45 protein-coding genes and 1 other RNA gene (1 of these 46 running past the window's edge) are annotated in these 57671 nt (G+C 70.9%); 25 read left to right on the forward strand and 21 right to left on the reverse strand.

What is annotated here, in order from left to right; all coding sequences use genetic code 11:
- Positions 1-159: 159 nt before the first annotated feature.
- The 5 genes from AB0389_RS24490 to AB0389_RS24510 are packed head-to-tail and all read right to left on the reverse strand — an operon-like array spanning position 160 to position 5599.
- Positions 160-1470: a DUF58 domain-containing protein gene (locus tag AB0389_RS24490; RefSeq protein WP_366397620.1), complete on the reverse strand. Its 1311-nt coding sequence runs from the start codon at positions 1468-1470 to the stop codon at positions 160-162.
- Positions 1471-1481: 11 nt separating this feature from the next.
- Positions 1482-2492, reverse strand: a complete 1011-nt coding sequence (locus AB0389_RS24495) for a MoxR family ATPase (RefSeq protein WP_366397621.1) — start codon at positions 2490-2492, stop codon at positions 1482-1484.
- Positions 2489-3679 (reverse strand): DUF4350 domain-containing protein, encoded by a 1191-nt coding sequence (locus tag AB0389_RS24500; RefSeq protein ID WP_366397622.1) that lies wholly within the window; start codon positions 3677-3679, stop codon positions 2489-2491. Before AB0389_RS24500 ends, AB0389_RS24495 begins: the two co-directional genes overlap by 4 nt.
- Positions 3676-4353 carry a DUF4129 domain-containing protein gene (locus tag AB0389_RS24505; RefSeq protein WP_366397723.1) on the reverse strand — a complete coding sequence of 226 codons (678 nt, stop codon included), beginning with the start codon at positions 4351-4353 and terminating at the stop codon, positions 3676-3678. Before AB0389_RS24505 ends, AB0389_RS24500 begins: the two co-directional genes overlap by 4 nt.
- A 10-nt stretch (positions 4354-4363) precedes the next feature.
- Entirely contained in the window at positions 4364-5599 is a 1236-nt protein-coding gene (locus AB0389_RS24510) for a hypothetical protein (RefSeq protein ID WP_366397623.1), read from the reverse strand.
- Positions 5600-6077: 478 nt separating this feature from the next.
- Here AB0389_RS24510 and mtrA point away from each other — a divergent pair, with 478 nt between their 5' ends.
- The 6 genes from mtrA to AB0389_RS24540 all read left to right on the forward strand — a co-directional run bounded on the left by mtrA (position 6078) and on the right by AB0389_RS24540 (position 13471).
- Complete coding sequence (gene mtrA, locus AB0389_RS24515; protein ID WP_114659522.1) at positions 6078-6755, forward strand: two-component system response regulator MtrA; 678 nt, start codon at positions 6078-6080, stop codon at positions 6753-6755.
- A 1-nt stretch (position 6756) separates the two neighbouring features.
- Positions 6757-8838, forward strand: coding sequence for an MtrAB system histidine kinase MtrB (gene mtrB, locus AB0389_RS24520; RefSeq protein WP_366397624.1), 2082 nt, complete (start codon positions 6757-6759; stop codon positions 8836-8838).
- Between the two features lie 43 nt (positions 8839-8881).
- On the forward strand, positions 8882-10696 hold the full coding sequence (locus tag AB0389_RS24525) for an LpqB family beta-propeller domain-containing protein (RefSeq protein ID WP_366397625.1): 1815 nt from the start codon (positions 8882-8884) through the stop codon (positions 10694-10696).
- A gap of 128 nt (positions 10697-10824) precedes the next feature.
- A complete protein-coding gene (locus AB0389_RS24530; protein ID WP_366397626.1) occupies positions 10825-11550 on the forward strand; it encodes a ComF family protein in 726 nt (241 codons plus the stop codon).
- 235 nt (positions 11551-11785) lie between these two features.
- Positions 11786-12484, forward strand: a complete 699-nt coding sequence (raiA, locus tag AB0389_RS24535) for a ribosome-associated translation inhibitor RaiA (RefSeq protein WP_366397627.1) — start codon at positions 11786-11788, stop codon at positions 12482-12484.
- Between the two features lie 219 nt (positions 12485-12703).
- A complete protein-coding gene (locus tag AB0389_RS24540) occupies positions 12704-13471 on the forward strand; it encodes a response regulator transcription factor (RefSeq protein WP_366397628.1) in 768 nt (255 codons plus the stop codon).
- Between the two features lie 46 nt (positions 13472-13517).
- Here the strand turns inward: AB0389_RS24540 and AB0389_RS24545 are convergent, their stop codons facing one another.
- Complete coding sequence (locus tag AB0389_RS24545; protein ID WP_366397629.1) at positions 13518-14723, reverse strand: crosslink repair DNA glycosylase YcaQ family protein; 1206 nt, start codon at positions 14721-14723, stop codon at positions 13518-13520.
- A 44-nt stretch (positions 14724-14767) separates the two neighbouring features.
- On the reverse strand, positions 14768-15340 hold the full coding sequence (locus AB0389_RS24550; RefSeq protein WP_366397630.1) for a GNAT family N-acetyltransferase: 573 nt from the start codon (positions 15338-15340) through the stop codon (positions 14768-14770).
- Between the two features lie 241 nt (positions 15341-15581).
- Here AB0389_RS24550 and secA point away from each other — a divergent pair, with 241 nt between their 5' ends.
- Positions 15582-18407, forward strand: a complete 2826-nt coding sequence (secA, locus tag AB0389_RS24555; protein ID WP_366397631.1) for a preprotein translocase subunit SecA — start codon at positions 15582-15584, stop codon at positions 18405-18407.
- A gap of 73 nt (positions 18408-18480) precedes the next feature.
- Here the strand turns inward: secA and AB0389_RS24560 are convergent, their stop codons facing one another.
- Entirely contained in the window at positions 18481-19008 is a 528-nt protein-coding gene (locus AB0389_RS24560; protein ID WP_366397632.1) for an Rv3235 family protein, read from the reverse strand.
- 278 nt (positions 19009-19286) lie between these two features.
- Here AB0389_RS24560 and AB0389_RS24565 point away from each other — a divergent pair, with 278 nt between their 5' ends.
- The 3 genes from AB0389_RS24565 to AB0389_RS24575 all read left to right on the forward strand — a co-directional run bounded on the left by AB0389_RS24565 (position 19287) and on the right by AB0389_RS24575 (position 26081).
- Positions 19287-19793, forward strand: a complete 507-nt coding sequence (locus AB0389_RS24565; RefSeq protein ID WP_366397633.1) for a hypothetical protein — start codon at positions 19287-19289, stop codon at positions 19791-19793.
- Between the two features lie 70 nt (positions 19794-19863).
- Positions 19864-20538, forward strand: coding sequence for an HAD hydrolase-like protein (locus tag AB0389_RS24570; RefSeq protein ID WP_366397634.1), 675 nt, complete (start codon positions 19864-19866; stop codon positions 20536-20538).
- A 521-nt stretch (positions 20539-21059) separates the two neighbouring features.
- On the forward strand, positions 21060-26081 hold the full coding sequence (locus AB0389_RS24575) for an NAD-glutamate dehydrogenase (RefSeq protein ID WP_366397635.1): 5022 nt from the start codon (positions 21060-21062) through the stop codon (positions 26079-26081).
- A gap of 67 nt (positions 26082-26148) precedes the next feature.
- On the opposite strand, the gene AB0389_RS24580 is transcribed toward AB0389_RS24575, so the two are convergent.
- Entirely contained in the window at positions 26149-26949 is an 801-nt protein-coding gene (locus AB0389_RS24580; protein WP_366397636.1) for an ABC transporter ATP-binding protein, read from the reverse strand.
- Positions 26942-27865, reverse strand: coding sequence for an ABC transporter permease (locus tag AB0389_RS24585; protein WP_366397724.1), 924 nt, complete (start codon positions 27863-27865; stop codon positions 26942-26944). The genes AB0389_RS24580 and AB0389_RS24585 overlap by 8 nt, the downstream gene beginning before the upstream one ends.
- Positions 27866-28107: 242 nt before the next feature.
- Between AB0389_RS24585 and AB0389_RS24590 the strand changes: the two genes are divergently transcribed.
- Positions 28108-28731 (forward strand): TetR/AcrR family transcriptional regulator, encoded by a 624-nt coding sequence (locus AB0389_RS24590; protein ID WP_366397637.1) that lies wholly within the window; start codon positions 28108-28110, stop codon positions 28729-28731.
- A 76-nt stretch (positions 28732-28807) separates the two neighbouring features.
- Here the strand turns inward: AB0389_RS24590 and AB0389_RS24595 are convergent, their stop codons facing one another.
- The 4 genes from AB0389_RS24595 to AB0389_RS24610 all read right to left on the reverse strand — a co-directional run bounded on the left by AB0389_RS24595 (position 28808) and on the right by AB0389_RS24610 (position 36306).
- Positions 28808-29689, reverse strand: coding sequence for a carbohydrate ABC transporter permease (locus AB0389_RS24595; RefSeq protein WP_366397638.1), 882 nt, complete (start codon positions 29687-29689; stop codon positions 28808-28810).
- The gene (locus tag AB0389_RS24600) at positions 29686-31032 is read right to left on the reverse strand and encodes a sugar ABC transporter permease (protein ID WP_366397639.1); all 1347 of its coding nucleotides are present in this window, start codon (positions 31030-31032) and stop codon (positions 29686-29688) included. Before AB0389_RS24600 ends, AB0389_RS24595 begins: the two co-directional genes overlap by 4 nt.
- Positions 31033-31036: 4 nt before the next feature.
- Complete coding sequence (locus tag AB0389_RS24605) at positions 31037-32380, reverse strand: ABC transporter substrate-binding protein (protein ID WP_366397725.1); 1344 nt, start codon at positions 32378-32380, stop codon at positions 31037-31039.
- A gap of 311 nt (positions 32381-32691) precedes the next feature.
- Positions 32692-36306 carry an FtsK/SpoIIIE domain-containing protein gene (locus AB0389_RS24610; protein ID WP_366397640.1) on the reverse strand — a complete coding sequence of 1205 codons (3615 nt, stop codon included), beginning with the start codon at positions 36304-36306 and terminating at the stop codon, positions 32692-32694.
- Between the two features lie 466 nt (positions 36307-36772).
- Here AB0389_RS24610 and AB0389_RS24615 point away from each other — a divergent pair, with 466 nt between their 5' ends.
- The 4 genes from AB0389_RS24615 (at position 36773) to AB0389_RS24630 (ending at position 42416) form a co-directional block, all read left to right on the forward strand.
- Positions 36773-38536 carry a serine/threonine-protein kinase gene (locus AB0389_RS24615; protein WP_366397641.1) on the forward strand — a complete coding sequence of 588 codons (1764 nt, stop codon included), beginning with the start codon at positions 36773-36775 and terminating at the stop codon, positions 38534-38536.
- Positions 38537-38681: 145 nt separating this feature from the next.
- Entirely contained in the window at positions 38682-39923 is a 1242-nt protein-coding gene (locus AB0389_RS24620; RefSeq protein ID WP_366397642.1) for a serine/threonine-protein kinase, read from the forward strand.
- A gap of 231 nt (positions 39924-40154) precedes the next feature.
- Positions 40155-41261 (forward strand): peptide chain release factor 2, encoded by a 1107-nt coding sequence (prfB, locus tag AB0389_RS24625; protein WP_366397643.1) that lies wholly within the window; start codon positions 40155-40157, stop codon positions 41259-41261.
- A 282-nt stretch (positions 41262-41543) separates the two neighbouring features.
- Positions 41544-42416, forward strand: coding sequence for a hypothetical protein (locus tag AB0389_RS24630; RefSeq protein ID WP_366397644.1), 873 nt, complete (start codon positions 41544-41546; stop codon positions 42414-42416).
- 117 nt (positions 42417-42533) lie between these two features.
- Here the strand turns inward: AB0389_RS24630 and AB0389_RS24635 are convergent, their stop codons facing one another.
- The gene (locus AB0389_RS24635) at positions 42534-42728 is read right to left on the reverse strand and encodes a hypothetical protein (RefSeq protein ID WP_114659500.1); all 195 of its coding nucleotides are present in this window, start codon (positions 42726-42728) and stop codon (positions 42534-42536) included.
- A gap of 283 nt (positions 42729-43011) precedes the next feature.
- Between AB0389_RS24635 and ftsE the strand changes: the two genes are divergently transcribed.
- The 10 genes from ftsE (at position 43012) to AB0389_RS24685 (ending at position 52463) form a co-directional block, all read left to right on the forward strand.
- Positions 43012-43701 (forward strand): cell division ATP-binding protein FtsE, encoded by a 690-nt coding sequence (gene ftsE, locus AB0389_RS24640; RefSeq protein ID WP_366397645.1) that lies wholly within the window; start codon positions 43012-43014, stop codon positions 43699-43701.
- 57 nt (positions 43702-43758) lie between these two features.
- Positions 43759-44676: a permease-like cell division protein FtsX gene (gene ftsX / locus AB0389_RS24645; RefSeq protein WP_366397646.1), complete on the forward strand. Its 918-nt coding sequence runs from the start codon at positions 43759-43761 to the stop codon at positions 44674-44676.
- A 67-nt stretch (positions 44677-44743) separates the two neighbouring features.
- Positions 44744-45985: a S41 family peptidase gene (locus AB0389_RS24650; protein ID WP_366397647.1), complete on the forward strand. Its 1242-nt coding sequence runs from the start codon at positions 44744-44746 to the stop codon at positions 45983-45985.
- Between the two features lie 58 nt (positions 45986-46043).
- Positions 46044-46523: an SsrA-binding protein SmpB gene (gene smpB, locus AB0389_RS24655; RefSeq protein WP_366397648.1), complete on the forward strand. Its 480-nt coding sequence runs from the start codon at positions 46044-46046 to the stop codon at positions 46521-46523.
- Between the two features lie 106 nt (positions 46524-46629).
- Positions 46630-47016, forward strand: a transfer-messenger RNA (tmRNA) gene (ssrA, locus tag AB0389_RS24660).
- A 342-nt stretch (positions 47017-47358) separates the two neighbouring features.
- Complete coding sequence (locus AB0389_RS24665; RefSeq protein WP_366397649.1) at positions 47359-48033, forward strand: hypothetical protein; 675 nt, start codon at positions 47359-47361, stop codon at positions 48031-48033.
- On the forward strand, positions 48034-50211 hold the full coding sequence (locus AB0389_RS24670) for a glycosyltransferase (RefSeq protein ID WP_366397650.1): 2178 nt from the start codon (positions 48034-48036) through the stop codon (positions 50209-50211).
- Positions 50208-51491, forward strand: a complete 1284-nt coding sequence (locus AB0389_RS24675; protein ID WP_366397651.1) for an acyltransferase — start codon at positions 50208-50210, stop codon at positions 51489-51491. The genes AB0389_RS24670 and AB0389_RS24675 overlap by 4 nt, the downstream gene beginning before the upstream one ends.
- Positions 51492-51556: 65 nt before the next feature.
- Entirely contained in the window at positions 51557-52042 is a 486-nt protein-coding gene (locus AB0389_RS24680; protein ID WP_366397652.1) for a helix-turn-helix transcriptional regulator, read from the forward strand.
- Positions 52043-52052: 10 nt separating this feature from the next.
- Entirely contained in the window at positions 52053-52463 is a 411-nt protein-coding gene (locus AB0389_RS24685; RefSeq protein ID WP_366397653.1) for a VOC family protein, read from the forward strand.
- Between the two features lie 226 nt (positions 52464-52689).
- Here the strand turns inward: AB0389_RS24685 and AB0389_RS24690 are convergent, their stop codons facing one another.
- The 6 genes in view from AB0389_RS24690 to AB0389_RS24715 are tightly spaced (at most 41 nt apart) and all read right to left on the reverse strand, a layout consistent with a single transcriptional unit that may run on beyond the window.
- A complete protein-coding gene (locus AB0389_RS24690) occupies positions 52690-53439 on the reverse strand; it encodes a hypothetical protein (protein ID WP_366397654.1) in 750 nt (249 codons plus the stop codon).
- A 33-nt stretch (positions 53440-53472) separates the two neighbouring features.
- Positions 53473-54303, reverse strand: a complete 831-nt coding sequence (locus AB0389_RS24695; protein WP_366397655.1) for a nucleotidyltransferase domain-containing protein — start codon at positions 54301-54303, stop codon at positions 53473-53475.
- Positions 54304-54330: 27 nt separating this feature from the next.
- Complete coding sequence (locus AB0389_RS24700) at positions 54331-55680, reverse strand: alpha-L-fucosidase (RefSeq protein ID WP_366397656.1); 1350 nt, start codon at positions 55678-55680, stop codon at positions 54331-54333.
- 41 nt (positions 55681-55721) lie between these two features.
- A complete protein-coding gene (locus tag AB0389_RS24705; RefSeq protein WP_366397657.1) occupies positions 55722-56576 on the reverse strand; it encodes a carbohydrate ABC transporter permease in 855 nt (284 codons plus the stop codon).
- Positions 56569-57504 carry a sugar ABC transporter permease gene (locus AB0389_RS24710; RefSeq protein ID WP_366397658.1) on the reverse strand — a complete coding sequence of 312 codons (936 nt, stop codon included), beginning with the start codon at positions 57502-57504 and terminating at the stop codon, positions 56569-56571. Before AB0389_RS24710 ends, AB0389_RS24705 begins: the two co-directional genes overlap by 8 nt.
- A gap of 12 nt (positions 57505-57516) precedes the next feature.
- Positions 57517-57671: the end of a sugar ABC transporter substrate-binding protein gene (locus AB0389_RS24715; protein WP_366397659.1), read on the reverse strand. Its footprint extends 1069 nt past the window's final position; 155 of the gene's 1224 nt are visible here — the last part of the coding sequence; the start codon falls outside the window, past its right edge — the gene reads right to left on this strand; it ends in the stop codon at positions 57517-57519.

Genomic DNA, 57671 nt, shown 5'->3' on the forward strand with positions numbered 1-57671 from the left:
CTGCAGGGGGGACCCTGTGGGAGAGTAGGACGCCGCCGAACAATTATTGTGGGAATGCCCCGCACCAGGTATCTGGTGCGGGGCATTTTTGCGTTCAGAACCCTTTCCTTTGCCTTCCGCCTTTCCGGTCGGCAGTGGTTGATTCGCGGACCGAGGAGATCAGAGGCGCCCTGCGGCCTTGAGTGCCAGATACGCGTCGGCGAGCGCCGGCGCCAGGTTGTCCGGGGTGGCATCCACGACGGTCACACCGTGGCGCTGCAACTGCTCGGCCGTACGGAGCCGCTGAGACGTTGCCTGGCTGCCGGCGGCTGCCTCGTACACCGCGTCCACTGTGCCACGGGCCGCGCTCATCTCTTCGATATGGGGATCGGCCACCGAGGCCACGAGGACCGTATGGCGGCGGGTGAGCTGAGCGAGGACAGGGAGAAGACCCTCCTCGACCGGGGCCGCGTCGAGGCTGGTGAGCAGGACGAGGAGCGAGCGGCGGGGAGCGTGTTTCAGTGCCGCCGTGCTGAGGCCACGGGCGTCGGTTTCCACCAGCTCTGGTTCCAGCGCAGCCATCGCGTTGACCATGGCGGGTATGACGTCGCCCGCCGAGCGGCCCAGGACCTGGGCGCGGATGCGGCGGTCGTAGGCGAGGAGATCCACGCGGTCGCCCGCTCGTGCGGCCAGGGCGGTCAGCAGAAGTGCGGCGTCCATCGACGCGTCGAGTCGGGGTACATCGCCGACGCGGCCGGCCGAGGTGCGGCCGGTGTCGAGGACGATCAGGAGATGCCGGTCGCGTTCGGGGCGCCAGGTGCGTACCGCCACGGTCGACTGGCGTGCGGTGGCGCGCCAGTCGATGGACCGGGTGTCGTCACCGGGTACGTACTCGCGGAGACTGTCGAACTCGGTGCCTTCGCCACGGGTGAGCACGCTGGTGCGGCCGTCCAGTTCCCGGAGCCGGGCCAGCCTGGACGGCAGGTGTTTGCGGCTGGTGAAGGGCGGCAGCACGCGTACGGTCCACGGGACTTCGTGGCTGCCCTGGCGCGCGGCCAGCCCCATCGGCCCGAACGAGCGCACGGTGACGCGCTCGGAGCGCCGGTCGCCGCGACGGGTGGGGCGCAGGAACGTGGTCAAGCGGCGGCGCTCGCCCGCCGGGACGGTCAGCGTGTGGCGGGAGGACCCCTGCTCGTCACCCGCGGGCCAGCTGCTTGGCTCCCACGCGTCCCGAACTCGGGCGCGCAGACGGCGAGTTGAGCGGTTGGCGACAGTGAGTTGGACCTCCGCACCGTCACCGAGTCGAACAGAGGTGTCACCGCTTCGGGTGAATTGGAGCGTTTTTACTGGTGCGGCCAGGGCGTAGTCGCACAGAATGGCGAGTGAGAGAGGCGCGTTGACAGCGAGGATCCCCGCCCAGCTGGGTGCGAACAGGCCGACGGGGAGAGAGCCAAGAGCGGCGAGGAGCGCGGTTCGTCCGGTGAGGGCCATGGGTCAACACCTCATCGGGGGACGGGGACTTGGGCGAGGATCGCGGTAATGACGGAGTCGGCGGTGACGCCCTCCATCTCGGCCTCGGGGCGGAGATGGACGCGATGGCGGAGGGTCGGCAGAGCCAGCGCTTTTACATCGTCCGGGGTGACATAGTCCCGGCCGGTCAGCCAGGCCCATGCACGGGCGGTGGAGAGCAGGGCGGTGGCGCCTCGGGGTGAGACGCCGAGTGCGAGCGAGGGGGAATCACGAGTGGTACGGCAGATATCGACGACATAGCCCGCGATCTCGGGCGAGACGGAAGTCCGGGCGACGGCATCGCGTGCGGCTTCCAGGTCGGCGGGCCCCGCGACGGGCCGTATCCCCGCGGCCTGGAGATCGCGCGGGTTGAAGCCCGCAGCGTGCCGGGTCAGGACGCTGATCTCGTCGTCGCGGGACGGCAGCGGCACGGTCAGTTTGAGCAGGAAGCGGTCGAGCTGCGCTTCGGGAAGGGGGTAGGTGCCCTCGTACTCGACCGGGTTCTGGGTGGCCACCACCAGGAACGGATCGGGTAGCGGGCGTGGGGTTCCGTCGACCGTGACCTGGCGCTCCTCCATCGCTTCCAGGAGCGACGACTGTGTCTTGGGAGGGGTGCGGTTGATCTCGTCGGCCAGCAGCAGATTGGTGAACACCGGACCCTGCTGGAAGGAGAACTCGGCGGTGCGGGTGTCGTAGACGAGTGACCCGGTGATGTCGCTCGGCATCAGGTCGGGGGTGAACTGGACGCGTTTGGTGCCGAGTTCGAGGGAGGCCGCGAGTGCCCGGACGAGAAGGGTCTTCGCGACGCCGGGGACGCCTTCGAGGAGAACATGACCGCGGCAGAGAAGGGCGACGACCAGCCCGGTGACGGCGGGGTCCTGGCCGACCACCGCCTTCGCGATCTCGGCGCGGAGTGCCTCCAGGGAAGCACGGGCGCTGTCCGCGGTCGCAGTGTCCGCGGTGGTTTCCGCGGTCTCGGCGTTGGGTGCGGTCGGGGCACTCATGAGGTGCGTACCTCTCTTTCGAGGGCGTCGAGTTGGTCCGCCAGGCGGACGAGAGCGTTGTCGTCGGCCGGCGCCGGGCCGAAGAGCAGGGTGGCCGGGTCCAGCCCGGTGGCGGGAAGGCGGGCGGAGATCGGGGGGAGCAGGGCGTCGGGGGTGTGAGCCTCGGTGGGTGGTACGCCGAGGAGGGACGCGAGACGGTTCCGGGCGGCCGAGCGCAGCGCCGCGGCGGCGTGGGACCGGGCGTTCGCCTTGCGGTAGAGGCGGGCGCGGCCCTCGGTGGACTCCGATGCCCTGGTGGCGACGGGGAGGCGTTCGGTCACGAGCGGGCCGAGCCGGCGTGCTCGCCAGATGGCGGCGAGCACGGCCGCGAGGAGAAGTTGGAAGGCGCCCCAGAGCCAGCCGGACGGGACCAGATCGAGGAAGGCACTGTCGCTGTCGTCGCTTTCGGCGACGGCGGAGGCATCACTGAGCGAAGGGAGGTACCAGACGAGATGAGGCCGGGAGCCGAGGAGTTGCAGGGCCAGCGAGGCGTTTCCCTCGTGGTCGAGGCGCTTGTTGAACAGGATGTCGGGCGAACCCAGCAGGATGGTGTCGCCGGAGCCGGGCTCTTCCACCCTGAGCAGGGACGGCAGGCCGTCGACCGGGTAGCAGCCGTCGTTGTCGGGCGAGTCGGTGACGTACCGCTCGCCGCCGATGTCGGCCTTGCCCGCGCGGGTGGCGGCGGGGAAAGCGCATTGGGGGGAGTGTGTCCCGACGGGGACGGGGGCGGATGTACGGATGCCGGGGGCCAGTGTGCCCACGGAGGGCGTTCCGGCGCCGAGCAGGACCGTGCGGCCGGCGGAGGAGGCCGTCGCGGTGTGCAGTGTGCGCTGCTGGCGAGGTGTCAGCAGGTCCGGCACCGTGACCAGGAGTGTGGTGTCGGCGCCGACCGCGGAGGTGGCGGCGTCGAGGGTGGTCACCACGTCGATGGTGACTCCGCTGCTCTTGAGCAGTTCGGCGACGGCACGGCTGCCGTACTGGTCGGCGGAGCGGGGGTCGAGGCTGCCGTGCTGGTCGCCGGAGCGGAGCGTCGCCATGGTGACGGCGGCGGCCAGAAGGATCACGAGGGCGAGGAGCAGCCCGCGGCTTCGGGTCCAGAGCTGCCGGGACGTGAGGGAGAGCGAGGTGGAGGTGGTCGTGGAGGTCACTCGACAGGTCCTCCGGAGGCGGTGCTCAGCTGGGGCTTCGTGCGCTCGAGATCGGTATCGAGTTCGCTCAGCCAGAGGTATGTCCGCCGGTCCGCGGTGCGGCCCCCGTATGTGACGTCGTCGAACTCCCTGGCGGCGGTGCGCAGCCGGGCCGTGTGGTCGGGGAGGGCGCGTGCGGCCTCGTCGGCGGCCTCGTCGGCGGTGCGGCCGGGGCGGGGGTCGAGCAGGGCCCGTTCCTCCAGGGAGCGGACGATGGCGCGCATCCGTTCCTGGACGGCCTCGGTCCAGCGATCGGCCGCGGCGTGCCGTTCGGCGGTGGCGCGGTGTTCGGCGGCGCTGCGCGGACCCTCGTCGAAGAGGTGCTCCGGGCCGCCCGCTGTGCGGCGGGGTGTGCCCAGGCGCCACCAGAGGGCGGCGAGGAGGGCCACGACGATCAGGATGATGACGACGGCGCCGAGCAGGCCGCCGGGTGCGGCGCCGTCGACCGAGTTGAGGAGGTCACCGACCCAGTCCCAGAAGGCGTTCATCGCCTGGACCAGAAGGTTCGGGTCGTTCTCGTGGTACATCGGTTTGGACAGTTCGCGCTCCGCCGCCTCGCGGGCGGGGACGCGTGGAGTGTCCACCGGTATCTCGCCGCTGACGCGGATCAGCAGTTCGGTCGCTCCCCCCGGCATGGACACCGCATCAGCTCCCGGGGGCGTGCCGGCCCGGCTGCTCTGTGCTGTGGGCGGATACCCCGGCGGCGCGGGCCAGTTCGAGGTCGAGGGCTTCGCGCCGGATGCGCTGGTCCACGTAGAGGAGGACGGTGACACCGGCGGCGATCGGGTAGGTGATCGTGTTGGCGATCACCGCACCGATGCCGGTGATGATCAGGAAGGGCCAGCCGAAGCTCGGGGTGTCGCCCGAGAGCAGGCCGTCCAGACCGGAGCTGTCGGCCAGGAACGCGATGGCGCTGAACGGGAGGGCGATGACCAGCGAGATGAACATGATCAGCACGAAGGTCAGGGCCTGGATGCCGAAGATCCGCCACCAGGTGCCGTTGACGAGTTTCGCGGAGCGGCGCATGGAGGGCAGTACGCCCTGACGTTCCAGCATGAGGGCGGGGGAGGCGAGGCTGAAGCGGACCATCAGCCAGACGACAACGCCGAAGGCGGCCAGTGCGCCGAGCGCGGTCAGTGCGGCTCCCGCGTCGGATCCCACGAGCAGTCCGGGGAGGATGCCGACCGCTATGACGGCGACGCTGATGAGCGGCACCAGCAGGGTGAGGCCGAGCAGTTGGGCGAGCCGGGGCCGGGCCTCGTTCCAGGCGTCCGGGAGGGTGACGGGGCGTCCCACCACGGAGCGGCTGATCACCACGGTCAGGATCGCGGTGCTGAAGATCGTGCTGATCAGCATGATGAGCAGGGAAGGCACCTCGGCGACCAGGCTGGTCTGCAGAGATTCGGTGGTCTGCCGGAGTGCTTCCGCGGCGCTCGCGTTCGGATCCAGGGCGACGGGCTCGGGGATCAGGTAGCGCTGGACGAGTATGTCGCTGATCTGGGAGATGACAGCGACGACCAGGCTCACGCTGAGCACCGTGCGCCAGTGGGTGCGCAGGGTCGACACGGCGCCGTCGAGGATCTCGCCGACACCGAGGGGGCGGAGCGGGATCACGCCCGGCTTGGCGGCGGGTGGCCTGCCCCAGTTGCCGCCCCAGCCGCCGCCCTGGCCGGGGGCGCCCCAGCCGGGGGTGGGCGGGGGCGGGCCGCCGGGGCCGCCGGCGGGGGTGCCCGGCGGGGACCACTGGCCGGGCGGCGGCTGGGCCGCGGACCACTTAGAGGGGGCGGCGTCGTCGGCGGGCGCGGCCTGGCCCGGCACTGTGGCGTCCTGGCCGTCGGACGGGGCGGATCCGGGCGAGGCCCAGCCCGGAGTGTCGTTCACGGTCGTCCACCTCGTGGATTGGTTGCGGATTCTGCTCGGCCGGTCGGATCTGCGGCGGTGCCCGGCCAGGGCGGGGCACCAGCCATCGTGCCACGCGTCGGCTTCCGGTGGGCCGGTGGCCGCCGCTCCTTCTCTCTCTCCGCGGACCCGCCTTCGTCGTACGGGTGTCGGGGCGCGGTCGGCGGGGTTGGTGGTCGTGGTGGAGGGGTGGGTCCAGGCTCCGCCGCTGGGCCGGCCCGTCCGCGACGGCGTAGTCGCTCCACTACCGTGTGGGGCGACGGGAGGCGAGAGGGCGGTGGGTGGTGCTGTGGCGGTTGGCCATGGCTCGGGCCGGGCCGTACGGGTTTGACATCAATGCTTGACATCGACGGGCACGGACGGCGACGGTCGCCCTCGGACTTCGACGCAGACCGTCGCTGCTCTGTGAGGCAAGTCACGCGTGTCTACGCAACGGAAATGAAAATGGGATGATGTCGATATGAAGGGACGCGTCCTTGTCGTCGATGACGACACCGCACTGGCCGAGATGCTCGGCATTGTGCTGCGTGGTGAAGGTTTCGAGCCGTCGTTCGTAGCGGACGGTGACAAGGCACTGGCTGCCTTCCGGGAGGCCAAGCCGGATCTGGTGCTGCTGGACCTCATGCTGCCCGGCCGGGACGGTATCGAGGTGTGCCGGCTCATCAGGGCCGAGTCCGGGGTGCCCATCGTGATGCTCACGGCCAAGAGCGACACCGTGGATGTGGTGGTGGGGCTGGAGTCGGGGGCCGACGACTACATCGTCAAGCCGTTCAAGCCCAAGGAGCTGGTGGCCCGGATCAGGGCGCGGCTGCGCAGGTCGGAGGAGCCGGCGCCGGAGCAGCTGACCATCGGGGATCTCGTCATCGATGTGGCGGGGCACTCGGTGAAGCGCGAGGGACAGTCGATCGCGCTGACGCCGCTGGAGTTCGATCTGCTGGTGGCGCTGGCCCGTAAGCCGTGGCAGGTGTTCACGCGGGAGGTGCTCCTGGAGCAGGTGTGGGGGTACCGGCACGCGGCGGACACCCGGCTGGTCAATGTGCATGTCCAGCGGCTGCGTTCCAAGGTGGAGCAGGACCCCGAGCGGCCCGAGATCGTGGTGACCGTGCGCGGTGTCGGCTACAAGGCAGGACCGAGCTGAGATGACCGGCGGCAGCGCTGCTCCGAAGCCCGGTGAGCCGGGGGTCCGTGCGGGGCGGGCTGCCGGGCCCGGGAGTGTGTTCTCGCGGCTCGGCCCGCTGTTCAGGAGCGGCCGGCTGCTCCAGGACGGCTCGCCGGGCGCGCCGCTGCTGCGCCTGGTGGTGCGCGGGGTGCGGCGTCCGCTGCTGCCCGCCGTGCGGCTGTGGCGGCGCAATATCCAGCTGCGGATCATCACGACGACCCTGTTGATGTCCCTCGGTGTGGTGCTGCTGCTCGGGTTCGTCGTCATCGGGCAGGTCCGCAACGGGCTGCTCGAAGCCAAGGAGAAGGCCGCGCAGAGCCAGGCGGCCGGTGGTTTCACCGTGGCGAAGGAGAAGGCCGACGCGCCGGCGGCGCTCGGCGGCCGGGAGGGCGACGGGACGAGCGGCAGATCGGGACGTAACTCCGTCAACTGGCGCTCCGACCTGGTGGAACAGCTGGCCAGTGGTGGTCCCGGGGCCTTCAACGTGGTGGCGCTGAGCCCGGACTCGGTGGCGTCGACCAACCGCGCGCCCCGGGTCTCGGGCGGCGTCGACTTCGCCAGTGTGCCCGCCGATCTGCGCGCGGCCGTCGCACAGGGCAACGGGCCGTTCCAGACGTACGCGCAGATCAAGTACACCGGGGCGGCCGAGGGCCGGGCTCCGGAGCCGGGGCTGATCGTCGGCAAGCGGCTGAACGACATCGACGGCAACGCGTACGAGCTGTACTACCTCTTCCCGCTGTCGCAGGAGGAGCAGTCGCTCAATCTCGTCAAGGGCACGCTCGCCACGGCCGGGCTCTTCGTGGTCGTGCTGCTCGGGGCGATCGCCTGGCTTGTGGTGCGGCAGGTGGTGACGCCCGTGCGGATGGCCGCCGGGATCGCCGAGCGGCTCTCCACCGGGCGTCTCCAGGAGCGGATGAAGGTCACCGGCGAGGATGACATCGCCCGGCTCGGCGAGGCCTTCAACAAGATGGCGCAGAACCTCCAGCTCAAGATCCAGCAGTTGGAGGAGCTGTCCCGGATGCAGCGGCGGTTCGTCTCCGATGTCTCGCACGAGCTGCGGACGCCGCTGACGACCGTACGGATGGCCGCCGACGTCATCCATGAGGCGCGCGCCGACTTCGATCCGGTGACGGCGCGCTCGGCGGAACTGCTCGGGGACCAGCTGGACCGCTTCGAGTCGCTGCTGTCGGATCTGCTGGAGATCAGCCGTTTCGACGCGGGGGCGGCGGCGCTGGAGGCCGAGCCGATAGATCTGCGGCAGGTCGTGCGGAGGGTGATCGGCGGCGCGCTGCCGCTGGCCGAGGCCAAGGGCAGCCGGATCCGGGTGCTCGGGGACGAGCAGCCCGTCGTCGCGGAGGCCGATGCGCGCCGGGTCGAGCGGGTGCTGCGCAATCTGGTCGTCAACGCCGTGGAGCACGGCGAGGGCCGGGATGTCGTCGTACGGCTGGGTGCGGCGGGTGGTGCGGTCGCGGTCGCGGTGCGTGATTACGGCGTGGGGCTGAAGCCCGGCGAGGCGACGCGGGTGTTCAACCGGTTCTGGCGGGCCGACCCGGCCCGGGCGCGTACCACCGGGGGCACCGGCCTCGGTCTGTCGATCGCCGTCGAGGACGCGCGGCTGCACGGCGGCTGGCTCCAGGCGTGGGGCGAGCCGGGCGGAGGCTCGCAGTTCCGGCTGACGCTGCCGCGCACGGCGGACGAGTCGCTGCGCGGCTCCCCGATACCGCTGGAGCCGGAGGACTCGCGGCGCAACCGCGAGCGCGCGGGCGCCCAGGACGTCAAGGAGAGCGCGCACCGCCTGACGAGCGTGCCCGGCCAGCCGCGGGCGGACCGTCCCGCGCTGACCGGGGCGCCCGGTGTGCCGGTGCCGCCGCTCGGGGCCGCCGCGGTGGATCCGACGGCGCTGCCCGGCAGTGGCGCCCGGGTGGTGGCTCGGCCCGCGGGGGAGCGGCTTCCCGGCGGCGACGCCGCCGGTGACGGGGAGAGCGGGCGGAACGGGGAGAGCGGGGCCGCCGGCCTCGCGGAGCGTGGTGCGGAGCGGGAGGGCACGATTCGTGGGCGTTGACCGCCGTCGTAGGGGGCAGGGAGGCGCGGTACGGAGGTCCGCCGTGCTGCGGGTGCCCGCCGTGCTGGGGGTGTGCGGCGTGCTGCTGGCCGGGTGCGCGTCGATCCCGGACAGCGGCGATGTGGAGCCCGTCAAGGCGTCGCCGCCCGGTGAGTCCCAGGTGCGGGTGTACGCCGTACCGCCGCGGGAGAAGGCGGAGCCCGACGAGATCGTCAACGGTTTCCTTGAGGCCATGACCAGTGACGACCCCGACTTCGCGATGGCCAGGAAGTATCTGACGAAGGACGCGTCCGCGTTCTGGCAGCCGGGGGCGGGCGCGGTGGTGCTGCGTGCCGCGCCGGACCCGGCGGGGCCGAAGGAGACGTCCGCGCGGGCCAGTTCCGGGCTGACCTATCCGCTGTACGGCGACCAGATCGCCGACATGGATTCCTCGCACGCGTACAAGCCGATCGAGCCGACGTCGTACGGCGGCGACATCCACCTCGTGCAGCAGAACATCGGGGGCACCAAGGAGTGGCGCATCGACAGCCTGCCGCAGGGGCTGGTGCTCGGTGAGTCGGACTTCCAGCGCAACTACCGGTCCGTCAACAAGTACTACTTCGCGTCCGGTGAGAACTGGCTGGTCGCGGACCCCGTGTACATCCGTCAGCGGATAGACCCCACATCGCGGATGGACCCGGTCACCCAGGCGGTGCGGGTGCTGCTCGACGGCCCGACGAACTGGCTGAAGCCGGTCGTCGATTCGCCCTTCCCACCCGGTACGGCGCTTCAGAAGGGCGTCACGTCACTGGAGTTCGACGACCGGAACGCGCTGAAGGTGCCGCTGAACGAGAAGGCGGCCAAGGCGGGGCGCGCGCAGTGCCGGAAGATGGCGGCCCAACTGCTCTTCACCCTGCGGGATCTCACCGCCACACCGGTGGGCCAGGTCGAGCTCCTCGCGGACGGCTCCTCGCTCTGTGTGCTCAGAGGTGACCAGGCCGAGGAGTTCGCGCCCGACCGGCCGACGGGACGCCCCGTCACCCCGTACTTCGTGGACGAACACGGGCGGCTGTCGCTGCTTCAGACGGGCGGTGACGAGGCGACGGTGGACCGTACGCAGGTCATCGGGCCCTTCGGCACGGGCGCGGTGAAGCTCGGCTCGGTGGCGGTGGCCCGCGACGAGAAGCACGCGGCCGGAGTCACGGACGATTTCAAGTCGCTCCATGTGGCGTCGATCCTCTCGGACGGCGAACTGGGCGAGCCGCTGGTGACCAGCGGCGGCAAGGGCAAGGAGGGCGCGCTGTCGGCGCCCAGCTGGGACGGGCACGGCGATCTGTGGATCGCGGACCGCGACCCGGCGAAGCCGCGGCTGATGCGGTTCGCGGACGGCGCCGGCCCGGCCCTTCCGGTCACGGTCGAGGGCCTCGACGGCGCGCGTATCAAGTCGCTGCGGGTCTCCGCGGACGGGGTGCGGATCGCGCTGCTGCTGACGAAGGGCGGGCGGACCACCCTCCAGATCGGACGGGTGGAGCGGCACGGCCCCAAGGACGATCCGAAGGTGACCGTGACGGAACTCCAGTCGGTGGCGCCGCAGATGGAGACCGTGACGGCGGTGTCGTGGGCCGGTCCCAGCCGGCTGGTGGTCGTCGGCAAGGAGGCCGGCGGGGTGCAGCAGGTGCGCTACATCCAGACCGACGGGTCGACCTCGGCGGCCGGCGTGCTGCCCGGGCTCAACCAGGTGACGGCGATCGCTGCGGCGGACGACGACCGGCAGCCGCTGGTGGCGGACTCCGACGACGCAGGGATCGTCCGGCTGCCGACCGGGGCGAACTGGCAGACCATGGTCGAGACGGGGTCGTCGCCGGTGTACCCGGGCTGACCGGCGGCCTCCCGGCCCGACCGCGAGCGGCGATCGCGCCGTTCGCGGAGGGCGCCGTGCCCCGGACTGGTGCGTCCGGTTGTCCACAGGGGTGGCCCGGTGACCCCGAGATTGGCACAGTGTCTTCTATGCGGGCGTGGTGGCGTGAGATCACCGGGTTGGTGCTGCCGGTCGCCTGTGGCGGCTGCGGCAGCCCCAGGACACCTCTGTGCGAGGACTGCGGGCGGGCGCTGTACGGGACCTGGCCGTGCCGGGTGCGGCCGGTGCCCGAGCCGGCGGGGCTGCCGGCGGTGTACGCCGCCGCGCCGTACGAGGACGCGGTACGGGCCGTGCTGCTGGCCCACAAGGAGCGCGGCGCCCTCGGGCTCGCCGGGCCGCTGGGACGCGCGCTGGCCGGGGCGGTACGGGTCGCCGCGCCGCCCGGCACGGGGGTGGGGCCGCTGCTGCTCGTACCGGTGCCGTCCGCGCGCCGCGCGGTGGGTGCGCGGGGGCATGACGCGGCCCGCAGGATCGCGCTGGCCGCCGCCGGGGAGCTGCGGCGTACGGGGCGGTCCTGCCGGGTGCTGCCGGTGCTGCGGCAGCGGCGCGCGGTGGCCGACCAGGCGGGCCTCGGTGGCCGTCAGAGGCTGGCGAACCTGTCGGGGGCCCTGGAGGTGGCCGTCGGGGGCGCGCGGCTGCTGGAGGGCGGCCGGGTGGTGCTGGTGGACGACCTGATGACGACGGGTGCCTCGCTGGTCGAGGCGGCGCGGGCACTGCGTGCCGCTGCGGGGCCCGGGCAGCTTCCGGGGGGTGTGCCGGTGAGCGCGGCGGTGGTGGCCGCGCCGCCGCTTTCCTTCGAAATAAATCGGAACTGACCCGGACCGTGCATCGTTGCAGGTAGACAGGGCAGGAGAACAACTGGACAGAGGTACGTACCGGTAGCGGGTGCCGACACCCGGCCGGGAGGTCTATGTTCGGTTGTGAGGGGTGGCGCGAGCGGAGAGGAGGAGGCGCGGGTCGCCAAGTCCGAGACTCCGGTGGTGACCGGGGTCTGGTGCAAGTGGGAGCAACTCCGCGATGAGGCGGAGTGATCCGGGAACGGAGTTCTGCGTGGACATCGTCGTCAAGGGCCGCAAGACCGAGGTACCCGAGCGGTTCCGTAAGCACGTGGCCGAGAAGCTGAAGCTGGAGAAGATCCAGAAGCTCGACGGCAAGGTGATGAGCCTCGACGTCGAGGTGTCCAAGGAGCACAACCCGCGTCAGGCCGACCGGAGTGACCGGGTGGAGATCACTCTCCGGTCCCGCGGCCCGGTGATCCGGGCGGAGGCGTCGGCAGCCGATCCCTACGCGGCGCTCGACCTGGCCACCGGCAAGCTGGAGGCGCGGCTGCGCAAGGAGCACGACAAGCGCTACAACCGGCGTGGCAACGGCCGGTTGTCGGCGGCAGAGGTCCCCGACGTCGTTCCCGGCGTGGCCCGGCTGAACGCGAACGGCGCGACGGTGGCCGAGGAGACCGCCGCGGCCGCCACCACCATCACGACGACCATGGCCGGCTCGCTGGAGGTCCAGGGCGAAGGGCCCCTGGTGGTCCGCGAGAAGACCCATGCCGCCGCGCCGATGACCCTCGACCAGGCGCTCTACGAGATGGAACTGGTCGGGCACGACTTCTATCTGTTCGTCGACTCCGACACCAAGGAACCCAGCGTCGTCTACCGGCGCCATGCCTACGACTACGGCGTCATCCACCTCCGTACGGACCCGTTCGCGGGCTCCGAGGGGAGTGGCGCGGGCGGCGCCCTCGGCGGCTGATACCCGCCCGCGACCGGTCCGGAACAAAGACGGAGTTTCATGCTCCGGCGGTGCCCCTGAGCGCCCTGTGTGCCCTCAGGGGCACCGTCCTGCGAGTCCGTGCACCCCCGCCGCGCCGTCCGGGCATGAAATCATGGAGTCGCAAGCCAACAGGTGGTCTGCGAACTGCGGTTGGCCGGCTCTCAGGAATTCGGGCCCCGGCCTTCAGGGGAGGGAACCATGGCGGACAGTTTCGGACCGGTGCACCACGCGCGCGGCTCCGACGGCCCGGCCGGCGGTGCCGGGGCCGATGCGGGAGCCGGTACGGAGGACGGCGGCGCGCGCGACGAGCCGATCCGCGTCCTGGTCGTGGACGACCACGCGCTCTTCCGCCGGGGGCTGGAGATCGTCCTCGCGCACGAGGAGGGCATCGAGGTCGTCGGGGAGGCGGGGGACGGCGCGGAGGCCGTCGACAAGGCCGCCGACCTGCTGCCCGACATCGTGCTGATGGATGTACGGATGCCCAGGCGCGGCGGTATCGAGGCGTGCACCTCCATCAAGGAGGTGGCCCCCAGCGCCAAGATCATCATGCTGACGATCAGCGACGAGGAGGCCGACCTCTACGACGCGATCAAGGCGGGGGCCACCGGCTATCTCCTGAAGGAGATCTCCACCGACGAGGTGGCCACCGCGATCCGCGCCGTGGCCGACGGCCAGTCCCAGATCAGCCCGTCCATGGCGTCCAAGCTGCTCGTTGAGTTCAAGTCGATGATCCAGCGCACCGACGAGCGCCGGCTCGTCCCCGCGCCCCGGCTCACCGAGCGTGAGCTGGAGGTTCTCAAGCTGGTGGCCACGGGGATGAACAACCGTGATATCGCCAAGGAGTTGTTCATCTCCGAGAACACCGTGAAGAACCATGTGCGCAACATCCTGGAGAAGCTCCAGCTGCACTCCCGGATGGAGGCCGTGGTCTACGCGATGCGGGAGAAGATCCTGGAGATCCGCTAGTGCCGTGCCGGGCGTCGCGAGCCGGTGAACCTTTCCGGTCACAGCACTAGCCGGCGGCGAGCGCCCTGGCCAGCGGCTCGCGCAGCTCCGGGGCGTCGACGCGCTCGACCCGTACGTCCGAGCAGCCGACCCACTCCGCTGCCTCCCGCAGCGCGTCGGCCATCGGGAGCACGGCCCGCGGGGTCTCCAGCGACACCTGCTTGGCGACCAGGGTGGCGCCCTCGCGTGCCGGGTCGGCGCGGCCCAGCAGCCGGCCGCCGGACAGCAGCGGCATCGCGAAGTAGCCGTGGACGCGTTTGGCCTTGGGCACATACGCCTCCAGCCGGTGTGTGAGGCCGAAGATCCGCTCGGTACGGGCGCGCTCCCAGATGAGGGAGTCGAACGGCGACAGCAGCGTCGTACGGTGGCGTCCGCGCGGCGCGGTCGCCAGAGCCGCCGGATCGGCCCACGCGGGCCTGTCCCACCCGGCCACCGTGACCGGCACCAGACCGGAGTCCGCGATCACCGCGTCGACCTGCTCGGCCTTGAGGCGGTGGTAGTCGGCGATATCGGCGCGCGTGCCCACACCGAGCGACTGCCCGGCGAGCGCCACGAGACGGCGCAGGCACTCCGTGTCGTCCAGGTCGTCGTGGAGCAGATCACCGGGGATGGCACGCTCCGCGAGGTCGTACACCCGCTTCCAGCTCCGCCGCCCGGTGCACACGACCTCGCCGTACATCAGCGCGCGCTCGACGGCGACCTTCGCCTCGGACCAGTCCCACCACGGGCCGCCGTTCTTGGCGCCGCCCAGCTCCGTTGCGGTCAGCGGGCCCTCCGTGCGCAACTGCTTGATCACCGTTTCGTACGCTCCGTCCGCCAGCTCGTGGTACCAGTGCGGGCGGGCGCGGTAGGCGCGGCGGCGGAACGCGAAGTGCGGCCACTCCTCGATGGGCAGCACACACGCCGCGTGCGACCAGTACTCGAACGCGTGCGGGGGAGCCGGGGCCGCGCCGGCGGGGGCGGCCGGGGTCCAGTAGGCGTCCTCGACCGTCCTGCGGCCGACGGCGCCCAGCCGCGCGTACGGAATCAGCTCGTGCGACCGGGCCAGCACCGAGATCGTGTCCAGCTGGACGGCGCCGAGGTGGCGCAGCACACCCCGCACGCCGGCGCGCCGGTCCGGGGCGCCGAGGAAGCCCTGCGCGCGCAGCGCTATACGGCGGGCCTCGTCGGCGGACAGCTCGGTGGCGGGCGGCGGAACGGGCGCAGTCGTCATGCTCCGCACGATAGACGGCGGCACTGACAGTCCGTACCGCCCGGTTACTCTCCGGCCGGCAGATACGGGAGGGCCGAGGGCAGCCCCAGATCGGACGGCAGCAGCCCGCCGATCCAGCAGTCGCGCACCGTTCCCTTGTTGACCAGCCCGCCGCGCAGGGTGCCCTCCATCGTGAAGCCGGCCTTCTCGGCGACGGCGCGCGAGCCCGCGTTGCCGGCCTCGGCCCGCCATTCGACCCGTATCGCGCCCAGCGCCGTGAAGGCCCAGTGGGAGAGCGCCCGCACGGCCTCCGTCGTATAGCCGTGGCCGCGGTGCTCCCTGGCCGTCCAGTAGCCGACCTCCCAGGTTCCGGGGCCGGGGAAGTGGAGGGCGGCGGAGGCGATGAGGGGGCCGCCGGTGCGCAGCTGTACGCCGAAGGCGTACGCCGTGTTGTCGCGCCAGCCGTCGGGGGCGATCCGTTCGATGAAGTCCACCGCGTGCTGTCGCTCGTACGGGGACGGCACCGTCGTCCAGCGTTGGATGTCGGGATCCTGACAAGCGGCGGAGACGGTGTCGATGTCGTCCGGGGTGCAGGCCCGCAGCAGCAGGCGTTCGGTCGTGAGGGTGACGGGTTCCATGAACGGATTCTGCTGAGTCCGGTCCCGTACGACGAACGGTTTTCCCGTGACACCGGCACCTTCCGCGCCTTCCGCGCGTTCTCACTGGTGGGTGACAGCGGGCCCGCGTGACGGCGGCCCTCCCGGCGCGGGCGTGTCCTCGCTTACGATGGCCGTTGCGGTGGGGCCCGCCTGCCGTGCCCGCGCCCGTGTCCGTACACGACCCACGTGCCAGGCCCGACCGGCAAGGAGACCAGCCTCAGTGTCCGTCTTCCACAAGCTCATGCGTGCAGGCGAAGGTAAGGTCCTGCGCAAACTGCACCGCATCGCGGACCAGGTCAACTCTATCGAAGAGGACTTCGTCAACCTCTCCGACGCCGAGTTGAAGGCGCTCACCGCCGAGTACAAAGAGCGGTACGCCGACGGCGAGAGCCTGGACGACCTGCTTCCGGAAGCGTTCGCGACCGTCCGCGAGGCGGCCAAGCGCGTCCTCGGCCAGCGTCATTACGACGTACAGCTGATGGGTGGCGCCGCGCTGCACCTCGGCTATGTCGCCGAGATGAAGACCGGTGAGGGCAAGACCCTCGTCGGCACGCTGCCCGCGTACCTCAACGCGCTGTCCGGCAAGGGCGTCCACCTGATCACGGTGAACGACTACCTGGCCGAGCGCGACTCCGAGATGATGGGCCGCGTCCACAGCTTCCTGGGCCTCAAGGTCGGCTGCATCCTGGCGAACATGACGCCCGCGCAGCGGCGCGAGATGTACGCCTGCGACATCACGTACGGCACGAACAACGAGTTCGGCTTCGACTACCTGCGCGACAACATGGCGTGGTCCCAGGACGAGCTGGTCCAGCGCGGCCACAACTTCGCGGTCGTCGACGAGGTCGACTCGATCCTCGTCGACGAGGCCCGTACCCCGCTGATCATCTCCGGTCCCGCCGACCAGGCCACCAAGTGGTACGGCGACTTCGCCAAGCTGGTCACGCGACTGACCAAGGGCGAGGCGGGCAACCAGCTCAAGGGCATCGAGGAGACCGGCGACTACGAGGTCGACGAGAAGAAGCGCACGGTCGCCATCCACGAGCCCGGCGTCGCCAAGGTCGAGGACTGGCTGGGCATCGACAACCTGTACGAGTCGGTGAACACCCCGCTCGTCGGTTATCTGAACAACGCCATCAAGGCCAAGGAACTCTTCAAGAACGACAAGGACTACGTCGTCATCGACGGCGAGGTCATGATCGTCGACGAGCACACCGGCCGTATCCTCGCCGGCCGCCGCTACAACGAGGGCATGCACCAGGCGATCGAGGCGAAGGAAGGGGTGGACATCAAGGACGAGAACCAGACCCTCGCCACGATCACCCTCCAGAACTTCTTCCGCCTCTACGGCAAGCTCTCCGGCATGACCGGTACGGCCATGACCGAGGCCGCCGAGTTCCACCAGATCTACAAGCTGGGCGTCGTGCCGATCCCGACGAACCGGCCCATGCAGCGGGCGGACCAGTCCGACCTGATCTACCGCACCGAGGTCGCCAAGTTCGCGGCGGTCGTCGACGACATCGCGGAGAAGCACGAGAAGGGCCAGCCGATCCTGGTCGGCACCACCTCCGTCGAGAAGTCCGAGTACCTCTCGCAGCAGCTCAGCAAGCGCGGTGTGCAGCACGAGGTGCTCAACGCCAAGCAGCACGACCGGGAGGCGACGATCGTCGCCCAGGCCGGCCGCAAGGGCGCCGTCACCGTCGCCACGAACATGGCGGGCCGCGGTACGGACATCAAGCTCGGCGGCAACCCCGACGACCTGGCGGAGGCCGAGCTGCGCCAGCGCGGCCTGGACCCCATCGAGCACGTCGAGGAGTGGGCTGCGGCCCTGCCCGCCGCGCTGGAGAAGGCCGAGCAGGCCGTCAAGGCGGAGTTCGAGGAGGTCAAGGAGCTCGGCGGGCTCTACGTCCTGGGCACCGAGCGCCACGAGTCGCGCCGTATCGACAACCAGCTCCGCGGCCGTTCCGGCCGTCAGGGCGACCCGGGCGAGTCCCGGTTCTACCTCTCCCTCGGCGACGACCTGATGCGGCTGTTCAAGGCGCAGATGGTCGAGCGCGTCATGGCCATGGCCAATGTGCCGGACGACGTCCCGATCGAGAACAAGATGGTGACGCGCGCCATCGCCTCCGCCCAGTCGCAGGTCGAGCAGCAGAACTTCGAGACGCGCAAGAACGTCCTGAAGTACGACGAGGTGCTCAACCGGCAGCGTGAGGTCATCTACGGCGAGCGCCGCCGCGTCCTGGAGGGCGAGGACCTCCAGGAGCAGGTGCGCCACTTCATGGACGACACGATCGACGCCTACATCCAGGCCGAGACCGTCGAGGGCTTCGCCGAGGAGTGGGACCTCGACCGGCTGTGGGGCGCGTTCAAGCAGCTCTACCCGACGAAGGTCACCGTCGAGGAGCTGGAGGACGCGGCGGGCGACCGGGCCGGGATCACCTCCGAGTTCATCGCGGAGTCCATCAAGGAAGACATCTACGCCCAGTACGAGGAGCGCGAGAACCAGCTGGGCGCGGACATCATGCGCGAGCTGGAGCGGCGCGTGGTGCTCTCCGTCCTCGACCGCAAGTGGCGTGAGCACCTCTACGAGATGGACTATCTCCAGGAGGGCATCGGCCTGCGGGCGATGGCGCAGAAGGACCCGCTGGTCGAGTACCAGCGCGAGGGCTTCGACATGTTCAACGCCATGATGGACGGCATCAAGGAGGAGTCCGTCGGCTATCTGTTCAACCTGGAGGTCCAGGTCGAGCAGCAGGTCGAGGAGGTCCCGGTGCAGGACTCCGCCGAGCGCACCTCGCTCTCCAAGGAGGACGCGGTGCCGGCCGGCACCGCGCCCCGTCCGGAGATCCGCGCGAAGGGCCTCGACGCCCCGCAGCGGCCCGACCGGCTGCACTTCTCCGCTCCCACGGTGGACGGCGAGGGCGGCATCGTGGAGGGCGACTTCCAGAGCGCCGACGGGCCGACGCGGTCGACGTCGGACGGGATGACGCGGGCGGAGCGCAGGAAGGCCCAGAAGGGCACGGCCGGACGCCGCCGCAAGAAGTAGGCCGCGCGAGCGTTGTAGGCGGTACGGGCCGGGGTCACACGCCGTTGTGCGTGTGACCCCGGCCCGTACGCGTTCAGGGGCCGGTGGGGGGCCGTTCGCCGCCCAGTTCCACCGCCGCGCAGCGCCAGCGGAGATCGGCGCTCTGTTCCAGGCGGAAGGCCATGGCCCGCACCTGTTCGCCCGCGGCGATGCTGGCGGACGCCTCGACCACGCCGTGGCAGGGCTGGAAGCCGCGGCAGGTGCGGACGACCGGGCGGGTGCCGCGGGCCTTGAGCGGGGTGCCGGGCGCGAGGCGGACGAGCTGCTCGTACGCCTCGCCCACCGTCAGGCCGAGCATGTAGTGCACCGGGCGGTGGCCGCTGAGGACGGCGAGCAGGCGTTCCGCGAAGAGTTCGTGCGGCGGGAGGCGGCGGCCGCGCCTCCGTTGCGCCGGTACGGTGCCGGGGCGGCGCTGGTCGCGGCGGCCGGGCGGCCTGGTCGCGGGGCCGGCCGCGGCGACGTTCCGGGCCGCTGCGCGGTCGGCGGCGAGGCCGCTCCGGCCCGCCCGAGGTGGTGCCTGCGCCGGAGCGCCGGTGGTGCTGGGAGATTCGGTCCTGTTCACGCAGATCGCCCCCGTTCTGCCCGTCCGGTCCGATACCGGTCGGTAACTTTTGTTGGGGGATCTTTTACGTTCCCTTGGGGGCGGGCCGCAAGGCGCCGCCGGGCCGGGATGAACGGGCCGGAAAGTCACCTATCAGAGTGACCGGGCGGCGGTCCCCGCGCCGGTGGCGGGGTGCCGCGCCGTTCGCGGTGGACAGCCGGGGGCGTACCGGGCATCACCCCGAAGAGGGACTCCCGCACGTATCCTTGGGGGCTCTCCTCCTACGAAAGCGGCCAGCCATGCGCGTCTACGTCCCCCTGACCCTTCCCGGTCTCGCAGAGGCGCACAAGACCGGGGAGCTGGGGCCGGGTCCGGTGATCGCCTACGCGGTGACCCCCGGGCTGCGCGAGTGGTACGTCTCGGACGACATCGAGGAGCTGGAGTACGCCGCCCTCAACCGGGCCGCCGCCGCCTCGCTCCGGCTGCTGGCCGCCGACCCGGACGCCGGGCGCCGCCGCGTCGTCGTCGCGGCCGACGTACCCGACCGGGACGCGGTGTCCGACCCCGACCGGGGGCCGGGCTCGGCCGGGCTCGGTGAGGTGCGTATCGCCTCGGCGGTCGCGCTGGCGAAGGCGGCGGCGGTGCACGTCGACTCCGACGACGCGGAGGCCGATGTGTCGGCCGCGGCGGCGGCGCTGGGAGCGGCGGACCACGGGGACGACGACGCCCGGTTCACGGTGGACGGCGCGGAGGACCACGAACTGCTCTGGTACGGCGTCCAGGAGATCCCGAACCTCATCGGCTGAGCCGGTGGCCGGGTCGCGTCGGACCGCGCGTGCCGCGTCGTTGTCGGACCCTCCGGGTACGGTTCTTGGCATGGGGAAGCAGAGCGCACATCTGGTCTGGGACTGGAACGGCACGATCCTCGACGACATCCAGGCGGTCATCGGGGCGACCAACGCCGCCTTCGCGGAGACGGGGCTCGACCCGATCAGCCTGGAGCGCTACCGCGAGCTGTACTGCGTTCCGGTTCCCAAGTTCTACGAGCGGCTGATGGGCCGGCTGCCGAGCGACGCCGAGTGGGCCGTCATGGACGAGGTCTTCCACCGGCACTACCACGCGCGCCGCGTGGACTGCGGGCTGACGGCGGGCGCCGAGGAGCTGCTCGCGGGCTGGGTGGCCGAGGGCGGCAGCCAGTCGCTGCTGAGCCTGTACGGGCACGCGGAGCTGGTCCCGGTGGTGAAGGGGTACGGCATCGACCGCCACTTCGTCCGGATCGACGGGCGTACGGGTCCCTCGGGCGGCGGCAAGGCCGTGCACATGGAGCGCCATCTGGCCGCGCTGGCCGCCGCCGGTGAGATAGCGGCCGAGCGCACGGTGGTGATCGGCGACGCGGTCGACGACGCGATGGCGGCGGCCCATGTCGGCGCGCGGGCCGTGCTGTACACCGGGGGCTCGCACAGCCGGGCCGCGCTGGAGGCCGTCGGCGTTCCGGTCGTCGACAGCCTCGCGGAGGCGGTCGCCGTGGCGGGGGATCTGACGTCCCGCTGACGTCCCGCTGACGTCCCGCTGACGGCCGTACGCGCGCGCCGTACCTAGCCGTACGACCTGCCCGTACGACCTGCCCGTACGACCTGCCCGTGCGGCCTACCTGTCGCGCGCCGTACCTACCCGCACCCGTGCGGCCTCGCGTCTGGCCGGTATGGCCAACTCCTGGTCTTCCTTTTGTACATAAGCGGTCCATGACGTGCCCCCGGTGGAGAGCGATAGCCTTGTGCCCGTGATCAGCGCGATACGCCGTGGGGGCAGCGAAGCCCCCGCCCCGCGCCCGGAGCGCCATCGCGCCCGGGCGACCGCTGGTCATCCGGAGTGCCGCGCCCTCGTCGTCGTGAGCCGGCCGGGACGTGCGCGACACGCCCCGGGACCGGGCCGGCGGCCAGAATTCGCCAATAAGGCCCCGGACATCTCTCATGGCGGCATAACGTCGACTCAGACCGGAAACCCCGCGTCGTGGCGTTGTGTCGCTTCCTTCACCTACGTCACGCAACGGCGCGCGACAGGAGCCAGAGGACATGCACACCAAGCTGGACGAAGCCAAGGCCGAGCTGCTCGAACAGGCGGCCCTGGCCGCTGAGAGCGGACCGGCGGGGGGTACGTGGGGTCCCGGGCACAGCCCCGGCCCTGACGGCGCCCCGGCCGGGACCCACACCGCCGACCACGGCCCCGGCGGTCCGGGCGGTCCGGGCGGCAAGGACGCGCTTCTGGCGTACCTCCAGCGCTACTACCTGCACACCGCTCCCGAGGATCTCGCGGGCCGCGATCCGCTCGACATCGCCGGCGCCGCGCTCTCCCACTACCGCCTCGCCGCGAACCGGCCCCAGGGGACCGCGAGCGTACGCGTGCACACCCCGACGGTCGAGGAGAACGGCTGGACGTGCAGCCACTCCGTCGTCGAGGTCGTCACCGACGACATGCCCTTCCTCGTCGACTCCGTCACCAACGAGCTGTCCCGGCAGAACCGCGGCATCCACGCGGTCGTCCACCCGCAGGTCATCGTCCGCCGCGATGTCACCGGCAAGCTCATCGAGGTGCTCCCCGAGGGGACGGCCACCGGGGCGGAGCGCCCGCACGACGCGGTCACCGAGTCCTGGATCCATGTCGAGGTCGACCGCGAGACCGAGCGCGCCGACCTCAAGCAGATGACCGCCGACCTGCTGCGCGTCCTGTCCGACGTCCGCGAGACCGTCGAGGACTGGGAGAAGATGCGCGATGCCGCGCTGCGCATCGCCGAGGAGCTGCCCGGCGAGCCCACCGCCGACGATCTGCGGGACCAGGAGGTCGAGGAGGCGCGGGAGCTGCTGCGCTGGCTCGCCGCCGACCACTTCACCTTCCTGGGCTACCGCGAGTACCAACTCACCGACAGCGACGCCCTGTCCGCCGTGGCCGGCACCGGGCTCGGCGTGCTGCGCTCCGACCCGGTCCACCACGCGGAGGACGACGACCACCCGGTCAGCCCGTCCTTCAGCCGGCTGCCCGCCGACGCCCGCGCCAAGGCCCGCGAGCACAAGCTGCTCGTCCTCACCAAGGCCAACAGCCGCGCCACCGTGCACCGGCCCAGCTACCTCGACTACGTCGGGGTCAAGAAGTTCGACGCCAAGGGCAATGTCGTCGGGGAGCGGCGCTTCCTCGGGCTGTTCTCCTCGGCCGCGTACACCGAGTCCGTACGCCGTGTCCCGGTGATCCGGCGCAAGGTCGCCGAGGTGCTGGAGGGCGCGGGCTTCTCGCCCGACAGCCACGACGGCCGCGACCTGCTCCAGATCCTGGAGACGTACCCGCGCGACGAGCTGTTCCAGACCCCCGTCGACGAACTCCGCTCCATCGTCACCAGCGTGCTCTACCTCCAGGAGCGCCGCAGGCTGCGGCTCTACCTCCGGCAGGACGAGTACGGGCGCTACTACTCGGCCCTCGTCTACCTGCCGCGCGACCGCTACACCACCGGTGTGCGGCTGCGGCTCGTGGACATCCTGAAGGAGGAGCTGGGCGGCACCAGCGTCGACTTCACCGCGTGGAACACAGAATCGGTTCTCTCGCGGCTGCACTTCGTGGTCCGCGTCCCCCGGGGCACGGAGCTGGTCAAGCTCACCGACGCCGACACGGACCGGATCGAGGCCCGGCTCGTCGCCGCCGCCCGCTCCTGGTCCGACGCCTTCGGCGAGGCGCTGAACGCCGAGTGCGGCGAGGAGCGCGCGGCCGAGCTGCTGCGCCGGTACGGCGGCGGCTTCCCCGAGGGGTACAAGGCCGACCACACCCCCCGCGCGGCCGTGGCCGACCTGGCCCACCTGGAGGCGCTCGACAAGTCGACCGCCGACTTCTCGCTCTCCCTCTACGAGCCGGTCGGCGCGGGCCCCGGCGAGCGGCGCTTCAAGATCTACCGCTCGGGCGAGCAGGTCTCCCTCTCCGCCGTCCTCCCGGTGCTCCAGCGGCTCGGCGTCGAGGTCGTCGACGAGCGCCCCTACGAGCTGCGCTGCTCGGACCGTACGACCTCCTGGATCTACGACTTCGGCCTGCGGCTGCCGCAGGGCGGCGGGTCCGGGGGCGGCGACTATCTGACGGAGGACGACCGCGAGCGCTTCCAGAACGCGTTCGCCGCGGTCTGGACCGGCGCCGCGGAGAACGACGGCTTCAACTCGCTCGTCCTGCGGGCCGGTCTGGACTGGCGGCAGGCGATGGTGCTGCGCGCGTACGCCAAGTACCTGCGCCAGTCGGGCTCGACGTTCAGCCAGGACTACATGGAGGACACCCTCCGCGACAACGTCCACACCACCCGGCTGCTGATCTCCCTCTTCGAGGCCCGGATGTCGCCGGAGCGCCAGAGCGCCGGCATCGAGCTGACCGAAGCGATGCTGGAGGAGCTGGACGGGGCCCTGGACCAGGTCGCGAGCCTGGACGAGGACCGGATCCTGCGCTCCTTCCTCACCCTCATCAAGGCCACCCTGCGGACCAATTTCTTCCAGAGGAGGAGCGGGGGCGGGTTCCACGACTACGTGTCGATGAAGTTCGACCCGCAGGCCATCCCCGATCTGCCCGCGCCCCGCCCCGCGTACGAGATCTGGGTGTACTCCCCGCGCGTCGAGGGCGTCCACCTGCGCTTCGGCAAGGTCGCGCGCGGCGGGCTGCGCTGGTCGGACCGGCGCGAGGACTTCCGTACGGAGATCCTCGGCCTGGTCAAGGCGCAGATGGTCAAGAACACGGTGATCGTGCCGGTCGGCGCCAAGGGCGGCTTCGTCGCCAAGCAGCTGCCCGATCCGGCCGCCGACCGGGACGCCTGGATGGCCGAGGGCATCGCCTCGTACAAGATCTTCATCTCGGCGCTGCTCGACATCACGGACAACATGGTCGCGGGCGAGGTCGTGCCCCCGGCCGATGTGGTGCGGCACGACGGCGAGGACACCTATCTGGTCGTCGCCGCCGACAAGGGCACCGCGAGCTTCTCCGACATCGCCAACGGTGTCGCGCTCTCCTACGACTTCTGGCTCGGTGACGCCTTCGCCTCCGGCGGCAGCGCGGGCTACGACCACAAGGGCATGGGCATCACGGCGCGCGGCGCCTGGGAGTCCGTCAAGCGGCACTTCCGCGAGCTGGGCCACGACACCCAGTCCGAGGACTTCACCGTCGTCGGCGTCGGTGACATGTCCGGCGACGTGTTCGGCAACGGAATGCTGCTCTCCGAGCACATCCGGCTCGTCGCGGCCTTCGACCACCGGCACATCTTCCTCGACCCGCACCCCGACGCGGCCACCTCGTACGCCGAGCGCCGCCGGCTCTTCGAGCTGCCGCGCTCGTCGTGGGCCGACTACGACAAGGGGCTGCTCTCGCAGGGCGGCGGGATCCATCCCCGTACCGCGAAGTCGATCCCGGTCAACGCACATGTGCGCGAGGCCCTCGGGATCGAGCCCGGGGTCACGAAGCTGACGCCCGCCGAGCTGATGAAGGCGATCCTCCAGGCCCCGGTGGACCTGCTGTGGAACGGCGGCATCGGTACGTACGTCAAGGCGTCCACCGAGACGGACGCCGACGTCGGCGACAAGGCCAACGACGCGATCCGCGTCAACGGCGAGGATCTGGGCGTCAAGGTCGTCGGCGAGGGCGGCAACCTGGGGCTGACCCAGCTCGGGCGGATCGAGTTCGCCCGGCGCGGCGGCGCCGACGGCGCGGGCGGCAAGATCAACACGGACGCCATCGACAACAGCGCGGGCGTGGACACCTCCGACCACGAGGTGAACATCAAGATCCTGCTCAACGGGCTGGTCACGAACGGCGACATGACCGTCAAGCAGCGCAACACGCTGCTCGCCGAGATGACCGACGAGGTCGGCGCGCTCGTCCTGCGCAACAACTACGCGCAGAACACGGCGCTCGGCAACGCCTGCGCACAGGCGCCCTCGCTGCTCCACGCGCACCAGCGCTACATGCGCCGGCTGGTGCGGGACGGGCACCTCAACAGGCCGCTGGAGTTCCTGCCGTCCGACCGGCAGATCCGCGAACTGCTCGCCGCCGGGAAGGGGCTGTCCCAGCCGGAGCTGGCCGTGCTGCTGGCCTACACCAAGATCACGGCGGCCGACGAGCTGATCCACACGGGCCTGCCGGACGACCCGTATCTGCGCAAGCTGCTGCACGCGTACTTCCCGCGGCAGCTGCGCGAGCGGTTCGCCGAGCAGATCGACGGGCACGCGCTGCGCCGCGAGATCATCACGACGGTGCTGGTCAACGACACCGTCAACGCGGGCGGTTCGACCTTCCTGCACCGGCTGCGCGAGGAGACCGGCGCGTCGGTCGAGGAGATCGTACGGGCGCAGACCGCGGCCCGGGAGATCTTCGGGCTGAACGCGGTCTGGGACGCCGTCGAGGCGCTCGACAACCGCGTCCCGGCCGCTGTGCAGACCCGGATCCGGCTGCACAGCCGGCGGCTGGTCGAGCGCGGTACGCGCTGGCTGCTGGGCAACCGGCCGCAGCCGCTGGAGATCGCCGGGACCATCGAGTTCTTCGCCGCGGGTGTGGAGCGGGTCTGGGCGCAGCTGCCGACGATGCTGCGCGGCGCCGAGCTGGAGTGGTACCAGGGCATCCTGGCCGAGCTGACGGGCGCGGGTGTCCCGGAGGAGCTGGCGCTGCGGGTGGCCGGGTTCTCGTCGGCCTTCCCGGCGCTGGACGTCGTGGCGATCGCGGACCGTACGGACCAGGGCCCGCTCGCCGTCGCCGAGGTGTACTACGACCTCGGGGACCGGCTGCGGATCACCCGGCTGATGGACCGGATCATCGAGCTGCCGCGGGCCGACCGCTGGCAGTCCATGGCCCGCGCCTCCATCCGCGAGGACCTGTACGCGGCGCACGCGGCGCTGACAGCGGATGTGCTGGCGGTGGGGAACGGCGACTCGACGCCCGAGGAGCGGTTCACGGCGTGGGAGGAGAAGAACGCGGCGATCCTGGGCCGGTCGCGCGCCACGCTGGACGAGATCCAGGGGTCGGACACCTTCGACCTGGCGAATCTGTCGGTCGCGATGCGGACGATGCGGACGCTGCTGCGGACGCGGAGCTGACGCGTAGGCGCGTGAGATGAAGGGGCGCCCGGCTCGTGGTGAGCCGGGCGCCCCTTCCGTTCGGCTCTCAGGGCTTCTTCTCGGGGGCCTTCTCCTTGCCCTTGCTGGTGAACTCGTCGTACGCCGCGACGACGTCCTCCGTGGGACCGTCCATCCGCAGCGTCCCCGACTCCAGCCAGATCGCCCGGTCGCAGGTCTCCAGGATGGACTGGTTGCTGTGGCTGACGAGGAAGACCGTGCCGGCCTGCTCGCGCAGTTCGGTGATACGGCGCTGGCTGCGGCGCTGGAACTTCGCGTCGCCGGTGGAGAGCGCCTCGTCGATCAGCAGGACGTCATGGCTCTTGGCGGCGGCGATCGAGAACCGCAGCCGGGCGCCCATCCCGGAGGAGTACGTGCGCATCGGCAGCGAGATGAAGTCGCCCTTCTCGTTGATGCCGGAGAACTCCACGATGTCGTCGTAGCGGGTACGGACCTGCTCGCGCGACATGCCCATGGCCAGGCCGCCGAGGATGACGTTGCGCTCGCCGGTCAGATCGGCCATCAGCGCCGCGTTGACGCCGAGCAGCGACGGCTGGCCCCGGGTGAACACCCGTCCCTCGGTGGGCGGCAGCAGTCCGGCGATGGCCTTGAGCAGGGTGGACTTGCCGGAGCCGTTGGAGCCGATGAGGCCGACGGCCTCGCCCTTGTACGCGGCGAAGCTGACGCCCTTGACCGCGTGCACCTCGCGCACGCCGGGCGCGGACCGGCGCGAGACGATACGGCTGAGGGCGGAGGTGGCGCTGCCCCGGCCGCCCTTGGTGCCGTGGACTTTGTAGGTGATGTGGACGCCGTCGACGACGACGGTGGGGGTGGGTTCGAGGTCAGCCACGTCCGTACTCCTCCTCGGCGCGCCAGAAGAACAGGAATCCGCCGACGCCCGCGAGCAGCGCCCAGCCGAGCGCCACGGCCCAGATGTGCGGGGGCAGTTGGGCGGCGGTGAAGCTGTCGACGAGCGCGAAGCGCATCAGGTCGATGTAGACGGCGGCCGGATTGCACTCCAGGGCCACCGTGACGAAGCGGGGCAGGTGGTCGCCGCTCGTCACCTTGTCGACGCTCCACATCACCCCTGAGACATACATCCAGGTACGCAGCAGGAACGGCATCAGCTGCGAGATGTCCGGGGTCTTGGCGGCGAGCCGCGCCACGATCATCGAGATGCCGGTGTTGAACAGCGACTGGAGCAGCAGCGCGGGTACGGCGAGCAGCCAGCTGCCCGTCGGGTACTGGCCGAGGCAGACCAGGATGACGACCAGCGCGCCCATCGAGAACAGCAGTTGCTGGAGCTGCTGGAGGGCGAGCCCGATCGGCAGGGCGGCGCGCGGGAAGTGCAGCGCGCGGACGAGGCCGAGGTTGCCGGAGATCGCGCGGGTGCCCGCCATGATCGAGTTCGAGGTGAACGTCCAGATGAACACGCCCGTCACCAGGAACGGGATGAAGTCGGCGACCCCGCGCCTGGTGTTGAGCAGGACTCCGAAGATGAAGTAGTAGACCGCCGCGTTGAGCAGCGGGGTCATGATCTGCCAGATCTGGCCGAGTTTCGCCTGGCTGTACTGGGCGGTCAGGCGTGCGGTGGCGAACGCGGTGATGAAGTGCCGCCGCGACCAGAGCCGGCCGACGTACTCCGGCAGGGGCGGGCGGGCGCCGCTCACGGTCAGGCCGTGGCGGAGGGCCAGGGCGCTGAGGTCGGTCTCGGTGGTGCCGGTGGTGCCGGCGGTTCCGGGGGCCGGTGGGGAGGGCGGTGCGATCGTCTGGCTCACAGTGTCGCTTTCGACGGTGGCTGTTACGGAGACGGTGGCTGCTACGAGGCGTTGGCGGTGCGGAGGCGGTGCGGAGGCGGGTGGGGCGGCTTTCCTTGGTGATCCCTTGACGTGCTTTACCGCCCCTTGACGTCGGAACGGGTCCGTATCGTCGTAACGACAAGGTAGGCCGGAGAACGTCGCAACGCAACCGTGTCGTCGTGACGCCGATGCCGCTATGCTCGGCCGTGATGACTACGGAATCCCGCCCCCCGGCCGACCACCGCACCGCTCGCCGCGTCCCGGCGGGCGCCGCCGTGCTCCGGGAGGACGTGACCGACGCCATCCGCGCGGCCGTCTTCGACGAGCTGGCGGCGGTCGGGTTCGCCCGGATGTCCATCGAGGGCATCGCACGCCGGGCCGGGGTCGGCAAGACCGCCGTATACCGCCGCTGGAAGTCCAAGCTGGCGCTCGTCCTCGACCTGGTCTCGGCCTTCGCGACGCGGGGACTGCCGGCGCCCGCGACCGGTTCGCTGTACGGGGATGTGCGCGCCCTGCTCGAAGTGGCCTCGCACGCCCTGCGCCACCCGGTCGCCTCGCAGGTCATCCCCGATCTGCTGGTGGAGGCGGCCCGGCACCCCGAGATCTCCGACGCGATCAAGGCGGCCCTGCTGGACGAGCAGCAGGGCATCGCCGCCGTCATCGTCCGCGAGGCGGTGGAGCGCGGCGAACTCCCCGAGGGCACGGACCCCGACCGCGCGCTCGATCTGATCATCGGACCGCTCTACTGGCGGCTCGTGGTGGTACGGGGCGATCTGCCCAAGGGGTACCTCGACGACCTGGCGGCCTCGGCGGTCGGCGCGCTCAAGAACTGAGCGGGCGCACGCCGGCGCCCGCTCGTTCCGCTCGTCCTGCTCGTCCCGTACTCACCAGGTGCTGCCGCACCAGGTATTACTTCACCGCGCCCGCCATCACCCCGGACACGAACTGCCGCTGGAACGCGAAGAACACCGCCAGCGGGATGATCATCGACACGAACGCGCCGGGCGCGAGCACATCGATGTTGTTGCCGAACTGCCGTACCTGCTGCTGGAGCGCGACCGTGATCGGCGGGTTCTTGGAGTCCGCGAAGATCAGCGCGACCAGCATGTCGTTCCAGACCCAGAGGAACTGGAAGATGCCCAGCGAGGCGATCGCGGGACCGCCCAGCGGCATCACGACCCGGGTGAACAGCCGCAGCTCGCCCGCCCCGTCGAGCCGCGCGGCCTCCAGCAGCTCCCTCGGGATCTCCGCGAAGAAGTTCCGCAGCAGGAAGATCGCGAAGGGCAGCCCGAAGGAGACATGGAAGATGATCACGCCGAAGGTTGTCTCAAAAATGCCGATGGCACCGAAGAGTTTCGCCACCGGCACCAGCGCCACCTGTACGGGCACCACCAGCAGCGCCACGACCCCCAGGAACCACCAGTCGCGGCCCGGGAAGTCGAGCCAGGCGAAGGCGTACGCGGCGAGGGAGCCGATCACCACCACGAGGACCGTCGACGGGACGGTGATCATGATGGTGGAGAGCAGCGAGTGGGTGATCGTGCCGTTCTCCAGCAGCCGCGCGTAGTTGTCGGTGGTGAGCTGCGCGGGGGCCGTGAAGACCTTCCACCAGCCGCTCGCGTTGATGTCGGAGGGCGCGCGCAGCGACGAGATCAGCAGGCCGATGGCCGGCATCAGCCAGAACAGGCCGACCAGGACCAGGAAGACCCGCACCGCGCCGCCGCCCGCGCGTGCCGCGATCCGGCCGCCGAGGGACGGCTTCGCCTTGACCGTGATGGACTCGGTGGTCATCGGCCGGTCTCCTTCCGCATGCGCCGGATGTTGAACAGCATCACCGGCAGCACCAGCAGCAGCATCAGTACGGCGATGGCGCTGCCGACCCCGAGATCCGCGTCCGTGCCGAACGACGAGCGGTAGAGCTGGAGCGCCAGCACATTCGCGGCGGCCTCCGAGGAGTCCGGCGTGATGATCATGACCAGGTCGAAGATCTTCAGCACATTGATCATCAGGGTGACCGTGACGACCGCGAGGACCGGCGCCAGCAGCGGCACGGTGATCCGGCGGAAGACCTGCCACTCCGTCGCGCCGTCCACCCGCGCGGCCTCCATCAGCTCCCGGGGCACGCTCGCCAGCCCCGCCGCGATCAGCACCATCGCGAACCCGGCCCACATCCACAGATAGCTGCCGATGATCGCCGGGGTGATCAGGGAGGGACCGAGCCAGGTCACGCCGTTGTACGGCTCCTCGAAGTTGGCGCCGGGCAGCCGGAGCAGGGCTCCGTCGGCCGCCGCCGGGAGGCTGAACGTACCGTCGGCGCGTGCCGTGGTGGCGGCCACGACCTTGCCGTCCTTCACCGCCTCCACCTTGAGCCCCTTGAGCCCCAGCTCCCTGGGGTCGATGACATTGGGCTTCCCACCGCCGCCCGGGGTGAAGTCCAGCCAGGCCGTACCGGTGACCCGGCCCGCCTCCGGCGCCGCCTCCGCCGCCGGGCGCGCGTCCGACGGCATCTTGGCGGGGGCGACCCCGACCAGCGGCAGCAGGGCCCGCGTACCGGTGCGCGCCGGTTCCTTGCTGACGAACGCGCCGTCCTCGCCCGCCTCCAGCGGATGGACCGGCAGCGGGTGCGCCCTCGGATAGCCGGCCGCGTCGCTGAAGGTGTCGTGCACGCCGACCACCACCGCGTTGGCGACGCCGCGCGCCGGGTCCTGCTCGTACACCAGCCGGAAGATGATGCCCGCGGCGAGCATGGAGATGGCCATCGGCATGAAGACGACCAGCTTGAAGGCCGTGCCCCAGCTGACGCGTTCGGTGAGTACGGCGAAGATCAGGCCGAGCGCGGTCGCCACGGTCGGCGCCACCACCACCCAGATCGCGTTGTTCTTGACGGCGGTCAGGATCGTGTCGTCGGTGAACAGCTCCACATAGTTGCCGAACCCGGCGAAGCCGGTGCCCGCCTTGTCGAAGAACGACCGGTAGACCGAGAACCCGATGGGGTAGACCACGAGCGCGCCCAGCAGCACCAGCGCGGGCAGCAGAAAAGCGGCCGCGACGACTTTGCGTGTGCCTGTCACGCTCTTACGTGTACGGGGAACGGGGGGCGCCGGCACGGCGCCCCCCTCGACCGGGGACGTCACCCCGTCAGCTCTTGTACGCCTTGGCCGCGGCCGATTCCAGCTGCTGCTGGACACCCGCGATGTCCTTCGGGTTCTTCAGGAAGTCCTGGAGGGCCTTCCACTCGCCCTTGCCGGGCGTACCGCCGAACGACTGCGGCATCTGGTCCGACATGTCGAAGCGGAAGTCGTCGCCCGCCGCGATCAGCGCCTTGGCGATGTCGCGCTGGACGTCGTTCGGATACGCGGCGACGTCCAGGGACTTGTTCGGCGAGACGAAGCCGCCCGACCCGGCCCAGATCTTCGCGGCGTCCACCGAGGCCAGGAAGGTCAGCAGCGCCTGCGCGCCCTTGGTGTCCTTGAGTGCCACGGCCGCGTCGCCGCCCGTGACCACCGGCGAGTCCGCGCCGACCGCGGGGAACGGGAAGACCTTCGCGTCCGTACCGATCTTGGAGTCGGTCTCCGCGATGTTGACGCTGACGAAGTCGCCCTCGAAGACCATCGCGGCCTTCGGCTGGTCACCGCCGGTGAACGTCTGGGTGACGGACGCCGGGAACTCCGTCTGGAGCGCGCCGTCCGTGCCGCCGGCGATCAGGCTCGGCTTGCCGAAGAGCTGGCCGAGCGTGGTCAGCGCGTCCTTCACGGACGGATCGGTCCACTTGATCTCGTGCTTCGCCAGCTGGTCGTACTTCTCCGGGCCCGCCTGCGACAGATAGATGTTCTCGAACCAGTCGGTGAGGGTCCAGCCGTCGGCGCCGCCGACCGACACCGGGGTGACCCCGGAGGCGGAGATCGTCTCGGCCGTCGCCAGGAAGTCCGGCCAGGTCTTCGGCACGGAGGCGCCCGCGTTCTCGAAGGCGGCGTTGTTGTACCAGATCAGCGACTTGTTGGCGGCCTTGAAGTACACGGCGTACTGCTCGCCGTCCACGGCGCCGAGATCCTGCCAGCCCTGGTCGTAGTTCTCCGCCAGCTGGGCCTTGGCCTCGGCGCCGACCGGCTTGGCCCACTTCTTCTCGACGGCCTGCTGGACCGCGCCGACCTGGGGGAGCAGCGCCACATCGGGCGGACTGCCCCCGGCGATCTTCGTGCCCAGGAAGTTGACGATGGGGTCCTGCGCGGGGACAAAGGTGACCGTCGCGCCGGTGCGCTTCTCGAACTCGGTCAGCACCTTGGTGAAGTTCTTCTGCTCGGATCCGGTCCACACGGCCGCGACCTGGATCTTCTCGCCGTCCAGCTTGGGGAGTTGGACCGAGACGGCCGACGGATCCGCCGAACCGCCCCCCGATCCTGACCCCTTGCCGTCCCCGGAGCCGCCCGATCCGCCGCAGCCGGTCAGGGCCAGTGACAGGGCGCCGACGGCGACGAGCGCCACGGCGGCCCGGCGCCCGACAGGACCCGGCACGCCGTCCCGGCCGGTGCCCGGCACCTTTCCGGTACCAAGTAGCTTGCTCTCTTCGCGCGTTGTGCGCATCACTGCCCCGTTTCTTCCCGTGTGCGTACGGTCTACGCATACGGGCGCGGCGTCGCGGCCGTGACGTGGCGGCTCTGCTCGCGTCCCGTGCGCACAGTCCTACGCCGGGTGACCGGGGGCCGCAATACCGATCCCGGCCTCAACTCACCTATCGTGATGGCCTCGTGACGTGCCGGCAAGGACGTATGGGATCTTCGTGGGACAACGGATCCTCAGGGGTGGGCCGGGGTCAGTGGGGCGACCGGGACGGCGTCGACGGAACGGGCGGCCCGCTCCAGCGCGCTGGCGAGCAGCGCCAGATCCGTCGGACCGTTCCCCAGCTCGCGGACCGGGCGGCGGGCCGGCGGATCGCCCATCCGCTCCCACTCCAGCACCACGACGGTCGGCCGCTGTGTGGCCGTACGGGGAATGCGGCCGGTGACACGGCCGCCCTGGAACGGGGTGACCCGGCCGTCCGGATGGCCCAGCCGGCCGCGTCCCGGGGCCGGTTCGTCCGGGGCGGGCGCGGCGGGCGGCAGGTCCAGTACGACGCGGAGCCGCGCGCCGTGGGCCAGCTCCGTGTCGACCGTACGTTCGGGGCGGGCCGAGGCCGCCACCAGATGCACGCCGAGCCGCTCACCGTCCCTGGCCACCGCCTCCAGCGCCCGGACGACGGAACCGGCGGCGGGCCGGCCAGGACTGCCGAGCGCGGGCGCGACCAGCGCGTCGAAGTCGTCGACCAGGACGACCAGACGGGGCAGGGCGGCGGGCGGACGGCCCTCCCGGTCGCGGTCGCGGCTCTGTTGGGGAGAGTCGGGGCGGGCCGGGTCCGTGCTGTACGGGTCGGCGCGGAACGATTCCGTACGTACCTCCGTACGCGTCTGCTCCCCGCGCTTGCCTGCCCGCTGATCGGCCCGCTGCTCCGTGGCGCCCGGCGCGCGCGGGCCGATCACCCGCTCCCTGGTCTCCCGGTCCCTGGTCTCCTGGCCGCGCTGCCACTCGGCGAAGTCCAGCCGGCCGAGCAGCTCCGCCCTGCGCTTCAGCTCCGCGCCAAGCGCCTGCGCGAACTCCCGCATCCGCACCGGGTCGGAGGCCACCAAATGCTCGGTCGCGTGCGGGAGTTCCGTACAGACGGACAGCCCGCCGGCCGCGTCGTCGCGCTCGCCGCCCGAGCCGTCGACCAGCAGCAGCCCCAGCCGGTCGGGGCGGGCGGCGGCGGCCAGGGACGCCGCGATCGACCGCAGCAGCTCCGTACGGCCGCTGCCCGCGGGGCCCTCGATCAGCAGATGGGGCCCCTCCTCCAGCAGATCGACGCTCACCGGGCCGCGCGGCCCGGCGCCGAGCACCACCGTGCAGTCGTCCGTACGGTCCGCGGCGGACGCCCAACGGGCCATCAGGGACGCCGGGGTGGCGCGGGCGAGACCCAGCTCGTCGAGGAGCCGGGACACGCGCGGCAGCGCCGTCGCCGGCCGGTCCCGGCCGCTGCCGGCCGCCGCCCGCAGGGGCGCCAGCGCCCGGCCGAACCGCTCGGCCCAGGCGGTCGAGACCGCGTCCACCACCGCGACCGAGCCGTGCCCGGCGGGCTGTCCCACCGCCGTACGCAGCAGCCGCAGCGCGGTGGCCACATCGCCGCTGAGCAGGGCGACGGCCCCGCACTCACGGAAGGGCAGCGAGGCCGCGCACGCCGTCTCGTACACCGCCGCGACCGGCGAGTCCGGGGCGGCGGACGGGGTCTCGGCCAGACAGATCAGATGGACCCCGGCGGCGGCGCCGCCCTGGGCCAGCTGCGCCGTCGCCTCGCGCAGCGCGGCGGATCCGGGGTCGCCGTCGACGATCACCAGGGTGTGCGGTCCTTCGTGCCGGGCACCGGCCTCCGTGACCGTCCACGGATCGGCCGAGGCCCAGCCGGCGCCCAGCGGTCCTTCGTCGAGCCGGCGGGTCAGCTCGGCGATCCTGGCCGCCGCCTGGTCGCGGTCGTACGCGAGCAGCAGCCGGCAGTCCTGGCCGTGCGCCGGGCGGACGTGCGGGAGCCAGCCGAGCCAGCCCCAGTCCCGTTTGCGCCGCTCCAGGCTCTGCGCGCGGTCCGCGCTGATCAGGACGATCTCCAGATCGACGGGGGAGTGCAGCACGGCGAGCTGGGCCACGGCCCACCGGGCGAGCCCCGTCAGCCGCTCCCGGGGACCCGCGAGGCCGAGCGAGCCCGCCTCGCGCAGCCCGACCGTCACCGGGACGAGCGGCAGCGCGCCCGTACCGTCGGCGGTCGGCCGGTCCGCCGTGCCCAGCCGGACGCCGAACGCGTCCGCGTGGCGGGCGCCCCGCTCCCACAGCCGGGGGCCGGGGCCGAGCGCGGTCAGCAGGACGGCGGCCGGGTCGGGCCAGATCTCGGCGCGCGGGGCATGGCCGGGGGCCCCGGCGGGGTCCGGCGGTCCCGGAACGGCCTCGGGCGGCTCCTCGCCGCGGCCCCCGGCGAGCCGGCGCGCCCAGGCGCCTATGCCGCCGCGCCGCCGGGCCGCCGCGTCCGGAGCCTCGGCGGCGGGCGCGTCGCCAGGGCCGGTCGCGTCGGCGGTGGCAGCGGCGTCGGTGCCGCGGGGGGTACGGGGCGGCTCGGTGCCGCGCGGGGGCGTGTCCTGCCGCCGGGAGGCCGGGGACGGTGCGGGTGCCGGTCCGTCGAAGCCCGGAGCGATACCGGTGCTGATGCCGGGGTTGGTGGCCGTGCCGGTGCCGTCCGCCGGGCTGTGCGTACGGGCGTGCGACGGGGCGGCCCCGTTCTCCCGCCGGTCCCGCGTCACGGCCCTGCCGTGCGTTCCGTGGTCCGTACGGAGCGGTTCGTACGCGCCCGCGCCCGGCCCTTCCGGCGCGGGGCCGTGGCCGCGGCCACCGGCGTAGTGCGTGTCCTCGGCGCGCGGGTCCGGCACGCGCGGGGTGCCCGGCGGGCTGCCGTACTGCGAGCCGCCGTACTCCGGTTCGCCGTACTGCGGCCCGGGGATCCGGCTCGACGCCCCCGTCCGGTACGGCGCCCGGCCCGTGCCGCCCGGGGAGGTCCCGTACGGCAGGGCGGCCGAGGGGCCCGCGGGGCCGTTTCCGTTTCCGTGCACGTGTCCGGGGTAGGCGTGGGCATCCGTGGCTCGGGCCCCGGTATCCGTATCCGTATCTGCACCCGTGTCCGTATCCGCACCCGCGTCGCCCGTGCGGCCGGCCGGGTCGACGAGCCGCAGATGGCCCTCGCCGTCCGGCGCCGTCGGCCGCGCGGGCGGTCGCTCGGCCGCCCGCGCGCCGGTCGTCAGGCGCAGCGCGGACTCGCCGATCCGCAGCAGCGCGCCGGAGGGCAGCGGGACCGGCCGTTCGCCGACCCGGACGCCCTCCAGCGTCGTCCCGTTCGTCGAGGACAGGTCCGCGACCGTGACAGAACCGTCCTCGGCGACCGTCACGGCGCAGTGCAGCCGGGACACGTCCGGGTCGTCCAGCGGGACATCGGCGTCGCCGGAGCGGCCGATCCTGATCCGGCCGCCGTGCAGCAGATGCACCCCGCCCGCGTCGGGACCCGCGACCACATGGAGCCGGGCCGGGACGTCGTCCTCGGGCGTGTCGTCCTCGCCGGGGACCTGGAGGGAGAGCACCGCGCCGTCGATCAGCGGGGGCTCGCCCAGGGTGCGGCGCTGCGCGTCGAGCCGCTCGCGGCCGGAGTAGAGGACGACGGCGCCGGAGGCGTCGGGGCCCGCGGCGGCGGTGGCCAGGCCGGAGGCGACGGCCGCGAGCGCCGTCCCTGGCGGGGCGGTGACGAGCACGTCGCACGGCCGCCCGGCGGCGTGGCCGCCGCGTGGCGCGAGGACGGTCAGCCGGATCTGCATCGCCGTCAGCGGTCCCTTCTGCGCGGAGTACGCAGGGGAATGTCCAGGTCCCGCCCATCCCCCACCGCGCACGGACGCGTCGTCCGGTACAGGTCGGCACGGGCGGTGTCATTCCCCATTCCACACGCCGCGTGCTGGGGGCATCCTCGCACCTGCCACTGACAACACGCCCGGCGACCGGTGACAAGTGATCTTGAATGGTCGGCGGTTGGCGCAAAACCGCCTGCTTGGATACCGCTTCGATACGGCTTGGGATCGTCTGTGACGTCCTCGACGGCGCTTCCCGGCAACCATCCGTACGATGACGGCGTCTCTCCCCTCCAGAGTCCTTCGAAATCCTTCGAACGGGCCGGACCTGTGATCCACTCGGCATCCCACTCGGGGACCCGTCCGGCCGGTCTACAGTGGGTCGGACCCCGGCGGGGCCGGGACGAGTGACGACCACGAACAGCAGGGAGCGCATGGAGTGCGGCCCGTAGGCAGCAAATATCTGCTCGATGAGCCCATCGGACGCGGCGCCACCGGCACCGTGTGGCGCGCTCGTCAGCGGGAGACCGCAGGGGCCGAGGCGGCCGTGGCGGGCCAGCCCGGCGAGACCGTCGCGATCAAGGTCCTCAAGGAGGAGCTGGCGCACGATCCGGACGTGGTGATGCGCTTCCTGCGCGAGCGCTCCGTACTGCTCAGGCTCACCCACCCCAATATCGTCCGCACCCGCGACCTGGTGGTCGAGGGCGATCTCCTCGCGCTCGTCATGGACCTGGTCGAGGGCCCCGATCTGCACCGCTATCTGCGGGAGAACGGCCCGTTCAGCCCGGTCGCGGCGGCCCTGGTGACCGCCCAGATCGCCGACGCGCTCAGCGCGAGCCACCACGACGGTGTCGTCCACCGGGACCTCAAGCCCGCCAACGTCCTGCTGAAGAGCGACGGCGACCAGCTGCACCCGATGCTCACCGACTTCGGCATCGCGCGCCTCGCCGACTCACCGGGCCTGACCCGCGCGCACGAGTTCGTCGGCACCCCGGCCTATGTCGCGCCGGAGTCCGCCGAGGGCCGCCCGCAGACCTCCGCCGTCGACATCTACGGCGCGGGCATCCTGCTGTACGAACTGGTCACCGGGCAGCCGCCGTTCGCCGGCGCGACCGCGCTCGAAGTGCTCCAGCGCCACCTCAGCGAGGAGCCGCGCCGCCCCGGCAACGTGCCGGAACCGCTGTGGACGGTCATCAAGCGCTGCCTGCGCAAGGAGCCCGGCCAGCGGCCCAGCGCCCGGAGCCTCGCGCACGCCCTGCGGGTCGTCGCGGACGGGATCGGCGCGCACGCCACCCCCGACCGGATCAGCGCCGCGCTCGGTGTCGGCGCGCTCCTCGCCCCTGACCCGGCGCCCGCGCCGGTCCCCGGAGCCGAGGGCGCCGGTGCCGCCGCCGACCCGACCCAGGTCCTGCCGAGCAACGCGGGTTCCTACGACCCCAACGCGGCGACCAGCTTCCTGCCGACCACCGGGCCCAACGCGGCGACCAGCGTGCTGCCGACGGGCGCGGTGCCCGGCGGCGCCGAACCGACCGCGATGATGCCGCCCGTACCGCAGTCCGAGCCCGACGGCCCGCACCCCTGGCAGGGCCAGTTGCAGGCCGCGCGCGACCGCAACGAGCAGACGCAGGTGCAGTACCTCGACCCGAGCGAGGACCCGCTGCTGCGCCGCCGCCCGCAGCGGCAGCCCCAGCAGCCGCCGCAGGCCCCGTACCCGCAGCAGGGACAGCAGCACGGCCAGCAGTACGGGCAGCAGCAGGGCCAGCAGCAGGGCCAGCAGCAGGGCCAGCAGCAGTACGGTCCGCCGCCCGGGCAGCAGCAGCCCCAGCGACCGCAGCGCCGGCCGCAGCGGCCCCCGCAACAGCAGCAGCCACCGCAGCAACAGCAGCAGCGGTACGCGCCACAGCCCCCGCCGCCTCCGCAGCAGCAGGAGCCCCCGCGTCCGGCCCCCCGCCCGCAGCGCGAACCCCGCCCCCCGCGCGAGCCGCGTCAGCGCAGCGCCAACCCGATGAAGATCCCCGGGCTCGGCTGCCTCAAGGGCTGCCTGTTCATGGTGATCCTGCTCTTCGTCGGCGGCTGGCTCCTGTGGACGCTGACCCCGCTGCCCGAGTGGGTCGGCAGCACCCAGAACTTCTTCTCCGCCATCGGCGACGCGATCTCGAAGGTGTCGGAGTGGACGTCGCGCGTCAGCGATTTCAGCGGCTGATTCGGCAGCCGCGGCACTCCGGGAACAGAAGCCCCGGAGTGCCGCATATCGCCCGCCGCAGTGAGGGCTCGGCGTGAACAGGGGCACGGAGCACCCCGATTCCCGCGTACTTTGAGGGGCAACGCCAGCCGCTGAGGGAGCAGTCTTGGCACGGAATATCGGCAGCCGGTACACCGCCCATCAGATCCTGGGGCGGGGCAGCGCGGGCACGGTGTGGCTCGGCGAGGGCCCCGAGGGGGCCGTCGCCATCAAACTCCTGCGCGAGGACCTCGCGTCCGACCAGGAGCTGGTCGGACGCTTCGTCCAGGAGCGCACCGCCCTGCTCGGGCTCGACCACCCCCGGGTGGTAGCCGTCCATGACCTCGTGGTGGACGGCAACGACCTGGCGCTCGTCATGGAGCTGGTCAGGGGCACCGACCTGCGCACCCGGCTGGACCGCGAGCGCCGGCTCGCCCCCGAGGCGGCGGTCGCCATAGTGGCCGACGTCGCCGACGGACTCGCCGCAGCGCACGCCGCCGGAGTCGTCCACCGGGACGTCAAGCCGGAGAACATCCTGCTCGACATGGAGGGCCCGCTCGGTCCTGGCGGCGCACACCCCGCGCTGCTCACCGACTTCGGCGTCGCCAAGCTGATCGACACCCCCCGGCGCACCAAGGCGTCCAAGATCATCGGTACGCCGGACTATCTGGCCCCCGAGATCGTCGAGGGCCTCCCGCCGCGCGCAGCCGTCGACATCTACGCGCTGGCCACCGTCCTGTACGAGCTGCTCGCCGGCTTCACGCCGTTCGGCGGCGGCCACCCCGGCGCCGTCCTGCGCCGGCATGTCACCGAGACCGTCGTCCCGCTGCCCGGCATCCCCGACGAGCTGTGGCAGCTCCTCGTCCAGTGCCTGGCGAAGGCCCCCGCCTCCCGGCTGCGCGCCTCGGAGCTGGCGGACCGGCTGCGCGAGCAGCTGCCGACGCTGGCCGGCATACCCCCGCTGGACGTGGACGAACCGGAGGGCGAGCCCACCCAGCAGTCCTACGACGAGCAGGAGCCGGGATCCGCCGCCGGGACGGAGCCGCGCCGCCGGGGCGCGGTCCCGCTCGTGCCCGGCGCCGCCCCCGACTCCAACCGCGACACCCACACGAGCATGCGCGTCCCGGCCCCCGACGAACTGGCGGGCGGCGCCCGCGGCACCGCCCGCGCCCCCCGCTCGGCGGGGCAGCGCCGGCCGGGCTCGGCCCGCCACAAGGCGGAGACGGTCCGCAAGCGCCGGATCACGCTGGGCGCGGCGGCGGTCCTGCTGCTCGCGGCCGTCGGGGTGGGCGGCTGGCTGGCCACGAGCGGCAACGGCACGGACGGGGCGCCGGGCGACTCGAAGCAGACGATGTCCCCGGTCCCGTAGCGACGTACGGACGTGACCCGTACGTGGCGGTGGCCCGTACAGCCGTGACCGGTACGACCATGACCCCGTACGACCATGACCCCGTACGACCATGACCCCGTACGACCATGACCCCGTACGACCGTGGCCCGTATGCCGTGCCCGTACGAGCGGGGCGAGCCCCGATGGGGCCCGGTCGCGGGAATCACCGGCGGGGGTGGGGTTCGCGCGGCCAGCCGTTAGGCTGGGTGCGTGGCAGTCGTCGATGTATCCGAAGAGCTGAAGTCCCTCTCCTCGACCATGGGGTCGATCGAGGCCGTCCTGGACCTCGACAAACTGAGGGCAGACATCGCCGTACTGGAGGAGCAGGCAGCGGTGCCGTCCCTCTGGGACGACCCTGAGGCGGCGCAGAAGATCACCAGCAAGCTCTCCCACCTCCAGGCCGAGGTCCGCAAGACGGAGGCGCTCCGCGGCCGTATCGACGACCTCGAAGTCCTCTTCGAACTGGCCGAGGCCGAGGACGACGCCGACACCCGCGCCGAGGCCGAGGCCGAGCTGACGTCCGTGCGCAAGGCGCTCGACGAGATGGAGGTCCGTACCCTCCTGTCCGGCGAGTACGACGAGCGCGAGGCGCTGGTCAACATCCGCGCCGAGGCGGGCGGGGTCGACGCCGCCGACTTCGCCGAGCAGCTCCAGCGCATGTATCTGCGCTGGGCCGAGCGGAACGGTTACGGCACCGAGGTGTACGAGACGTCCTACGCGGAAGAGGCCGGCATCAAGTCGACCACCTTCGCCGTCAAGGCGCCGTACGCGTACGGCACGCTCTCCGTGGAGCAGGGCACCCACCGCCTGGTCCGTATCTCGCCCTTCGACAACCAGGGCCGCCGCCAGACCTCCTTCGCGGGCGTCGAGGTGCTCCCGGTCGTCGAGTCCAGCGACCACGTCGAGATCGACGAGACCGAGCTGCGCGTGGACGTCTACCGCGCCTCGGGCCCCGGCGGCCAGGGCGTCAACACGACCGACTCCGCGGTGCGCATCACGCACATCCCGACCGGCATCGTGGTCTCCTGCCAGAACGAGCGCTCCCAGATCCAGAACAAGGCGAGCGCCATGAACGTCCTCCAGGCGAAGCTGCTCGAACGCCGCCGCCAGGAGGAGCAGGCCGTGATGGACGCGCTCAAGGGCGACGGCGGCAACTCGTGGGGCAACCAGATGCGTTCATACGTTCTTCACCCTTACCAGATGGTTAAGGACCTGCGTACGGACTTCGAAGTGGGTAATCCCCAGGCGGTACTTGACGGCGAGATCGACGGCTTTCTGGAAGCCGGAATTCGCTGGCGCAAGCAGCAGGAACGCTAAATTCGCGCTTTGTCGACAAACATAGCGAGGGAACTGCCGCTCAGGGAGCGGCAGTTCCCTTTTTATGTCACAGTTGCAACCCCGCAGGTCGGACAAGTAAGCCGTTATCGGTCATCGCGCCCGCAACGACCTTGACGCGTATCTGGAAAACCGGAACTCTGACGTTTGGCATGCGAATTACCGGGTCGTGTGTGACCGGGGGCGGAGTGGTACGGACCCCCCAGCGGCCACGGGCCCGGACGCTGCACCACTGACGAATGACCTACTGGGGGTAGCAACCAGATGACAAAGAAGACGCGGATGCGCGTGGCGCGTGTGGCGGCCGGCGCGGTGATCGCCGCGGGTGCTTCGCTGACCATCGCGGGCATCGCTCAGGCCGCCGGCACGGGCGTGTCTGTCAGCGCCGACTCGTCGGTGATCGGTGGCCTGACGGACGAGGACGACGGCGGCACGACCGCCGGCGGTGACCCGGGTGGCGTCGACGGTGGCGCCGACGCCGGAGCGACAGAGGGCACGACGGCGGGTACCGATGCCGGTACCTCGGCGGGTACGGACGCCGGTACGTCGGCGGGTACGGACGCGGGTACCTCCGCCGGTACCGACGCTGGTACCTCGGCCGGTACGGACGCCGGTACGTCGGCGGGTACCGATGCCGGTACCTCGGCCGGTACGGACGCTGGTACCTCGGCCGGTACCGATGCCGGTACGTCGGCGGGTACGGATGCCGGTACCTCCGCCGGTACCGATGCCGGTACCTCGGCCGGTACGGACGCCGGTACGTCGGCGGGTACCGATGCCGGTACCTCCGCCGGGACCGATGCCGGTACCTCGGCGGGCACGGACGCCGGTACGTCGGCCGGTACCGACGCCGGTACGACCGAGGGCAGCGCCAGCAACGGCTCCACCAGCAACGGCACCACCAGCGGCTCGTCCTCGACGACCGGCGGTTCGGCTGCCACGACCGGTGGCAACGGCGCCGGTACCGACAGCGTCGGCTCGCAGCCGGTGCAGCAGGGTGAGGTGAAGGAGGAGCTGGCGGAGACCGGCGCCGCCGAGACCTCGTTCCTGCTCATCGGTGCCGCGACGATGATCGCGGGTGGCATCGGCTTCCGGATGCTGCCGCGTCTGGTCGCGGGTGGCCGCACGGCCGTCTGAGCCGTAGGCCGTACGTCACACCACGTGCCCGCACGGGTACGCAAGCAGAAGTAAGGGCCCGGACCGCTGGATCAGCGGTCCGGGCCCTTACGTTTCTCGTCGTGGGTGTGTCGCGGCTCACGCGGGCTGGTGCGTCGCGACCAGCGCCACCGCCGCCACCAGCAGCACGAGCAGGGTCAGCAGCGCCACCGGGCTCAGGCCGCCCAGGGGGCCCTGCTGCTGGAGACGCTCCCTGTGGGCGCGGCACACGCGGCACCTGCCCTCCGCCACCGGTCCCGCGCAGTTGGCGCACACCAATCGGTCGTAGGTCATGCGCATTCCTCCTCACCGCGCGGCGGAGCCGCTTACGTGTCACTCCGCTCAACGCTCGGGGGAACACGACCGTTCCCCTCCTCCACTGTGCCAGTTCTTGGCCGTTTCGGCGCGATCGGCCGGAATCCGATGGCCGGGTACCACTGGCGGCCCGTCCGTATCCGTGATAAATCGCCCATGCGCGGGCCCGCGCGCCTCTCCAACCCCGGACGCGGACTGCGCGCGCCGGTCGGGTTCGCGTAAGGTCTCGCTCACCTACTCCCGGCCGACCGTGGTGCATCCCGTGATTCGATTCGACAGCGTCACCAAGACCTACCCGAAGCAGAACCGCCCCGCCCTGCGTGATGTCTCCCTCGAAATCGAGAAGGGGGAGTTCGTCTTCCTGGTCGGCTCGTCCGGTTCCGGCAAGTCGACCTTCCTGAGACTGCTCCTCCGCGAAGAGCGCACCACGCACGGCATGGTGCACGTTCTCGGCAAGGACCTCGCGCGGCTGTCCAACTGGAAAGTGCCGCAGATGCGCCGCCAGCTCGGCACGGTCTTCCAGGACTTCCGCCTGCTGCCCAACAAGACCGTCGCGCAGAACGTCGCGTTCGCGCAGGAGGTCATCGGCAAGCCGCGCGGTGAGACCCGCAAGGCCGTCCCCCAGGTCCTCGACCTGGTCGGTCTCGGCGGCAAGGAAGACCGTATGCCCGGCGAGCTGTCCGGCGGTGAGCAGCAGCGCGTCGCGATCGCGCGGGCGTTCGTCAACCGCCCGATGCTGCTGATCGCGGACGAGCCGACCGGCAACCTCGACCCGCAGACCTCCGTGGGCATCATGAAGCTGCTGGACCGTATCAACCGCACCGGTACCACGGTCGTGATGGCGACCCACGACCAGAACATCGTCGACCAGATGCGCAAGCGCGTGATCGAGCTGGAAAAGGGCCGTCTGGTACGTGACCAGGCACGCGGCGTCTACGGCTACCAGCACTGACCACCAGCGGCACCCAGCAGCATCTGCGCACCGAGTATCGAAAGCTGAAAGGACGCCATGCGCGCCCAGTTCGTCCTGTCGGAGATCGGCGTCGGTCTTCGCCGGAACCTCACGATGACTTTCGCGGTCGTCGTCTCCGTAGCCCTCTCGCTCGCTCTGTTCGGCGGCGCGCTGCTCATGAGCGAGCAGGTCAGCGTGATGAAGGACTACTGGTACGACAAGGTCAACGTCTCCATCTTCCTCTGCAACAAGAACGACGCGGCCACCGCGCCCAAGTGCGTCAAGGGCGCCGTGACCGGTCAGCAGCGGGATCAGATCAAGGCCGACCTGACCAAGATGGACATCGTGCAGAGCGTCCATTACGAGACCTCCGACGAGGCGTTCAAGCACTACAAGGAGCGGTACGGCGACAGCCCCATCGCCGCCACCATCACCCCGGACCAGATGCCGGAGTCGTTCCGCGTCAAGCTCAAGGACCCGGAGAAGTACCAGGTCGTGGCGACGGCCTTCGCCGGCCGGGACGGTGTGCAGTCCGTCCAGGACCAGCGGGACATTCTCCAGAACCTCTTCGATCTGATGAGCGGAATGAGAATCGCCGCGCTCGGCGTGATGGCGCTGATGCTGGTCATCGCGTTGATGCTGATCGTCAACACCGTGCGTGTATCGGCGTTCAGCAGACGGCGCGAGACCGGGATCATGCGGCTCGTCGGCGCGTCCAGCTTCTATATCCAGATGCCGTTCATCATGGAGGCCGCGTTCGCCGGGCTGATCGGTGGTGTCGTCGCGTGCACGATGCTGCTCTTCGGGCGTTACTTCCTGATCGACCACGGACTTGCCCTGGCCGACAAGATGGCGCTCGTCAACTTCATCGGCTGGGACGCGGTGCTCGCCAAGTTGCCGCTGGTGCTCGCGATCGGCCTTCTGATGCCCGCCGTCGCCGCTTTTATAGCTCTGCGTAAGTACCTTCGCGTGTGATCTGTATCCCTGGCGTGGACTCGACAAGCACCGTTCCGGCGGCGTCCGTTGTCCTAGACTCGGCGCCATGCCGGGACCGGATCCGTACCGAAAGCCCCGGGGTGTGGGCCGCGGGGCGGCCCTGACCCTGGTGTTCGCGAGCGTGCTCGCCACGGCCGCGGCCACCAACTCGCTGCCGCACAGCGAGGACGAGAAGCCGCGGCCCGCCGTGCGTCCTGCGGCGGCGACGGCGGACCGCGACGAGGTCGCCCGCGCCGCCGCGCAGGCCATGGCCGACGGCAAGTCGGCCACGGAGGCGGCCGAGGAGGTCGTCAGCCGCAGCGGGGACCGCTGGGGCGCGGTCTACGACAAGCGGGAGTACGAGGAGTTCCAGCAGGCCCTCGACGGCGAGTACACCGGCGTGGGGCTCTGGGCCCGGCGCGCGGCGGGCGGCCGGATAGAGGTCACCCGCGTCCACCCGGGCGGCCCCGCGGCACGGGCCGGTATCGGCCCCGGCGACCTGATCAGGACCATTGACGGTACGGCCGTGGCGAAGCGGCCCGTGACGGAGGTCATGGCGCTGCTGCGGGGCGACAAGGCGCGCAGGGCGAGCAAGGCCGGCGCGTCGGCCGGAACGGGCGGCGCGGACCGTACGGACGCCGCTTCCGGCGCGTCCTCGGCCGTCGGCACCCGCGTCGTCCTCGGCCTGGAGCGTGACGATCACCGCTGGACGGAGAGCCTGCGCCGCGCCCGGCTCTCCACCGAGTCCGTCACCGTCGACGCGATAGAGGGCGGCGCGCGGCGGATCAAGGTCAGCTCGTTCACCAAGGGCTCGGGCGAGCGCGTACGCGGCGCAGTCCTGGCCGCCCCGCACGGCGCCGGCGTCCTGCTGGACCTGAGGGGCAACGCGGGCGGGCTGGTCACCGAGGCCGTCACCGCCGCCTCCGCCTTCCTCGACGGCGGTCTCGTCGCGACGTACGACGTACGGGGCGAGCAGCGGGCCCTCTACGCCGAGCAGGGCGGCGAGACGGACCGGCCGCTGGTGGTGCTGGTCGACGGCGGCACGATGAGCGCCGCCGAGCTGCTCACCGGCGCGCTCCAGGACCGCGGCCGGGCCGTCACGGTGGGCTCGCGGACCTTCGGCAAGGGATCGGTCCAGATGCCGAGCACCCTCCCGGACGGCTCCGTCGCCGAGCTGACCGTCGGCCACTACCGCACCCCGGCGGGACACAGCGTGGACGACCGGGGCGTCACCCCGGATCTGCTGGCGAACAAGAACGCCGAGGACCGGGCCAGGACCGTACTGAGCGGACTGGGGAGCACGGAGTAGGACCGGGCGGGCCGCGCGGGGTAAAAGAGTTGCGCCGGGGTGCGAAAATGGCGGGACTATGGCTAAGGAAACTGGGCGCAAACTGATCGCGCAGAACAAGAAGGCGCGGCACGACTACCTCGTTCTCGACACTTATGAGTGCGGTCTCGTGCTGACGGGTACGGAAGTGAAGTCACTGCGCCAGGGGCGGGCCTCCCTGGTGGACGGCTTCGTACAGATCGACGGCCACGAGGCGTGGCTGCACAACGTCCATGTGCCCGAGTACAGCCAGGGAACGTGGACCAACCACACCGCCCGGCGTAAGCGGAAGCTGCTGATGCACCGCGCCGAGATCGACAAGCTGGAGTCGAAGGCGCAGGAGTCGGGCCACACGATCGTGCCGCTGGCCCTGTACTTCAAGGACGGCCGCGCCAAGATCGAGATCGCGCTGGCGAAGGGCAAGAAGGAGTACGACAAGCGCCAGACGCTCCGCGAGAAGCAGGACCGGCGCGAGACGGACCGCGCGATCTCGGCGGTCAAGCGCCGGCAGCGCGCCTGACGCGGGTTAATGGCTGGCACGGTGGTGCGTCGGTCACGTAGGATGGGTCCCGTACCGCACATCGGGTACACGCTCATGTGAATGAGCACTTTTGAAAAAAACACATGGGGATGATCGGTTTCGACAGCGGATGTCGAAGCAGGGGAAGCGAGTCGAGGAAGCGGCAATGATCTCGTAAACCATATGTCGCAAACAATAATCGCCACTTCCAAGCGCGATTCCTCCGCCTTCGCCCTCGCTGCCTAATTAGCAGCTAGCGAAGACTCTGCGGAGTGTCAGCCCGGGGCTGTTCCCGACCCGGTTCCTGGCATCACTTAGGGAACTAAACCTCTGAGCCCGGTCACGGGACACAGAGGGAAATCAAACAGTGACTGAGCCCGTCGGAGACTTGTCCGTGTGATCTCCGGGGCCGAGAAAATCGTAGCGGACTGCACTCGGAGAAGCCCTGGTTCCGCACCGTTGGACGCGGGTTCGATTCCCGCCATCTCCACAATTCCCATGTTTTTGATCAAAAAGGACGAAGGCCTCGCTGCTCCGGCAGCGGGGCCTTCGTCGTGTCTCCAGCGCTTCCGCTTCCATATCAGTGTCATCACATCGATGCACGGCAACACGGGAAACGGAACTTGATCGCCTGCGGCGTGGGCTACATTCGTTGCGCGGGTGCGGTGTGGTAGGGGGGCGTCCGGTTCGGGTGGGGACTCGACCGGCGGTGGACCAACCAGCTGCAATATGCCCAAATCGTTCAGTCGTGGGGGATGTGCCTACAGCAGTGGATAATTGGCGAAAAGATGCCTCACATGGGCATATATATGAGCCGAATGACGTCACCGTCGAGTTGGACGGGCTCGGGCGTCAGCTCTCCGAACTCCCCCCGGGCACCAGACCCGCGGAGGAGACGGCGGCTCTGCCGGCCATAGCGGTCGACGGCCCCGAGGCGGCCGACGGGCCGGTGTTCGTCGATGAGAGCGGGCGGCGGAGCAAGAAGCTCCGGAGAGCCGGCTGGGTCGTCGCCATCGCGTGCGCCTGCTACGCCATGACCGTGGTCGCCGCGCTCGTCGGAGGCGACTCCAACGCCCCCTGGCTTCCAATACCCGGCGCGGACAAGAAGAACGCCGACACCGTCAAGGTGCGCCCCGAAGCCTCCAAGAGCGCCACCGCCCCCGCCGACCCGGTCGTGCCCTCGGCCGAGGTGACGGCCACGGACCCGGGAGCGGTGGTCGTGCCCCAGCCGTCGGGCACCGCCGTGGTGGGCGTCGCGGGTCAGCCCGTACCGCAGTCGTCGAACCCCGCGACGCGGCCCACGTCCTCCGCCGACACGGAGACGCAGCCCAGCACGGACCCGGCGCCCGACCCCGATGTGAGCGTGCCCACCGACCCCGGCGGCGGTGTGCCCACGACATCCGCGCCGGTCGTCGAGCCGGACGCCTCGCCCGTGGAGCCGACCACCTCGGAAGAGCCCCCGCCCGGGTCCGACAGTGACAAGGCCCTGGCCGTGAAAGGTGCGCGCTAGATGGCTTCCCCCGGAAAGCGGGCCCGTGCGCGCAAGCGCCCGCGCGGCGGCCGGCGCAGACTGCCCATGCGCTATCTGCTGCCCTCGCTCATCCTTGTCGCGCTGCTCGCCATGCTCATGCTGCGCGGCTACGTACACAGCGAGATCCTCGCCGACCACCGGGTCCGTGACCCCGCGTCCAACGAGAAGGTGCCCGGACACATCCGCGGCGGCGGTCCCGTCATCGACGCGCGCGGCACCGGCGAAGCCAAGTCGATCGACATCCCCGACCGGCAGCTCGTCCTGACCTTCGACGACGGGCCCGACCCCGAGTGGACCCCCAAGGTCCTCGACAAGCTCAAGCAGCACAACGCCCACGCCGTCTTCTTCGTCACCGGCACCATGGCCTCCCGCTACCCCGAGCTGGTGAAGCGGATGGTCGACGAGGGCCACGAGATCGGCCTGCACACCTTCAACCACCCCGATCTCTCCTTCCAGACCAAGTCCCGGATCGACTGGGAGCTGTCGCAGAACCAGCTCGCCCTCGCGGGCGCCGCCGGTATCCGCTCCTCGCTCTTCCGGCCGCCGTACTCCTCCTTCGCGTCCGCGATGGACGACAAGTCCTGGCCCGTCGCCGAGTACATCGGCAGCCTCGGCTATGTCACCGTCCTCGACTCCACCGACAGTGAGGACTGGAAGCGCCCCGGCGTCGACGCCATCCTCAAGCGCGCCACCCCCAAGGGCGTCAAGGGTTCGATCGTGCTGATGCACGACTCCGGCGGCGACCGCTCGCAGACCGTCGAGGCCCTCGACCGCTTCCTGCCCGACATGAAGAAGCGCGGCTTCCGCTTCAGCAACCTCACCGAGGCCCTCGGCGCCCCCAGCGCCCACACCCAGGTCACCGGCGTCGACCTCTGGAAGGGCAAGGCCTGGGTCGCCGCCGTCGCCCTCTCCGGCAATGTCACCGCGATCCTGGTCGTCGGGCTCTCCATCATCGGCTCCCTGGTCATCGCCCGGTTCGGCCTGATGCTGCTGCTCTCCTTCGCCCACGCGCGCAAGGTCCGCCGCCGCGACTTCAGCTGGGGCGCGCCCGTCACCGAGCCCGTCACCGTGCTGGTGCCCGCGTACAACGAACGCGAGTGCATCGCCAATACGGTCAACTCCCTGACGGCGAGCGAGCATCCGATCGAGATCATCGTCATCGACGACGGCTCCACCGACGGCACCGCGGACATCGTCGAGGCGCTCTGGCTGGACAACGTCCATGTCGTACGCCAGCCCAACTCCGGCAAACCCGCCGCCCTCAACAACGGCATCGCGCACGCCAGTCACGAGATCGTCGTGATGATGGACGGCGACACCGTCTTCGAACCGTCCACCGTGGGCGAGCTCGTCCAGCCCTTCGGCGATCCGCGCGTCGGCGCGGTCGCCGGCAACGCCAAGGTCGGCAACCGCGACACCCTCATCGGGGCCTGGCAGCACATCGAGTACGTGATGGGCTTCAACCTCGACCGCCGTATGTACGACATGCTCGGCTGCATGCCCACCATCCCCGGCGCGGTGGGCGCCTTCCGGCGGAGCGCGCTGGAGCGCGTCGGCGGGATGAGCGAGGACACCCTCGCCGAGGACACCGACATCACCATGGCCATGCACCGGGACGGCTGGCGCGTCGTCTACGCCGAGCGCGCCCGCGCCTGGACCGAGGCGCCCGAGTCCGTACAGCAGCTGTGGTCCCAGCGCTACCGCTGGAGCTACGGCACGATGCAGGCCATCTGGAAGCACCGCCGCGCCTTCCTGGAACGCGGTCCCTCCGGGCGCTTCGGCCGGGTCGGGCTGCCGCTGGTCTCGCTGTTCATGGTGCTGGCGCCCCTGCTGGCGCCGCTGATCGACGTGTTCCTGCTGTACGGGCTGGTCTTCGGCCCGACGGAGAAGACGATCGGGGCGTGGCTCGGGGTGCTGGCGGTGCAGGTGGTGTGCGCCGCGTACGCCTTCCGGCTGGACAAGGAACGGATGACCCATCTGATATCCCTGCCGCTCCAGCAGATCCTCTACCGGCAGCTGATGTACGTGGTGCTGCTCCAGTCGTGGATCACGGCGCTCACGGGCGGCCGGCTGCGGTGGCAGAAGCTGCGCCGTACGGGCGTGGTGGAGGCGGCGCCGGGCAGCGGTGTGGAGAAGGACCGGAGGCCGGTGGCATGAGCGGTATTGACTCCTCTTCTTCGGTCTCTTCGGTCTCTTCGGTTTCTTCTGTTCCTTCTCTGTCCGATGGTGCGGTGGACCCGTCCGCCGCGCCGGAAGCGGCGCAGAAGCCCTCCTCCTCCTCCTCCGGCGGCGGCCGGGACCGGTATCTGGACCTGCTGCGCGCTGTCGCGCTGGTCCGTGTCGTCGTCTTCCACATCTTCGGCTGGGCCTGGCTGACGATCCTCTTCCCGTCCATGGGCGTCATGTTCGCGCTGGCCGGGTCGCTGATGGCCCGGTCGCTGGCGCGGCGTACCCCCTGGAGCGTCGTACGGGGCCGGCTCCGCCGGCTGCTGCCGCCCATGTGGGCGTTCGCGGTGCTCGCGGTGCCGCTGATGTTCGTGATGGGCTGGAAGCCGGTGCGGGAGGAGGGGGTCTGGTGGTTCCTCAAGCTGGCCAACTACCTGCTGCCGCTGGGCACCCCGCCGTATCCGGAGGAGAGCGGCGACGGCAGCAGCGCGTGGCTGGACACGACCTGGGCGATGGATGTCGCCGGGCCGCTCTGGTACATCCGCGCGTATCTGTGGTTCGTCCTGCTGTCACCGCTGCTGCTGCGGGCGTTCCGCCGGCTGCCGTGGGTGACGCTGCTCTTCCCGATCGTGCTGACGGCGGTCGTCGGCAGCGAGCTGGTGACCATCCCCGGCGAGGCCGGGCAGGTCGTCATCGACTTCGCGATCTACGGCGCGTGCTGGATCCTCGGCTTCGCCCACAACGACGGCATGTTCCAGAAGGTCCCGCGCTACCTCACCGTCTCGCTGTCCTTCTTCCTGATGGCCTTCGCCCTGTGGTGGGCGTCCGGCCATCTCACCGACGAGGGCTGGAACTTCGACGAGATCCCGCTGGCCCAGGCGACCTGGTCGCTGGGCTTCTGCGCGATCCTGCTCCAGTACTCGCCGTCCTGGAAGGAGCTGCCGGGGAAGCTCGCGCAGTTCGACTCGGTGGTCACGCTCGCCAACAACCGGGCGGTGACGATCTATCTCTGGCACAACCTGATGATCATGGCGACGTACCCGCTCATCGACCAGCTCTGGAACATCCCCGGCATCGACGCGTACTCCTCGGAGCTGAACGCCTCGTACAACGTCCTGCCGCTGGTGCTGGTCTGGCCGCTGATCGGGCTGATGATCCTGGCGATGGGCTGGGTGGAGGACGTGGCGGCGAAACGGAGACCCAGGTGGTGGCCGAACGGCGCGGCGAAGCCGGCGAAGGCGGGGGGCAGGCGCGCGGCGGGGCGCCGCTGAGTCTCCTTTTGTCCTGTTCATGCAGGTAACGGGCGATGTCGGTGGGCGGTGGTAGCGTCGTTTCCATGACCCCGGAAGAGCTTGCCGATCTCGCGCACCTGCGCCGGGCGCGGGATCTGATCGACCGCGAGTACGCGCGACCGCTCGACGTGCCCGCGATGGCGCGGCACGCGCTGATGTCGCCGGCGCACTTCTCGCGGCGGTTCCGGGCGGCGTACGGGGAGACGCCGTACAGCTACCTCATGACCCGCCGGATCGAGCGGGCGATGGCGCTGCTGCGCGGGGGGACGAGCGTGACCGACGCGTGCATGGCGGTCGGCTGTACGTCGCTCGGCTCGTTCAGCTCGCGCTTCAGCGAGCTGGTGGGGGAGACGCCGAGCGCGTACCGCCGCCGGGAGCACTCGGCGGTGGTGGCGATGCCGCCGTGTGTGGCGAAGACGCAGACGCGCCCGACGCGGAGTCCGGGGAGCGCGGGGAGCACGTCGAATCCGTCGAATCGGTCGAATCCGTCGAGCAGGATCCGAGAAGCGGGCGATGCGGTCGCCGCCTAACGTGGACGGCATGAACATCGCACTCAAATACGCGCACATCACCGTGAACGACCCGGACGAGTCGCTCGGCTTCTACCGCGACGCACTCGGCCTCGAAGTCCGCAACGACGTCGCGTCCGGCGGATTCCGCTGGGTCACTCTCGGCAGCCCCACCCAGCCGGGCCTGGAAATCGTGCTCTCGCAGCCGCACGGCGGCCGTTCCCAGGCCGACGGCGACAGGCTCCAGGAGCTGGTGACCAAGGGCGCCCTGCAGAACGTCGGCTTCAGCACCGACGACCTCGACGGGCTCTTCGAGCGGGTACGGGCATCCGGCGCCGAGGTGCTCCAGGAGCCCACCGACCAGCCCTGGGGCCCGCGCGACTGCGCGTTCCGCGACCCGTCGGGCAACATGGTGCGGATCCAGCAGGTGGCCAAGGGGTAGCGCTCCGTCGTCTGCCGGTGGGTGCCGACGGCTGGAGCGGTGGCCCGAGCATCATGTATGATCATGGTGTAACTTCGGTTCACGGAAACGAAGTCGCGCGTCTGTGGTCCAAGGAAAGACGCCCACCTGCCGGTGGGAAATGTAGGTGCAAGGCCTGCCGGGCGCTCCATGTGAAAGGGGCCCTCCTCATCAGAGGAGGGCCCCTTTCCGTTGTCCGGGGTGCGGCTCAGTCCGGCCGACGGGGCGGCCACGGGTAGCCGAGTTGCCTGGCGTACGCGGCCGAGCCGCCGCACACCTCCGCCGCCGCGCGGGGATCACCGGCCGTCAGCTGCTCGGCCAGCCTGGCCACCTGGTCCGACGGGTCGTCGTCGGGGGATACGGGCAGCTCCATCCGGAACTGGAGCCAGGGGCGGTCGTCGGCCATGGCCGAGCGGTCCGGGTGGAGGAAGCGGAGGCTGACGCGCTCCCAGAATCCTTCCCCGGTCCAGGCGGAGACGCGTTGCAGTTCGCACTCCCAGCGTGCCCACCAGTCGGTACGGGCGAGGAGTTCCCGCTCAAGCAGCCGGGCCACGATACGGGCGGGCCACTCCCAGCCGCGGTCCGCCACCGCCCGTTCGACCTCGGCCCGGTACTGGACGGCGTCGAAGCGGACCTCCGGCAGGTCGACGTCGTCGGCGGGGTTGCGCCACCGGTCCCAGACGACATGGTCGCCGTCGCGCCGGATCGTCACGTAGAGGGCGCCGCAGCATCCCACGGCGCACCGCGCCTCGGCGAGCAGAACCTCGTGCGGAGCCTCCGTGGCGACCAGGGTCTCGGCGGTCGAGAGGAGGTCCCGGGGGTCCATGGCCCGCCCGTCGTCGAACGCGTGCTCGATGGTGTCCTCACCGTCGGCCAGCGGGCGTACCTCGACCCCTTCGTTACGCGCGTCGGTCGGTACGACGACGCGGATCTCGAAGTGCCGCGGTTCTGAGGTCATGGAGCCGATAGTCGGTCAGATCGCGGCGGGTTGTCATGTCCTTTCTTCCGGGCGCCCGGCACGGCTCCGCAGTGCGGCGAGTGTCTCCTCGGTCAGGGTCCGTGCCGCCGCCACCGTCGCCGTCAGTGCCTCGGCGCTCTCGCCGGGCGATCCCAGCAGGGCGTGGACGCGCGGGCCGAAACCGTTCGGCGCGGCCGGGAGAGTCGTGGCGATGGCCAGCGCGCCCTTCTCGTTGAGGCACCAGCGCCGGTCGTCGGCGTACAGGCTCTGGACCAGTACGCCGACGGCCCGGGACAGGCAGAGCGAGACGAAGAGCGTGTCCGCCCGTGCCGCGCCCTTCACGGCGGCGGCTACCAGGAACTCCGCCTCCCACGCCGCCGCCGTCAGCGCCTCGCGCAGGGGCTCGGGGTAGGCGGCGGTCAGGTGCCGGAGGGCGGTCAGTTCGCCGGCCGGGTCGGCGAGTACCTGCCCGAGTGCCACCTCGCCCGGGTAGCACGGCGACCAGAAGCCGAGCGGATGTCCCGGCTGCGTGCCCACCTCGTAGCGGCCCTCCCGGCACTCCGCCCACACCCGCTCGACCCGGTCCAGATCCCGCAGGATCCAGTCCACCGCCACGCCGTCCACCCGCAGCCACGCGCCCCCGTTCACCCAGGGCCCCCAGCCGCCGGGCCCGGCCACCTCCACCCCGGGCCCGGCCAGCGCGCGCAGCGCGGCGAGGTCGAGCGCGCCGCGGTAGTAGACGCCGAGATCCCAGTCGGATTCCGGCAGTTGCTCCCCGCGCGCCCGGCTTCCGCCGAGCATCACCCCGACGACGCCAGGGACTTCGGCCAGGCGGTGGGCCATGTTCTCGATGACGTCGCGCATACGGCGAGTCTGGCAGCGCGCGGCGGATCAGGCCGTACGAAGCGGGATGTCCACGCGCACGGGACCGGCGACGGCGTGTTCGCGGATCGTCACCACGAGTGTGCCGTCGACGACCTCGGTGCCGGCGTCCGTCGCGGAGGCCGCGGCGAAGTCCATGGCGGCGCCGTCGGCGTCCAGGGTGACGCGCGTACCCTCGGGCGCGTCGATGAAGGCGTGGGCGGTCTGCCCGGTGCGGGTCCAGCGGACCCAGTGCTCGTCGGAGGGGCGCCCGAGGCCGGTGGCGAGGGCGCGCGAGCCGAAGACGGCGTCCGCGTTCGCCCGGTTCCAGGCGCCGAGCGTTTCCACGGTGCGGCGCTGGAGCGGCGTGACCTCCCCGGAGGCCGTGAGGCCGATGTTCAGCAGCAGGTTGCCGCCGCGCGACACCACGTCCAGGAAGTGCCGGATCGCACCCTCCCCGTCCAGCGAGTTGGACTCGTCCTCGAGCCGGTTGTGCCCGAAGGAGAAGCCGACACCGCGGCAGTTCTCCCAGGCCGAGTCGCCCTCGCCGTCGCGGCCCTGCTCGTACTCGCTGGTGCGGAAGTCCCAGTGCGTCTCGCCCCAGCGGTCGTTGGCCACGCCCTCGGGCCGTGCGGCGTAGAACCGGCGGAAGAGTTCTACCAGGCTCTTCTCGCCCTCCGGCTTGCCCGCGTCGGGGTACTCGATGTCGCCCCAGAGAAGCTCCGGCCGGTACTTCTCGATGAGGTCGGCCACGTGGTCGAACGCGTAGTCCGCGTACGCCTTGTCCAGGGGGCGCAGCGTGTCGTCGATGTGGTCGACGATGGGCGGGCTCTGGGTGAAGTGCCAGTCGAGGCCGCCGGAGTAGTACACGCCGAAGCGGATGCCCCTGCGTTCGGCGGCGTCCCGGAACTCGCCGATCAGGTCGCGGCCGGGGCCGCGTCGTACGGTGTTGCGGTCGCCGGTGGCGGGCGCGTCCCACAGGGCGACACCGTCGTGGTGCTTGGTCGTGGGCACGAAGTAGCGTGCGCCGGTCGAGGCGACCAGGTCCATCACGCTGTCGGCGTCGAACGACTCGGCTTTCCAGAGATCGAGGAACGCGTCGTAGTCGGCTCCTCCGTAGACCTCCTGGTGGTGCCGCTGCGCCGGACTGCCGTCGATGCGGATGGTGTTGTAGTACCACTCCGCGTACGGGTTGTGCTGGAACCATTCCTCTTCGTCGAAGGTGCCGAGCGCACCGATGGGTTCGGCCCAGGCCGGCACGGAGTACGGGCCCCAGTGCACGAAGATGCCGAGCTTCGCGTCCTGGAACCAGGCCGGCGTGGTGCGCTCGAACCGCCGGTACTGCTCGGGTCGTTCGGGGTCGTCCTTGAACATGGCCATGGCCGGGTTGTTCCTTTCCGAGGGGGGACGGTGCTCGGGTTTCAGCGGCCTCCGAGGCCGGAGGTGACGATGCCGCGCACGAGGTAGCGCTGGAGGACGATGAGCAGAATGGTCGTCGGCAGCATGGAGATGACCGAGGCCGCCATGATGAGGTGCCACTGGGTTCCCTGCTGGCCGAAGAACTGCTGGAGGCCGAGCGGGATCGTGCCGAGGGTGGTGACGTCGTTGACGACGACCAGCGGCCACAGGAACGAGTTCCAGTACGTGATGAAGGTGAACACGGCGAGCACGGCCAGCGTGGGCCGCGCCAGCGGGAGCATGACCCGGAAGAAGGTGCCGAGTTCGCCCAGGCCGTCGATGCGGGAGGCGTCCTCCAGCTCCTGCGGGACCGTGGTGAAGAACTGCCGCAGCAGGAACGCGCCGAGCGCGGTGAACGCCCAGGGGATGATGAGCGCCTGGTAGGTGTTGATCCAGCCCAGCTCACGCATGAGGACGAACGCGGGCACGATGATGACCTCCTGCGGCAGCATCATCGTCGCGAGGAAGACCGTGAAGGTCGCGGTACGGCCGCGCCAGCGCAGCCGGGCGAACGCGTACCCGGAGAGCGCCGACACCGCGAGCGTGATGAGCGTGCCGGCGGTGGCGACGATGACGCCGTTGACGAGGTAGCGCGCGAACGGCGCGTAGGAGAAGACCTCGGCGTAGTTCCCCCATTCGAGGCTCGCGCCGAACAGGGACGGCGGCGTCGTGAAGATCTCCGAGGGCGCCTTCAGCGAGGTCCCGACCATGAAGATCAGCGGGGACATGAAGAGCAGCGCGACCAGGATGAGCAGCGTGTAGCCGACCGCGGAACGGAGGTTGCGCGGGCCGCGTCCCCGGGAGATGACGTCACTCATAGTGCACCCACTTCTTCTGCCCGAGGAACTGCACGGCCGTGATGCCGAGGATGATGACGAACAGCACCCAGGCCGCCGCGGAGGCCATTCCCAGCTTCTGGAACGTGAACCCCTGGTTGTAGATGAACTGCACGAGCGTGACGGTGGAGTCGCCCGGACCGCCGCGCGTCATGATGTACGGCTGGATGAAGACCTGGAAGGCGGTGATGAGGGTCATCGTGGTCGCGAAGAACAGCGACGGCGAGATCAGCGGGAGCTTGATCCGCCAGAACACCGTCCAGGCGTTCGCGCCGTCCAGCGCGGCGGCTTCGAGCTGGCTCTCCGGTACGGAGTCGAGCGCGGACGAGAAGACGATCATGTTGTAGCCGAAGCCCTGCCAGACGCTCATGACGACGATCGCGATCATGGCCCAGTTGGGGTCGGCGAGGAAGTCCGGCATCGTGATGCCGAAGAACGACTGCGCCGTCGCGTCGATGGCGCCGCCCGGCCGGTAGAGCATGCGCCACACGACCGCGTTGGCGACGATCGGGGTGACGGTCGGCAGGAAGAAGATGACGCGGAAGATCTGCCGGCCCCGGATCCGCGGGGAGAGCCAGGCCGCCATGCCGAGCGACACGACGAGGTTGAGCGGCACATAGAGGACGACGAAGAGAAACGTGTTGCGCAGCGCCGTACGGAACGTCGGGTCGCCGAGCAGTTCCCGGTAGTTGCCGAGGCCGATCCACGACGGGCTGCCGAGCATGGGCCAGTTGTGCAGGCTCATGAACAGGGCGATGCCGATGGGTACGAGGGTGAACAGCGCGAGCCCGAGGGCGTGGGGCGCGGCGAACCCGACGCCCCACGCTCCGGACCGGTCGCGCCGACGGCCACCGGAGTGGTCCTTCGGCGCGGCCGTGGCGCTCACCTCGCGTGCGGGGACATGTGACATGCCGGGACCCAGCTACTTTCCGAGTTGGCTGGAGATCTCCGCCAGCACGTCCTTGGCCGGCTTCTCCCCGTTCACCATCTGCGGGCCGTACTGGCTGAGCAGCTGGTTGAGCTTGTCGCCGTCGGCGCTCCCCGGCAGCGGGACGGCGCTCGCGAGCGCGCTGTCCA

The organism is Streptomyces sp. NPDC093109, from assembly GCF_040701725.1.
Taxonomy (GTDB): Bacteria; Actinomycetota; Actinomycetes; order Streptomycetales; family Streptomycetaceae; genus Streptomyces.

Excerpts from the sequence above, each read along its gene's own strand:
- AB0389_RS24680 (WP_366397652.1), top strand. The coding sequence starts at position 51,557 with ATGACCCCGGAAGAGCTTGCCGATCTCGCGCACCTGCGCCGGGCGCGG.
- ftsX (WP_366397646.1), top strand. The coding sequence starts at position 43,759 with ATGCGCGCCCAGTTCGTCCTGTCGGAGATCGGCGTCGGTCTTCGCCGG.
- AB0389_RS24505 (WP_366397723.1), bottom strand. The coding sequence starts at position 4,353 with ATGCCGGGGGGAGCGACCGAACTGCTGATCCGCGTCAGCGGCGAGATA.
- AB0389_RS24570 (WP_366397634.1), top strand. The coding sequence starts at position 19,864 with ATGGGGAAGCAGAGCGCACATCTGGTCTGGGACTGGAACGGCACGATC.
- AB0389_RS24590 (WP_366397637.1), top strand. The coding sequence starts at position 28,108 with ATGACTACGGAATCCCGCCCCCCGGCCGACCACCGCACCGCTCGCCGC.
- AB0389_RS24545 (WP_366397629.1), bottom strand. The coding sequence starts at position 14,723 with ATGACGACTGCGCCCGTTCCGCCGCCCGCCACCGAGCTGTCCGCCGAC.
- AB0389_RS24595 (WP_366397638.1), bottom strand. The coding sequence starts at position 29,689 with ATGACCACCGAGTCCATCACGGTCAAGGCGAAGCCGTCCCTCGGCGGC.
- AB0389_RS24675 (WP_366397651.1), top strand. The coding sequence starts at position 50,208 with ATGAGCGGTATTGACTCCTCTTCTTCGGTCTCTTCGGTCTCTTCGGTT.
- AB0389_RS24690 (WP_366397654.1), bottom strand. The coding sequence starts at position 53,439 with ATGACCTCAGAACCGCGGCACTTCGAGATCCGCGTCGTCGTACCGACC.
- AB0389_RS24495 (WP_366397621.1), bottom strand. The coding sequence starts at position 2,492 with ATGAGTGCCCCGACCGCACCCAACGCCGAGACCGCGGAAACCACCGCG.
- smpB (WP_366397648.1), top strand. The coding sequence starts at position 46,044 with ATGGCTAAGGAAACTGGGCGCAAACTGATCGCGCAGAACAAGAAGGCG.
- AB0389_RS24705 (WP_366397657.1), bottom strand. The coding sequence starts at position 56,576 with ATGAGTGACGTCATCTCCCGGGGACGCGGCCCGCGCAACCTCCGTTCC.
- AB0389_RS24700 (WP_366397656.1), bottom strand. The coding sequence starts at position 55,680 with ATGGCCATGTTCAAGGACGACCCCGAACGACCCGAGCAGTACCGGCGG.
- AB0389_RS24490 (WP_366397620.1), bottom strand. The coding sequence starts at position 1,470 with ATGGCCCTCACCGGACGAACCGCGCTCCTCGCCGCTCTTGGCTCTCTC.
- AB0389_RS24630 (WP_366397644.1), top strand. The coding sequence starts at position 41,544 with ATGACAAAGAAGACGCGGATGCGCGTGGCGCGTGTGGCGGCCGGCGCG.
- AB0389_RS24635 (WP_114659500.1), bottom strand. The coding sequence starts at position 42,728 with ATGACCTACGACCGATTGGTGTGCGCCAACTGCGCGGGACCGGTGGCG.
- AB0389_RS24530 (WP_366397626.1), top strand. The coding sequence starts at position 10,825 with ATGCGGGCGTGGTGGCGTGAGATCACCGGGTTGGTGCTGCCGGTCGCC.
- AB0389_RS24540 (WP_366397628.1), top strand. The coding sequence starts at position 12,704 with ATGGCGGACAGTTTCGGACCGGTGCACCACGCGCGCGGCTCCGACGGC.
- AB0389_RS24685 (WP_366397653.1), top strand. The coding sequence starts at position 52,053 with ATGAACATCGCACTCAAATACGCGCACATCACCGTGAACGACCCGGAC.
- AB0389_RS24610 (WP_366397640.1), bottom strand. The coding sequence starts at position 36,306 with ATGCAGATCCGGCTGACCGTCCTCGCGCCACGCGGCGGCCACGCCGCC.
- AB0389_RS24710 (WP_366397658.1), bottom strand. The coding sequence starts at position 57,504 with ATGTCACATGTCCCCGCACGCGAGGTGAGCGCCACGGCCGCGCCGAAG.
- AB0389_RS24695 (WP_366397655.1), bottom strand. The coding sequence starts at position 54,303 with ATGCGCGACGTCATCGAGAACATGGCCCACCGCCTGGCCGAAGTCCCT.
- AB0389_RS24550 (WP_366397630.1), bottom strand. The coding sequence starts at position 15,340 with ATGGAACCCGTCACCCTCACGACCGAACGCCTGCTGCTGCGGGCCTGC.
- AB0389_RS24650 (WP_366397647.1), top strand. The coding sequence starts at position 44,744 with ATGCCGGGACCGGATCCGTACCGAAAGCCCCGGGGTGTGGGCCGCGGG.
- AB0389_RS24670 (WP_366397650.1), top strand. The coding sequence starts at position 48,034 with ATGGCTTCCCCCGGAAAGCGGGCCCGTGCGCGCAAGCGCCCGCGCGGC.
- mtrB (WP_366397624.1), top strand. The coding sequence starts at position 6,757 with ATGACCGGCGGCAGCGCTGCTCCGAAGCCCGGTGAGCCGGGGGTCCGT.
- mtrA (WP_114659522.1), top strand. The coding sequence starts at position 6,078 with ATGAAGGGACGCGTCCTTGTCGTCGATGACGACACCGCACTGGCCGAG.
- AB0389_RS24575 (WP_366397635.1), top strand. The coding sequence starts at position 21,060 with ATGCACACCAAGCTGGACGAAGCCAAGGCCGAGCTGCTCGAACAGGCG.
- AB0389_RS24565 (WP_366397633.1), top strand. The coding sequence starts at position 19,287 with ATGCGCGTCTACGTCCCCCTGACCCTTCCCGGTCTCGCAGAGGCGCAC.